A 57671-nucleotide genomic window follows, 5' to 3' on the forward strand; every position below is an offset into this window, starting at 1 on the left:
GACCACACCCCACCCCAGGCGTATAACCATCCCACTGGATGTTAATTGGATGGCCTCAAGATGCCTCCCAGAGTGCAAATGCCCAAACTCAGCCTCATCGACACCTCTCGCCCTAAAGGCGGCGAGACCGAAAAAATCACCATCAACCTGGGTCCGATCGACCTCGGCCAGATCGATCTGCTGGTCGAAGAAGGTTTTTACTCGAACCGTACCGACCTGATCCGCACGGCGATCCGCAATCAGCTCGCCGTGCACGCGCAGGTCGTCACGGAAACCGTGACGCGGCGCGCCCTGGTGCTCGGTCTGCAGCACTTCTCCCGGCAGGATCTCGAAGCGGCTCGAGCCGCGCACGAGCAACTCGACATTCATGTGCTCGGCCTCGCCAGCATCGCAGCCGACGTGCCACCCGAACTCGCGGCGGCCACGATTGCATCGGTGGTGGTGCTCGGCGCCTTTCACGCGCCGCCCGCGGTCAAGGCAGCGCTGGCGGGCCGCATCAGTTAGGCGCGGCGCCCGATTCGATCGTGGCTAAACGACATGACTCATTCAGTCGACCCGCTCCCGTACGCCCCCCCACAGGTCACGCAGGACAACGCAAACATCATGAAGATGAACGAAGATTTTCTGAAATCAATGAAAGACGCCTTCGAGCTATTACGCACGAAGGGCCCGCAGGAAGCCACCGCCGCTGTTCAGCGCGCGCTCTCGGGCGGCAACGCAAACCAGCCTCACATGGACCACGCGCGGACACCCTTCACACCGTCCAACGCCGGCGAATGGGCGCAAGCATGGACGCAGGCGCAAACGCAAGTGAGCCCCGCGCCCCACGCCCCCGCCGCGCCGACCTTCGACGCCGACACGCCGGGCACCTTCAGCACACACACGTTCGGCAACTCGGCCGGACAACGTCAGTACAAGCTCTACGTGCCTGCTGCTTACACAGGCGAACCGTTGCCGCTGATCGTAATGCTGCACGGCTGCACCCAGAACGCCGACGACTTCGCCGCCGGCACGCGCATGAACGAAATGGCTGAGCGTCACGGCTTCATCGTCGTGTATCCGAATCAGATGCAGGCGGCCAATCATTCGAAATGCTGGAACTGGTTCAAGCCTGCCGATCAGATGCGCGACCAGGGCGAGCCGTCGTTGATCGCCGGCATTACGCGGGAGGTGATGGGACGCTATCGCGTGGATCCGGCGCGCGTGTATGTGGCGGGTCTGTCGGCGGGCGGCGCGATGGCGGACATCATGCTGAAGACTTCGCCCGATCTCTACGCGGCAGCGGGCGTGCATTCAGGCCTCGCCTACGGCTGCGCGAAGGATCTGCCCTCGGCGCTCGGCGCGATGAGGGGCGGCAAGGCGCAACGTCATCGCACGCGCGCCGTGCCGCAACGTCCGCTTATCGTGTTTCATGGCGATGCGGACACGACGGTCCATCCGTCGAATGCGGCCGAGATCGTCGCGTCCTTCGACGCCGGCACGACCACAATCAGCGCGCAAGCCGGGGCTGCAAGCGGCCGGCATGCCTATACGCAGCAACGGCATGTCGCGGCGAACGGCGTGGAAGCGGAGTACTGGTCGATTCACGGCGCGGGTCATGCATGGTCGGGCGGCAGCCAGCAAGGCTCGTACACGGACCCGTCCGGCCCCGACGCGGCCGCGGAAATGGTGAGGTTCTTCCTCGCCCATCCGCGAGCGCATTGAGTCGGCCCATGCGCGACGAGCTAGGCCGCGACCGGACAACCGGCTTGTTCGAGCGCGGCCTGCGCGTGCTCGTGCAGATCGCCGCTGGCAAGCGAGGCGTCCGGCGTGCGCACCCACGCCGCGATGCGCAGCGTCGCGCCGCCATCGTCCGGATAGTCCGCCACCGTGACGACCGGCGCGAGCGTGGCTCCGCTCAGCACGCGCGGTTCGTCGGCGACGAGTTTCTTCAACTCGCCGATCGCTGCGTCGACGTCCTTGCGCTGCGCGAGGCCCACTTCGACCTCGATACGCTGCGTGCCGCCGCTGCTGTAATTGATCACCGGATTGCTCCAGATCTGGCTGTTGGGCACGAATACCGCGTTGCCGTCGCCGCGCTCGATGCGCGTGGTGAAGAGCCCCACTTCACGCACGATACCCGCGGCCGCGCCGCTGCCTTCGATCACGTCGCCGACGCGAAACGGCCGCAGCATTAGCAGCATCATGCCGGCGGCGATGTTCTGCAGCGTGCCTTGCAACGCGAGTCCAATCGCAAGACCGGCCGCACCGAGCACCGCCAGCACGCTGGCGGTCGCGATGCCGACTTCGCTTAGCGCCGCGATGAAAACCAGCACGCGCACGGCCCATGTGCTCATGCCGGCCAGCATTGGCGCGAGCGTCGGGTCCGCATGCGTGCGCGCGAGCGCTCGGGCGAACATCGTGCCGACGCGATTCGACAGCCACCAGCCGACCACGAGGATCAGCACGGCCAGCACGATATGAAGGACGTCGTGCGTCAGCGTGACGAGCAGCGACGGCTGGAAGTGAAAGAGTCGGGCGAGGAGATCGTTCATCTTGAGTCTTCGTTCCGTTACGGTTGGGTGTCCAGACGCAACGAAGCAGGATACGTTCCTGCTCTTTACGCTCACGTGGCGAGGCACAAGGCTTGCTGAAACATGCTCGGAAGAGCGGTGGCCCTGAATCGTGTACAGGAGTGAGTGCCCCATGTCCCAACTTCTGAAGCCTGGAGATCGCGTTGGCTGGAACACGCCGCAAGGCGTCACGCAGGGCAAGGTGGTGCGCGTCATCTCCGCCCATACGACCGTTGAGGGAAGAACCGTCGATGCGTCCCCATCCGATCCGCATTACGAAGTGCAAAGCGAGAAGAGCGGCAAGCATGCCGTTCATCGCGACGACGCCCTGCATCGGATCAATAATTGATATGGATGGCTAATCATCTCTGCCGGTATGGCGCCAATACTGCATGCCGGCGCGTCATCCGGCCGTCGGCAAATCCGCGCCTTAGAGTGTACCCAACGGCCTCAACAAATTCCGCAGCGCGCCAACAGTAATCGGGCGCGAAAACCAGAAGCCTTGTGCTTCATCGCAACCGAGCGCTTCCAGTTGCGCCGCCTGCTCCGCCGTTTCGACGCCTTCGGCCGTCACGCGCAATTTGAGCGCATGCGCCATCGCGATGATGGCGCCCACCAGCGCCTCACACTGCGGATCCGAGCTCATGCGCATCACAAACGAGCGGTCGATCTTCAGGCGATTCAGCGGAAAGCGCGTCAGATACGCGAGGCTCGAATAGCCGGTGCCGAAGTCGTCCACCGCGACTTCCACCCCCAGATCGCGCAGCGCAAAAAGCGTTTGCAAAGCCTGTTCGGTGTCGCCGAGCAGGACACCCTCGGTGATTTCCACTTCGAGATATGAAGGGTCGAGCGCGGCCTCGTCCAGCGCTTCGCGAATCGTCTCGAACAGGTTCTGCCGCTGGAACTGCTGCGGCGATACATTCACCGCGAAACGCGGCAACGTGCCGGTCAGCCGCAGCAATTTTCCGGCGTCGCGGCACGCGGTCCGGATCACCCACTCGCCGATCTGCTCGATCAGGCCCGCCTCCTCCGCGACCGGCACGAATTCGACGGGGCTGATCAGGCCGCGCTGCGGATGGTTCCAGCGCAGCAGCGTTTCGACTTGCGCGATACGGCCGTTGGAGAGCGTGACCTGCGGTTGATACACGAGATGCAGTTGCTGGCGCTCGATCGCTTCACGCAGCATGGTCTCCAGTTCGAAGCGGCGCGCGGCCTGACCTTCCAGCGCGGCGGAAAAGCGCCGCACCGCATTGCCGTTCACAGCCGATGCCGCCGACAACGCCACGCCCGCGCGACGCATCAGCGTAGGCGCATCGCCACCGTCGGCCGGATAAGCCACGATGCCGATGCTCGCGGTGATGTTCAACGCGGTGCCGGCGTAGTCGATCGCTTCGGCGATGCGGCCCAGCGCTTCGGCGGCGAAGGCATCGGCGGCCGCGCCGGTTTCGTTGACCAGCAGCGCGAACTGCGTCCCGCCGATCGAGGCGATGGTGCCGTCGTTTGGAAAGAGACCGCGCAAGCGTTCACCGACGATCTGCAGCACGAGCTCAGCGGCATGCAAGCCGAGCGCGTCGCGCAGTTTGCGCAAGTGATCGAGTTCGGCGATCAGCACGGTGAAACCGCTGCCATTGCGCTGACAACGCGCGATCGTCAACTCCAGCCGTTCAGTAAAAAGCGTTTGATTTGGCAGACGGGTCACGCCGTCGTGATGCGCGACGTACCAGAGACGCGCTTCCGACTGCGCGTAACGTGTCATGTCGAATGCCATGCCCACGTAACACGCCGGTCCGGCGGCAGCACCGCCGGCATACGCCGGCCCCGTGACGAGCGGCGCCAACGCCAGCACCACGCGAATCGGCGTGCCATTGCGCCTGAGGAAACTCCATTCGCCTTCATAGCGGGACGTCACCATTTCAAGCGGCGGCAGCTCGGCGCGCCGCCTCACCAATTCGGCCGGGTCGAACAAGGACTCGAAGGTGCGCCGCCCGATCAGTTCCTCTGCCGCAAATCCAGTCAGCTTTTCGAAAGCGGCGTTGATGGAATCGAACGTGCCGTCCGCGCAGCAGATAAACATGCCGCAAGGCGCCGAGGCCAGCGCGGCGTCGCACGGACGCGCTGCGGCGTAGAGGGGGTCTTGCATCGCGCCGGCCTTTTGATATTCCTGAGTAGTGGAAGAGCGATCGAACGTGTTTTTGACGCGCGCGCAAACAGTGAAGCCCCGAGTAAAGCGGCGAAACTCCGGTCCGATGTTTTGGGCAACCGTGCGTATGATAACGGCTTTCGCGCCCCCGCCGACCTCGTAGAGCCCGCGTTCTTCGCGCCAATCGTTTCCCTTGGTGTAATCCCCGACTCTTTGCGGCAAAGGTGGCGATTTCAATCGATCTGGTCCACTCGCCAGTCTAGCGGGTCGAACCGTTCGAGCGGAACACCGCAAGCGGTTCGTCGAGCCGCGTCATACTGATGGCCTTGCCGGTGACGTCGGCGGCGAACGTCTTCGGCTGCTAGTAGCGGCTGCGACTCTGCGGAAAAACACCAGATTCCGCCGCGCCGCTACTGCGCAAATCTCAGGAAGCCTACGCGGCGCGCGGCAACGCTGCCTGGATGAACACCGAGCACAGCGCTTCCATGCCCTTCGCGTCTTCTTCGTCGAAGCGTGCGACAACCGGGCTGTCGACATCCCACACGCCGATCAGCGTGCCGTCCGGCGCGACCAGCGGCACGACGATTTCCGATTGCGAGGCCGAATCGCAGGCAATATGCCCGGGAAACTCATGCACGTCGCGCACGACCTGGGTCTGACGGGTTTGCGCCGCCGTGCCGCATACGCCCTTGCCCAGCGCGATGCGTACGCACGCGGGCTTGCCCTGGAACGGTCCGACCACCAGTTCCTGACCGTCGTGGAAATAGAATCCCGCCCAGTTCAGATCACTGAGGGAGTGAAACACGAAAGCGGAAAAATTCGCGGCGTTCGCGATCCAGTCGGTTTCGCCGGCTAACAGCGAGCGCGCCTGGGCGACCAGTTCTTCGTAGTGCGCGGCTTTGGGCAGATGCGAGGCGGTGGAAACTTCGAACATGACGGCGTCCGTGATGAAAGCGGAAAAAGAAACTGTAAACCGCGCAGTTTAAAGCAAGCCGCCGTTTCCTTCACGGCGCGCAAAGCGGAGCGCCGCGCCACGCACACAGCCTCTTTCCTTGCCGTTCCATCAAGCCCCGCGGGCTGTCATTCAGCGCTGAAACCGACGGGAATGAATCAGTCGACGATCGCTCGTCACTCCACGCCGATAATCACGCTCGATGCCTTGAAAATCGCCGTCGCCGCTTTGCCGTTCGCGAGACCGAGGCGATCGACGCTTTCGTTGGTGATGATGGCCTCGATCTGCGCGCCGCCGGCGCTGATCGACACCTCCGAATTCACCGCGCCCTTCGTGACCGCCGACACCGTACCGGTGATGCAATTGCGCGCCGAGACCTGGTTCTTCGTCACATCGACCATCACGATCACCGACGACGCCTTGACCAGCGCGAACGCCTTCTTGCCCACCGCGAGGCCGAGCGAGGTCGCGCTGCCGTGCGTGATGATCGAGACGATCTCCAGACCGTTCTGCGTACGCAGCGTGACTTCGTCGTTCACCGCGCCGTGTTTGAGTTCGGTGACTTCGCCGGCGAATTGATTGCGTGCACTGGTTTGCATGTTGTTCTCCTGTTTTGCAGCCTCGCGCGAGCGTTTCGAGGCGATGCGTTCGGGTAGGCAGCGAGTGTGGTGAAACGCTCGCCGGTTACGGCAGCCTGCGTGTGAAGCAAGGTATCGCACCGCCGCTATTGACGACGCGAACCTCAATGAAACCACATAAGTGTTGCGTATGGGCGTACACAATGGGCGCACACATGAGTGCGCACAGCGGGCGTACACGACGAAGCGCCCGCAAGACATGCGGCACAATGCGCCGACACCGTATTATCGTGCTCTGGACCTTCTTCACGGAATCCCATGCCCGTTGCCGTTCTATCCTGCTTCGCCGCCGCATGGCCGAACGCTCGCCGCGCCGCCGCGCTGTGCGCCGCGCTCGTGGCGCTCACCGCCTGCAGCAATCCGTCGCCGCCGCACGACGCACACGCGCCGCTCGACACAATCACCCTGTTCCCGATCGCCGGCTACGACCAGGACGTCGATCACTGGCTCGAACCGGACAGCCCGGGCTACGACCAGCCGTTCCTGAGCGCAGCGGATCAGCAGGCGCATTTCAGAGCCCTCTACGCGCGCTACTTCGGCACCGGCACCAGCGCGCCCTCGCCGTGGAATGCCAGCTTTGTGACGATGCGCGTCTATCGTCAGCAAGGCGCGGACATTGCCGCGTTGCAACAGCGGCGTATCGACAAGTTCGACAACACCGGCAGGAGCGGCGCGGGTATCGGCTATGGCGAAAACTTCCGGCCGCACGACAAGGCGTGGATCGACGCGATCGCGCAAAACATGAACGTCGGGCAGTTCACGCAGACGCCCGTCTATCGGCCCGAGCGGCGCGCGATCGCCACCGGCAACCTGATGGTGCGCGAACTGCCGACCACCGACCCGTCGTTCTACGATCACCGTCTGGCCGGCGAAGGCTATCCGTTCGACAATCTGCAGATTTCGGCCGTGCGGCCGGGAACGCCGCTGTACGTGCTTGGAAACAGCGTCGACGGTGCATGGTTCTACGTACAAACGCCCGATGTGCAGGGCTGGGTGCGCAGCGACGGCGTCGGCACGACCGACGACCGCTTTGTCGACACATGGCGCGCCGCGGCAGGCAAATCGCTCGGTGCGGTGATCGTCGCGTCGGCGCCGGTGCGCGACAGCCGCGGCGTGTTCCGCTTCGCCGCACCGGCCGGCACGCTGCTGCCGCTCGTCCAGGCGGATGCGGCACGCCCGGCGGCGGCAAATCCCGTCGCAAGCGATCCGGGCAACGCGAGCCAGACAAGCGGGATGACTGGCACGGCCGATGCCCCCGCCGCGCGCCAGGTACTCGTCCCGGCCCGCAACGCCGACGGCGAAGCACTGATCCGCACCGCCGCGCTGAGCGGCGCGCAAATCGCGCCGACGCCGCTCACCGCCACGCCGCGCCATCTGGCCATGCTGATGAAAGCATTGATCGGGCGGCCCTACGGCTGGGGCAACAGCGGCCTGTACAACGATTGCTCGTCGGAACTGCAAAGCATCTTCGCGGCGTTCGGCGTCTGGCTGCCGCGCCATTCGTCCACGCAGATGAGCGCAGGGCGGATGATCGACCTGTCGTCGTCCACGCCCGCGCAACGGCTCGACTATCTGGCGCAGCACGGCGAGCCGCTGCGCACGCTGATCTACATCGGTGGCCATGTGATGCTGTATATCGGCAACACCACCCGCAACGGCAGCGCGGTGCCGGTCGTCTATCAGGACGTATGGGGCCTGCGGCCCGCCGACAATAGCCGGCGCGCGGTGATCGGCGGCTCGGTGATCTTGCCGCTCTTCGAACACATTCCCGAAGACGCCACGCTGCAATCGCTCGCCGCCACGCCGACGTTCCAGATCAGCATCCTCGGCGCGCCGCATGGCGGCGTCCCGGCGCCGTCCGCCGCGCCGCCGGACGAGGACAATCCCGCCGGTTAAAACCTGCGCCCGGGCGTTCGCCGCACGCCCGGCGCAAAAATATTTTTTCCGGAGTGTCGATTCAACGGTCATGTACTCGTCGTAACGTTGGAGACCTGGCTCGTACAGTCGGTCTTTCAACACGAACCTGTTACTTCAAGGAGTCGCCGTCATGTCCAGCAATGCTGTCAAACCGATCCCCGACGGGATGCACTCGCTCACGCCCTATCTGATCTGCGCCAACGCCGCGGACGCCATCGCGTTCTACGCCAGGGCCTTCAACGCCGTCGAACAGGTGCGCCTGCCCGGCCCAGGCGGCAAGATCATGCACGCCAGCCTGAAGATCGGCGATTCCATGCTGATGCTGACCGACGAATGGCCTGAGCACCAGGCGTTCGGCCCGAATTCGCTGAAAGGCACGCCGGTCACGATTCACCACTATGTGGAAGATGTCGACGCCAGCTTCAAGCAGGCGGTCGACGCCGGCGCGACCGTCGTGATGCCCGTCACCGACATGTTCTGGGGCGACCGTTACGGCCAGCTGAAAGACCCGTTCGGCCATAGCTGGTCGTTGGCCACGCACAAGCGCGACCTGAGCGCGGAAGAAATCCAGCAGGCCATGGCCGCCATGAAGTAACGCACGGTCCGTCCGGTGAGAAGGAGAAGCGTCATGCAAAAGATTGCACCTTGCCTGTGGTTCGACGGTAAGGCGGAAGAAGCGGCCCGCTTCTATACATCCGTGTTTTCCGATTCCCGCATCGCCACGACGATGCATTACACGGACGCCGGACCCGGACCGAAAGGCGACGTGCTGGCCGTCACGTTCGAGATTGAAGGCCAGGAGTTCATGGCGCTGAACGGCGGCCCGCAATTCACTTTCACGCCGGCGATTTCGCTGTTCGTGCACTGCGGCTCGCAGGAGGAGATCGACCGCTACTGGGCGAAACTCACCGATGGCGGTACACCGTGGCAATGCGGCTGGCTGCAGGACCGGTTCGGCGTCTCGTGGCAGATCGCGCCGGACGTGCTCGGCGAAATGCTGCGCGACCCGGACGCCGCCAAAGCGAGCCGTGTGATGGCGGTCATGATGAAAATGGTCAAGCTGGATATCGCGCAGCTCGAAGCGGCTTATCGCGGCTAGCAGCGTCGCGACATGCCATGCGCTCGCGTGGAGTGGCCGTGCGGCGCGAGACCGCCATCTTTGATAGGATCGGTCTCGACCTCTAAACGGCGGGACATGAACGGTGCGCGTCAACCATCAGGCTTTTTTCTGCTCGCTGTTTGTCGCGCGTCTTGCCGATCAGGTTCTGCTGTTTCTCGTGCCACTCGTCGTATTCCAGACCACGCATCAGGTTTCGTGGTCGGGGCTCGCGTTCTTTATCGAAACGCTGCCCCGCTATCTCGTGTTTCCTTTCTTCGGCGCGTTGTGCGACCGCGTCTCGCCGCTCAGATTGATGCGCGTGAGCCAGGCCGTGCGCGCGCTGGCGTGTTTCGGCGGCGTAGTCGCTTATGCGCTATTCGGCGGTATCGGCTGGCTGATCGCGCTCTCGGCCGTATGCGGCGTGTTGACGAGCCAGGGCCTCGTCGCGCGTGAAGTCATGCTGCCTCAGATCTTCAGCACGCGGCAGTTTCAGCGTGTGCTCGCCTGGTCGCAGTTGGCGGATCAACTAGGTTTCGTGCTCGGTCCGATGCTCGCCGCGCTGCTGCTCGGCCTATGGCGTTGGGAATGGGTCGTCAGTGCGACCGGTGTGCTGTTTCTGTGCGCCGATGGCGCGCTGCTGCTCTGGCAGCGCACGAGCGGTTTTCGCGCCGCCGATCCGCCGCCCGCGGCTGCCGGCCACTGGACGCTGCCCGTGCGCATCGCGCTGCGCCATGTGCTGATGTTGCCCGGCCTGAAGAAAGTCGTGCTGCTCGCCGCTGCCGAAAATCTGGTGATCGGCGTGACGCTCGCCACATCCGCTGCGATGGTGACCGGCTTTCATGCGCAGTCGAACCACTACTATGCCGCGCTGCAAACGGCCGGCGCCGTGGCCACGGTGCTGATTCTATTGACGATCGCCCGGGCCGCATGGACGGCCCGGACCCTGGGCCTCGTCGGCTTCGTTTCGATCTGCGCGGGCGGCGTGATCGCCGGCGCAAGCGCGGCGCCGTGGGGCTATGCGCTCGGCTTCCTGCTGATCGTCGGCTTCGACAAAATGTTCAACGTGTATATCCGCAGCGCGCGGCAACAGATCATTCCGCCGCAGGATTACGGCAAGACGACCGGCGTGGTGATCATGCTGAACAACCTGACGCAACCGCTCGCCGGCCTGCTGGTCAGCGTCTTCTCGACGCGCACGCAAACCGGTCCGCTCATCGTGATCCTGTCGCTGACGATGGGCGGCATCGGCGCCGTCGTCTCGATCGGCGCGGCGCTGGCGCGACGCAAGCGCGCGTTAGCGCTCTGGGAATGATGCCGCGACGGCTCATGTGCGCGCCCTCGCCACGATGCCACGTCAGGCCGCCGTGCGTATTTCAAGGCCACGCACCTACAGCGGTTCGCACACCACGTCGAACTTCAATAGTTGCGTGGGCCCAAAGGCATTGCTGATCGCCACATCAGCCGCGTCGCGCCCGCGCGCCATCAGCACGCGCCCCGTGCGCGGCGCATTGTTGCGCGGGTCGAAGATCTGCCAGCATCCGCCGATATACGCCTCGAACCATGCGGCGAAATCCATCTGCGCATAGGGCGGCGGCAAGCCGACGTCGCTGATATAGCCGGTGCAATAACGCGCCGGGATATTCATGGCCCGGCATAGCGCCACGGCCAGATGCGCGAAATCCCGGCATACGCCTTTGCGCTCCTGCCAGGCCTGCCACGCAGTCTTGGTCGGACGCGCAAAGTCGTAGCCGAACACGATATGGTTGTGCACGTAGTTGCAGATCGTATCCACGCGCACACGCCCGAGCGGCAGCGTGCCGAAGGTCTGCCATGCGAATTCGGACAGCAGATCGGTTTCGCAATAGCGGCTGCCCAGCAGAAACACCAGCGTATCGTCAGGCAGCATTTCCACCGGATGCTGTTCGGTGTACGGCGGCCGCGTTTCCGGCTCGGAGGACACCTCCAGCACCGCACTCGTCGAAAAGGAAACTTTTCCCGGCGGCGCCACGATCCGGCTGCACAGATTGCCGAACGAGTCACGATACTGACGGATCGGCACCGGCGGATCGACCACCAGCAAATCGGGATTCAGCACCTCTTTCGCATGCGAATAGTGGGTGTTCAACATCAGCAGCATCGGCGTCGGTTGCACACACTCATAGACCAGTTCATAGCCAACGCGCAATTTCATCGCAGCGCCCTTTTCCAGTTGAAACATTCAGTTGACGTGCGAACACGTTCCATTTATCCATCCGGGACGTTCGGTGCACTCTTATTCGCCCGTGCTTGTCCTCATTCGCACTCATTCACCTTCAGTCACGCTCACATCCACCTGCAAACCGCGGAACGAATGCGGCGCGCCATGCCACGTACCCCACAACGGCAGCGCCTGGTATGCGTTCCACGCCACCGCCACGCGAATCAGATGGCGGTTGCCGACGATACTGTTGGTCGGATCGAAATCGACCCAGCCGGCACCCGGCAAATAGATCTGCAACCATGCGTGCGTCGCGCCGCCGCCTTGCGCCGCGTCGTGCTCGGGCACGAACAGATAGCCGCTCACGAAGCGCGCCGCGAGACCGAGCGAGCGCACCGCGTCCATCATCAGCACGGCGAAATCGCGACAACTGCCGCTGCGGCTGCGCAAGGTGTCGCCGGGACGGTTCACGCCTTTTTCCGTGCGGCGCACATAGAAAAACGTGCTCTTGATTTCGAGCGTCATGGCGCGCAAAAGCGCCATCGTGCCGCCGCCGGCACCAGCGCCGCGCTTGCCGCTCTTTGCAGCGCCGCCGGCCGTCGGCACGAAACGGCGCGCCCACTCGTCCACGTCGCTGTCCGGATACGGACGGCTGCGCGCGTTCACGAGATCGGACGCTTCCTCGTTGGTGTACGCGAACGGCCAGTTCACCGCATACGGTTCGAGTGCATAGTCGGGCATTGGCGCTTCGAAGTGCTCGAGCGTCACTTCGCTGTCAAAGCGGAGTTCGCTCGCCTTGTCCGCGAAACTCGCGACCGCCACCGAGTTGTCGAATACATCGTGCAGCCAATGAAGCCGCGACGGTGTAGGCGTGATCACCAACTGGTTGGTAACGAGGCGCAAATCGTGGCTGGCGCGCGGGCGAAACATCATGCGATGCTCGCCGAAGCGCACGGGTTCAGAGTAACGGTAGACACTGACGTGACGCACCGTGAATCGCTGCGGCTCATTCATCTGACCGCCTGATGAATGCCGCCGGGTTCGTCCTGTCCATCGTGTTCACGCTTGTAAAAAAGCCACAGCCGCAGCAGGCGAAGAGCGCGCCGCGCGGTTTTGATCTTCAATGAGCCACGGCCGGGTTCCGGTGTGGTCGAGTGGTCTCAGACAAGTTGACCGACGGGGTCAGCATACACCCGCCATATTGGTTGAAAACACTCATTTGGGTGCTGCGTCGCGTGCGCGGAGTTATCAACAGAATCTGTGCTCAAATCTGTGCATAACTATCCGGCAAAAACTGCAAGCCATTGATGCAGATGCTATTTTTACCGCGACGTCGAAGTTGTGCAGCGCTCGCCGCGAGCGCGCCTCATTCGCGCACCGCGTCGCGCGCCGTGTCCTCGGCGACGCTCGCGTGGCGCGCCTCTTCGCGCCATTGCTGGCGCGAGCGAACCATTCTCTGCACCGCGAGGCGCGCCATCTTGACCCAGCCCGAAGGTCGCGGGTCGGCCAGCATGCTAAGGGCGCGCGCATAGTCGAGTGTGAGGCCGGGCGTCCATGCCATCGTTGCGGCTCGCTTGCGCACTTGCGCGGCGACCCACAGTTCGGGTGTGGAGATCACGCGCAGAAACGGCCGCCACCCGCCGAGGCCGCCCCACACGCGCGCCGATGCCCCTTCGATAGCCGCTTCCAGTGCGCGCGAGACACTGCTCGAACAGTTGCGGTGCGTGAGGTTATACGTCGCGTCCTGCCGATACGCGTCCCAGAAACGCCGCAACCGGACCGGATCGTAATTGCGGATCCGCACCTGCACGGTGGAAGGACACCACGCTTTCGACTCGGTCGCGTAGTCGGGCTGGAACAGGCCCGGCACGTCGTTCTCACGCGTGGCGCGTAGAAGCCGCGCGAAGTCGTCGGGCGAGCGGTCGATCTCGACGCCCGGATACAGGCTGATGTAGATGCCCTCGGGCGATTCGAGCGCGGCATGTCCAGTCGATATCACGCCGTTGCGATCCACCGCCGCGATATAACGATCGACGATCGGCTGCCGCCGCGCCTCGCTTTTCGCTGAGCCGACGGGCGTCCACACGTGTACGGTCAAGGCGGCTTCATCGGCGGCGGGGGGCCCATCCCATTCGTGGGCGATCACGCGGCTCGCGGCCAGTTCGCTCGCGGCGGCGATGCCGGCATCCGCCGCAGCGCCGTTCGCGGCGAGTCCGGGGTTCGCGGCGACCGCGGGATTCGAGTCGAGCCGCCGCACCCGCGTGCTCAGCAAGAACATGTTCCAGCCGCCGAAGATCAGGCCGAGTCCGAGACAGTACGGCACCGTGCCGACGTAGTGCGTCGGATAAGGTTGATAGAAAAAAATCGCCAGCGCGATTTCGACACCGCCGCCGATCATCGCGAGCCGCCACGTGCGATAGCGGACCACTTTGGCGGAGACGATCTGCAACAGCCCATCGGCGAGAAAGAGCGTGCCGAAGATCATCGACAGAATGAAGTTGCCGTGCTCATGGCCGACGAGAATCAGCGCCGCCGCAGTGGAGAACGCAATGCCTTTTACATAGCGCAGCGTACGTTGCCCGCCCATGCCGGTCCAGGCGACGGCCAGCGTGGCGAGGCCTTCCAGCAACAGGAACAATGCGAATGGGGTGATCGGAAAGTAGAGCGCGCTATCGAGCGCATCGATGAACACGACGACGCCGAGCAGCAAACTGATGCAGCCGACGAGCCGCAACGATCGCCAGCGCGTGCGCAGGTAATCGACTCCAAGCAGAATCATGACCAGACGAACCATCGCAAGCCCTCCGTGATTGACGCGCCCTGCCGATCGCCATCTTATACACGTTCATGGCTCGGGCGCGCAACGCTTCGGCACGACGGAGCCGTCCATGCGCATGCGGCGCGCCCCGTTCAGACGCGCCGGCCTGCCACGAATCGAAACGTCTTACGCCGCCGCGGCTTGCGGAATCGCTTCGCCCTGCTCGCCGCCCAGCGCGTCGAGCAGATCGCACAGCATGCGGTCGAGTTCGGCGGTCATCAGCGTGACGTCAGAGTCGAAACGTTCGTCGTCGTTCTGCGCGGTGGGATCGCCCGCTTCCTTCAACACGTCGAGCGGCGCGATGCGCTTGATCGTGAGCGACGGCGTCAGCACGAACGACACGCGATTGTTCCATGTCATCGCGAGCCGCATGCATTGCTTGCCGGCTTCGATATGACGGCGCATGTCTTCGGCGTCCAGTGTATGTCCCACGTAGCGCACGGTGGCGTTGCCTTCCGCGGGCGAACGCAACTCGGTGTCCTGATCCAGCGTGAAGCCCGCCGGACCCTCGCCTGCGAGCAGCCATCCGGTCATGGCCGCGACCGGCGAGTGCGTGACGCGTACCGTGCCGAGCGGCAATTGATCGATCGACTTCACCAGCAGGCCGCGCACTTCATCGGCGACCGCTTGCGAAGCCGCGTCGATCACGAGCCAGCCGTTCCTGCAGTCGATCCACACGCGCGTATCGCGGCGAATGCTGAAGGCGCGCGGCAACAGTTCGTCCGTGACCTGCTCCTTGAGTTCGCGCATCTGTTTTCGGCCGGGTTTGAAGCCTTGCTGTTCCTCGAGTTCGAACGCGCGCGCCTTGGTCACTTGCGTGACGACCGAAGCGGGCAGCAGTTTCTTTTCGGCGCGAAACACCAGCAGCATCTGGCCATTGAGCGAATACACCAGCGAGTCGCTGGAATCGTTATCACGCGGCGATGCCCAGCCGTGGCTTTGCATCTCGACGCTGTTGCCGGGCGCGAACGCATGCGGCGCGAGCCATTTCTGCATCTGTTCGGGGGTGACGGACCACGGTGCGGGAAGACGGTGAAGCTGAAGGTTTTTGAACCACATGGGCAGAGTCGTGTACGGGCAAAGCGCACCATTCTATCTGACGATCGACATCGCGCGACCGGCGGGAGACTGACTCTCTGACCTCACGCCGAACCTTCGCGCCGCGCGCATCGTTTTCAAAAATAACCCGACAATCCTTTAAGAGTTAGACCAATTATCAAACACGGCAATTAGCCAGAGAATGCGCTCCATCGACCTCAACATCTCTCTGGAACGCGCCATGTCCACCTCATCGATGTCCCGAATCGCCCGCCATATGCTGATCGCCGCGAGTTTCGCGGGCGCCGTGAGCGCCCATGCCGCGAGCGACGCCGACCTGCCCGTGCCGCACCATCTCGCCGTTGCATCGAACTCGGCGCAAAGTGCCGCGATCGTGCAAACCGCGCGCCGCTACGCAGCATTCTGGAACACCGGCGGCGAGGCCTACGCGACACGCGCGCTGTCGCCGGCTTTTGTGGACCGCACCTTGCCGGACGGGCGCCCGCAAGGTCGTGACGGTCCGCTGCAGGCGTCGAAGGGATTTCGTGCGGCGGTGCCCGACCTGCACGCCGAAATCGACGACCTCGTGGTGGCCGGCGACCGTGCCTCGGTCCATCTGCATTTCTACGGGCACTTCACAGGACAGTTCCAGAATCTCAAAGGCAACGGTCAGACGATCGACTTCCAGGCCTTCGACCTGTATCGCGTGAAGAACGGCCGCATCGTCGAAAACTGGCACCTCGAAGACAATCTGACGTTACTCAGGCAGCTCGGCGCCATCAAGCCGTAATGGTTTAGCCGTAGACGTTTTGAGCGCGCTTTACGTTGAGATCACCTAGACTTTTGACAAGCGCGTGACTGGACGGAGGCGGCCATGACCGATCACACCGCAGCCTGGCAGATGGTGGAATACGAGGGATTCGAGATTCACGTAGCGCCGTTTCTGAAGAACCCGCCGAGCGAAGGGCACACGCCGACCGCGGCGAATCAGCGCTACACGTATATCGGCTACGTTTGCCATCCAGGCGCGGACCCGGCCATTCCCGGCCATGCGGTGCCGTTTCACCCCGATGGCGAAGAGAGCTTCGCCGGCGAGGACGAAGCCGTCTATGAAGCCGTGCACATGGGCCGCAGCATCGTGGAAGGCACGCATCCAGACCTGACGGTGTTGCCGCTGGTGACTGGCGGCGTGTGAATCTCGGGCTTGCGCTTCAGCGAGGCTCCAGCACGCCCGACGGCGAGTCCTGCTTCGCCAGCAGGCGCAACGCCAGTTCCAGCATCCGCTGATTGGCGCGTGGCGGCGTGAACGTCTCGACTTTTTGCAGCGCGGCTTGCGCGACGCTGCGGCGCAGCTCGGTGTCCGTCAGCAGGCGTTCGATGCCGAACGCCATAGCGTCCACGTCGCCGACCGGCACCAGCAGGCCAGCCTTGCCACCTTCCAGCATGTCTCGCGGACCGGTCGGGCAATCCGCCGACAGCACCGGCGTGCCGAGCGCCATCGCCTCACCGAGCACCACCGCGCAACCTTCGTAGCGGCTGCTCAGGACGAGCATTTCCGCCTGCCGGATATAGGGCAGCGGATTGGCACAGAAGCCAAGAAACTGCACCGATGCACCGATCCCCAGTTGGTCGGCGAGTTGCTCGAGCTCGCCCCGGTCGCGCCCGTCGCCAATCAGGACGAGCGCCGCCTCGCAGCGGCCGCGCTCGCGCAACTGCGCGTAGGCTCGTAACAAGGTCTTGTGGTCCTTCTGACCTTCATCCAGACGCGCCACGGAAACGATGAATGACTCCGCCGGACGTTTGATCTCCGCGCGCGCCGCGGAGCGCAGCGCGTCGACGTCGATCACATTCGGCAACTCGACAATGTCCATGTCCACGCCCGTTGTCGAAAAGAGTTCCCGCGCCTCGTTCAGCATGGCGGGAATCAGCACGGTGATTGCCGAGTAACGCGCGTAATGCCGCACGCGCCGGGCGATGTAGCGCGCGCTCTTGCCGCCGAGCCGGGCCGCGAGGCTGAAATGGTTCACGCCGAACCAGGGCACGTTGCAACTGCCCGCCATATGGCGCAGCGAAAAATCGAAATCGCAGACCAGATCGTGTTGCCTGACGAGATGCCGCATACGCAGCGCCAGCAGCGGCCGGATCACGCCGTAGGTCAACAGCTTGTGCAATAACTTCTCGCCGGTGCCCAGCTTGCGCCGGCGCGCCGCCTGATGCAGCGCGTACATCCATTTCGACGAGGCGAGTACGTGGACGGGAACGTCTTCGGGAATCGACTGCGCACGCCAGAACGCCAGGTCGTCGGTCGGATACGCCACCGACAGGCTCGGCGCGAACAGGCGCCGGTCGAGCGTCTTTAGCCAGGACAGCAACGCGGTCTCAGTGCCGCCTTTACCGAAATCGTTGATATGAAACAGGATGCGCAGCGGGGTGCGGTCGGCTTCGATAGAGTGGGGGTTCACGTTCGTCATCCTGGTTATTCGCCCAACTCTGCTGTCGGCGCTTCGCGCCGCTGTTCGCTGCGCAGTACCGTGGTTCTGCTTCGCACCGTTTCCAGCGACGCCTCGCCTGCTGCACCGGCGTGCTCCGCGCAGCCCAGCAGCAGGCCCGCAAAAGCCCAGAACGCGAGCATGGTGGTTTGCCACATGAAATCGTCGGTTGTATTTTTCGCGATCATGCCGGCCACCAGTGCCACGCCCGCAGCGCACAGCCAGGGGTCGACCCGCCGCAGCCGCCAGAAGCGCCCCACGAGGCACAGCAGAAGCGCCGTCTGTAGCACGACGCCGATGAATCCCGTCTGCAGCCACGTATTGATGAACAGGTTGTGCGCGTGCGTCAGCGCTTGCGGCTCGACCGCCAGCAAACTGGCCGGCATTTCGCTGCGATAGACGATACCCGGCAACGGCTTGCCGAAGCCCACCCCAACCCACGCGTGGCGCTCGGCCTCGCCGACATAAAACGCCCACAGCTTCGGACGCGTGTCGGCCGATACCGTGTCGCCGATTGCGGACAGCGAGCCTGGCACGTAGACCTGATGACCGTCGATCGCGACGTCGCGCGGCTGCGTAGCAGCGGGCACGGTGCCGGCCGTGCGCAAGCGGGAACTGAACTCGAGTGTGCCGACGCCGGCCGCGCCGACCACGGCAACGACCAGCACCGCCAGCAGCAGGCGCCGCCGGTAGAGCGGAAACAGTGCGATCAGAAGCGTGACGGCGGCCGCCGGCCAGAAGAACCGGTTGAGCGTGGCCAGTCCGATGAACAGGCACAGCGCGATGCCGCTTGCGCCGATCATGCGCCACCGCGGCCGCAGCATGAAGCCGGCGAAGAGCGGCATGGCGAACACGGCAAGCGTGCTGGTGTGACCGACGCGGTTATAGAAATGCAACGGAAAGGTATTGGCGGTGGGCGGCTGCAGATGCCCCCAGTAGAGCGCGCTGATCGCGGCGAGCGCGAGGCAGGCGAACCAGTTGATGAGCACGACGGGCGCCGGCCGCCGCAGTTGCGTACCGAACAGCCAGAAGCCCCAGAACGCCACCAGCGGATAGAGCACCTCGTCGCACCACGCGTGCAGACTGACCATCGGATACATGGACCACGCGACCGAGGCGAGGCTCCAGCCGGCCCAGCCCGCGATGGGCAGCATTAGCGGCCAGTGCCATAGCGATGGCCGGCTGGCCGAGCAGGCGGCGGCCGCCACGCCGAGCGCCATCAGGGCAAGCGCATTGAAGACGAGCGCCGTCATGTGGCCGAACATCACCACGAACAGAATGACGGGACACGCAACCCATAACACGCGCTCCACTCGCGCAGCCGTGTGAGTCATTACACCTTCACCAGAACATTTTGCAATGCGTTGTACACCGACTCCACCGACAGCCGGCCCATGCAGTCGGCATGGTCGCCGCGCCATGCGACGCAGGTCGTCTCGTTGCGATCGCAGCGCCGCACCCATGCTACCTTGCGGCGGAAAATAAAAGGCTGATCGCGGCATGGCATCTCCGCGACGGTAATGGGCACGAACGGCACCTCGCGCCAGTAGCGCCCCGCGCCGTGGATCAAGGCATTGCCGGGGCCGAACAGCGCGAGGGTGGGCACCCCGATCAGACGCCCCAGATGCGCGACGCCGGTATCGGGACAAACCACGGCTTGCGCGCCGGCAAACAGATGCCACAACTCGCCGAGGCCGAGCCGCGCCGCCAGGTTCGGATGACGAGGGTCGGGGTCGATCTCGCGAATCAGCTCTGCTTCGCCCGGACCGCCGGTCCATACCGGCAGATAGCCGAGCGCTTCCACGCGTTGCGCAAGCTCGCGCCAGCGCGCGTTGGGCCAGCGTTTGACACGGGTGCTCGCGCCCGGATGAAGCACGACGTAAGGTTTCGCGAACTGCGACGGCTCGGGTAGCGCCGCATGCGGCGGCGCGGGCCAATCGGCGGGCCGGTAAGCGCGCGGCGGCGGTCCGTCGATCAGTTCCGCGGCGAGGTCGGCCCAGGCCGCCGGCGCAGCGGGATACGGCACGCTCCGGTTGAGCGGCCAGTTCTTCCAGGCCGGCTTGTCGCCCGCGTGTCCGACGATCCAGCGGCAGCCCGCACCCAACGCGAGCCAGCTATGACGATTGTCGCCGAGCACCATGCCGAGGTCGTAAGGTCCGGAAAGCAGAACGTCGCGCACCGACCGCGGATCACGCGGATCGAACGGCAACACCGCGACACCGAAAGGCCGGCCGGCATACAGCGGCACGATCGCCTTCGGACAGGCGAGAACGATCTGCGCCTGCGGATATTGCACGCGCAGCTTGGCGAGCAGCGGTGTGAGCAGCAGCGTGTCGCCAAGCAACAGGTGGTGCGCAATCAGGATCCGGCGCGGGTGCCGTGGCTCGCGGCGCAATGGCTTGATCAGCAGTCGCGGGATGGCCCGCGCAAAAATACGAAGACGCCCGGCAAGCCGACTCATGGGCTCATCGGCGCGTTTGTCCCCGCCGCGATCTTGCTGTACGCCGTTACCCGGCGCGAGGTCGCGTTCGCCATGCACAATCTCCAGCGGTATTCTTCCCGAAGGCCTCCAGTGCAGCGGCTACAGCCCCGTCACGACGGACTGGCGCGGTTCGGGATGCGGCGCCTCTGGCCCGCCGCCTGTCCAGGCCGGCATGGAAAGTTCGATGAAGTAAGTGGGTGTTCGGCTCGAATTGAGTTCGAGCGTTGATAGTTGAAAATTATAGCATGTGACCCTGCTACGGAACGACGCGAAACCACGCCAGGAAACCCGCTTGCCCCTTCTGCGACAAGGGTGCGGCGGATCCCTAACGCGCGCTGTCGATGCCCTCGGCCAGCGTCAGCAGCGCGTCCACGTGAGCAGCCACGCCGGGGTCGTAAAGCACCGCGTCGCGAGCCAGTTCGAGTGGCGTGCGACGCGTACCGGCGCCGTGTTCCCGCACCGCCCTCTCGACTGTCGCACGCAGATCGGCCACCTCGCCCGGCGCGAAAACGAATTTCGCATGCGGGGCGATCGCATCGCAGCAGCCAATGGTCGACGGGAAAATGACCGGCGTGCCGCACATCACCGATTCGATGCCGACCAGCCCGAACGGCTCATACGTCGACGCGAGGATCGTGAAGTCCGCGGCCCGGTAGCACTCCGCGAGCTCTTTCACATAGCCGATATAGCGCAGCCGCGCGGACGGGCGCGCGGGCGGGCGGCCGGCTACGGCCACGACCACCGGCAGCGCGGTGTCGCGCAGCGCGGCTTCGATGAGCGGCAAACCCTTGCGCTCATGGCTGCTCGACGGAAACAGGAGGACGATCTCGTCGTCGGCGAAACCGTATTTGTGGCGCAAGGCGGCGCGCGTCGCGGCATCCGTGGGCGCGAAACGCGTGCCGTCCACGGGGGGATACAACACGCGGATCTTCGCTTCGTCCACGCCGTACAGTTCGCGCAATTCGTCATGCATCAGTTGCGAGTGCGCGACCACGATTTTCGAGCGCTCGTACTGGCGGCGCTCGAGCGCAATCTGCCAGCGGTCCGAACGCTTCTGCGCGCGCCCCGTCGCCCGCAAAAAGCCGAGATGCGTGCCGCCGCAGATCGCCATGTCGGACGAGTCGACGCGGTTGCAGCCGATCAGCACATCGACGTGCGCCGCGCGCCGTGCCGCGCGCAGCCGCCATGAAAACCAGCGGTCGCGCAGCTTGCCCGGCAGAAACGCGACGTTTATACGGTGCGGCTCGACCATCCCGTATTCGGGCAGCGACGCATCGAAACGACGCGCAAAGAAAGCCGGCTCGACGCCGCGCGCGGCGAGGCCGCGCACCAGATCCATTGCGTAGCGCTCGAGGCCGCCGCTGTGTTGCAGAGCGTTGCTGGAGAGTCCAAGTTTCTTCATTCAGACAGCGCGCGCCAGCGCCTCGTCAAATGTTAAGGGATGAGTCATGCGCGGTCCGGTTTGGCGGACCGCGTGCAGGGAGCCCCGAATGAATGGCCCGATTGACGTGTCGTGCGCTTTACGCCGCGCTCTGCTGGAACTGGATACGGTGCAGATGCGCGTACAGCCCGTCTTGCGCCAGCAGTTCGCGATGACTGCCGCTCTCGACGATCTGCCCCGCTTCCATCACCAGGATCCGGTTGGCGCGCTCGATGGTCGACAGGCGGTGCGCGATGACCAGCGTCGTGCGGCCCTTCATCAAGGTTTCCAGCGCGGCCTGCACATGGCGTTCCGATTCCGAGTCCAGCGCCGACGTCGCTTCGTCGAGGATCAGGATCGGCGCGTCCTTGTAGATCGCGCGCGCGATCGCGAGACGCTGCCGCTGGCCGCCCGAGAGCATCATGCCGTTGTCGCCGACCAGCGTCTCGATGCCCTTCGGCATGGCCTCGACGGTGTCCCACAAATTGGCCGCGCGTAGCGCCGCCTTGACCCTGTCGGAGTCGGCGACCTGCCCGTACGCGACGTTATTGGCGACCGTGTCGTTGAACAGCACCACGTCCTGGCTCACCATCGCGATCTGGCTGCGCAGCGCATGCAAATCGTATTCGGGGATCGCCACGCCATCGACCAGAATCTGACCGCCGGTCGGATCGAAAAAGCGCGGCAGCAGATTCACCAGCGTGGTCTTGCCGCTGCCCGACGGGCCCGCGAGCGCGACCATTTCGCCCGGCGCCACCCGGAACGACACCTTGTCGAGCGTGTGGCGGTTGTGCGTGGCGTTGCCGCTGTACACGAACGAGACGTCGCGGAATTCCACCTCGCCGTGCGCGCGTTCGAGCGGCTTGCCGCCGCCTTCCGGCTCGGACGGCTCGTCGATCAGGCCGAAGATCATTTCGCACGCCGTCATGCCGCGCTGCAGCGGCTGGTTCACGTCCATCAGGTGCTTGAGCGGCGAAATGATGAGCAGCATCGATGTGACGAAAGCGACGAACCCGCCCACCGTGGTCTGATCCGACGACGACTGCACCACCGCGATCGTGATCACGACAGCGAGCGCAATCGACGCGAGGAACTGCGTCAACGGCTGCGCGAGGCCACCGGACACCGTCATGCGCATGGCGTAGCCGCGCAGACGCTTGCTCATCGACTCGAAGCGTTCCATCTCGTACTGCTCGCCGTTGTGCACCTTGACGACCTTGTAGCCGCCCACCGACTCTTCGACGATGTACGACAGCTCATTGGTCAGCAGTTGATGCTCGCGGTTCAGGCGGCGCAGCCGGCGGTTGATCTTGCCGACCAGCCAGCCGATCGCCGGCAGCAGCACCGCGACGATCAGCGTCAAACGCCAGTTCAGATAGAACAGATAGCCGAGCAGGAAGACCACAGTGAGCGAATCGCGCACCAGCGTGACCAGCACGCTCAGCAGCACGTTGAGAATCTGGTTCACCTCGAACACGATCGCGTTGATCACGGTACTCGCGGTTTCGCGCTGGAAGAACGCGACGCTCGTGTGAATCATGCGGTCGAACATCTTCAGGCGCAGGTCGAGCAGGATCTTGTTCGTCACGTAAGCGAGCAGATACCCGGACGCGTATTGCGACAGGCTGCGAATCAGTGCGAGGCCGATCACCGCGGCCGGCACGAACCACTTGGCCCTGTCGTTGGCATGCGCGCCGAAACCCTTGTCCAGCAAAGGCTTGAGCAAGGCGGGGATCGCGGCGTCGGTCGCGGCGCTGACGGCCATCGCGACGATCGCACCAATGAGAACCCAGATCAGCGGCTTGATATACGGCCACAAACGTCGAAAGACGACGGCGGGCGACGACGCCTCACCTGAACCGATGGGTTTGCTTAACGTTGGCTTCGCGCTCAAGGAATCCTCTGAGAATGCGGGACGGCAATCGCGCGGCTGACGGAATGCTTGCCGTGCGGAATATCAAAAAAGAGCCATTGTAAACGGTTGGGGATGGGCGTCGGCGGTTGGGGATCGGCTGTGTATACTCGCTCCTGCAAACTCGCCCATGCAGCCCGCTTCGCGCAATGCGCCCGGCGCCGGCCGCTTGCGCGAAGCGTTCCGTCATTTTGCCCTCCACGCTACTCAGGTATGCAAGAAACCACCCTCGGCGTCGCCATCATCACTAAAAACGCGGCGGCGCGGCTGGCTGAATGCCTGCAAGCCGTGGCCTTCGCCGATCAGATCGTCGTGATCGACGGCGGCAGCACCGACGGCACCACGGACATTGCCCGCTCGCACGGCGCTCGCGTGATCGAACAGACCGACTGGCCGGGCTTCGGCCCGCAAAAGAATCGCGCGGTGGACGCGCTCGGCACCAGTTGGATTCTTTCGCTCGACGCCGACGAGATCGTCTCGCCGGAACTCGCGTCAGCGATCCGCGCGGCGCTGGCCGCCCCCACCGCCGACGTTTATGCGGTGGATCGGCTGTCGAGTTTTTGCGGGCACTGGATTCATCACAGCGGCTGGTATCCGGACTGGATTCCGCGCCTCTTCAAACGCGGCGCCGCGCGTTTCTCCGACGACCTGGTTCATGAGCGACTGGTGTTCGACACGCCGGCGCAACGCCTCGCCGGCAAGCTGATGCATTACTCGTACGAGGACTTCGAAGGCGTGTTGCGCAAACTCGACGCCTATTCGACAGCGGGCGCCCAGCAACGTCACGCGGCGGGTCAGCGAGGCAGCTTCGGCAAGGCGCTCGGACGCGGTGCGTGGGCGTTCGTGCGGACCTATGTGCTGCGTCGTGGTTTTCTGGACGGCCGCGCCGGTTTCATGATCGCGGTGTTCAATGCGGAGACGGTGTATTACCGGTTTTTGAAGCTGGCGCGGCTGGGGGAGAAGGCGCGGCGCTGAATGCCTGGATGACAGGCAGGCGGGCGCTCGGTTGTCCGCGCCAACGGCGCGGACAACCCGCAACGTCAATAAACGATCTCGATCGAGCTTCCGGCAAACTCGCCGCGCAACGCCGCGAGTAGTTCGTCGGTCGGCTTCACGCGCCACGCGTCGCCCAGACGCATTTCACCTTCGGCATTCTGGCTGCGATAAACCACCTGCACGGCCAGCCCGTTCGGGATCTGCACCGCCTGACGCTGCCCACCGCCGCCATAGCCGCCACCATTACGGCCACCACCGTTGCCACCGCCGTTCCCGCCACGCGATGAGGCCGCCGGCGCCGCTGCCGCTTGCGGTTCGTCCTTGCCCGCGCTATGCGCTTCGAGCACACGACGCAAGGCCAGCGCGTCCGCATTGCCGTTCATCTGCACCTTCACGGCCTCCGCATAACGGCAGCGCGCGCGGCCGAGATCCATGACCGTGTCGACAGTAAAGCGGATGCCGCCCGTGAACGCGTCGTTACGCGCCTGGCCCTGCACGACCAGCAGTTCGTCTTCCTTGAACAGTTGCTTGTGCGCTTCGAACGTCTCGTTGAAAACCGTGACTTCGCACTGGCCGGTGCCGTCGTCGAGCAGCGCGATCAGCATCTTGCCGCGCTGGGTCATCTGCGTGCGCAGCGAGGCGATCACGCCCGCCACCAGCTTGTCGCGCCCTTCCTTCAACTCGCCGATCTTCTGGCGCACGAAGCGGCGCACTTCGTCCTTATAGGCGTCGAACAGATGGCCCGACAGGTAAAAGCCGAGTGCGGCCTTCTCTTCCTGCAGCTTTTTCTTTTCCGGCCATTCCGGCTCGTCGACCAGTTCGTGACCTTGCGAGGGTGAGTCGCCCATGTCGAACAGGCCCGCTTGCAGCGCGTTGGCGCTCGCCTGTTCGGCGGCTTCCATCGCAAGTGAGACCGAAGCGATCAGTTGCGCGCGATTCGCATGCAACGTGTCGAAAGCGCCGGCGCGGATCAAGGCTTCGACCGTACGGCGATTGACGATACGGCGATCGACCCGGTTACAGAAATCGAAGATGTCGATAAACGGGCCTTCCTCACGCGCGCGCAGGATTTCTTCGATCGCGTTCTGGCCGCTGCCCTTGATTGCACCGAGGCCATAGCGGATCGTTCGCGAACGCTTGCCGTCGGCTTCCGCAACCGGCTCGAAGCGGTACGCGGACAGATTGACGTCCGGCGGCAGCACCGCCATCTTGTTCACGAGGCAGTCTTCGAACAGGATCTTGACCTTGTCCGTGTCGTCCATGGCGAGCGACATATTCGCCGCCATGAATTCCGCCGGATGGTGCGCCTTCAGCCATGCCGTGTAGTACGCGAGTAGCGCATACGCGGCCGCGTGCGACTTGTTGAAGCCGTAGCCCGCGAACTTCTCCATCAAGTCGAAGATTTCGTCGGCCTTTTCGCCAGCCAGCCCGTTCTTCGCGGCGCCCTGACGGAACAGCTCGCGATGCTCGGCCATTTCCTCGGCCTTCTTCTTACCCATCGCGCGACGCAGCAAGTCGGCGCCGCCCAGCGAATAGCCGCCGATGATCTGCGCCATCTGCATGACCTGCTCCTGGTAGACCATGATGCCGTAGGTCTCTTTCAGAACAGATTCGACACGCGGATCCGGATACTCGACCACTTCGCGGCCGTGCTTACGCGCGCAGAAGCTCGGAATCAGGTCCATTGGGCCCGGACGGTACAACGCGACCAGCGCGATGATGTCCTCGAAGCGGTCAGGCTGCGCGTCTTTCAGCATGCCTTGCATGCCGCGGCTTTCCAGCTGGAACACGGCGACCGTATTCGCTTTCTTCAGGATCGAGAACGACGCCGGGTCGTCGAGCGGCACCTGCGCGAGCGACCAGTCCTGCTTCGACGGATCCAGGCGCCGGATATAGCGCTCGGCCCAGTCGAGAATCGTGAGCGTGGTCAGACCCAAAAAGTCGAACTTCACGAGGCCGACGGCTTCGACGTCGTCCTTGTCGTACTGACTCACGACGCCGCTTTCGTCGCCCTGCGTGTACAGCGGGCAGAAATCGGTCAGCTTGCCCGGCGCGATCAGCACACCGCCCGCGTGCATGCCGACGTTCCGCGTCAGCCCTTCCACGCGCTGCGCGAGTTCGAGCAACTGATGCACTTCGTCTTCGTTGTCGAAGCGCTCCTGCAGCAGCGGCTCTTCCTTCATCGCGTCCGCAATGGTGACGTGCTTGCCCGGCTTGAACGGAATCAGCTTGGCGATGCCGTCCGTGAACATGTAGCCGAGATCGAGCACCCGGCCGATGTCGCGCACCGCCGCCTTCGCCGCCATCGTGCCGAACGTGGCGATCTGCGACACCGCGTCCGCGCCGTACTTTTCCTTCACGTACTGGATCACGCGATCACGGCCGTGCTGGCAGAAGTCGATGTCGAAGTCGGGCATGGACACCCGCTCCGGATTCAGGAAACGTTCGAACAGCAGGTTGTAGCGCAGCGGATCGAGGTCGGTCACGCCGAGCGCGTACGCGACCAGCGAACCCGCGCCCGAGCCGCGGCCCGGACCGACCGGCACGCCGTTGTTCTTCGCCCAGTTGATGAAGTCCGCCACGATCAGGAAGTAGCCGGGAAAGCCCATCTTGATGATCGTGCCGCACTCGAATTCGAGGCGCTGGTAATACGTTTCGCGCTGCGCTTCGCGCTCGGCCGCGTCCGGATACAACTGTTCGAGACGCTTTTCGAGGCCTTCTTTCGACAGATGGACAAGGTAGTCGTCGAGCGACATGCCGTCGGGTGTCGGGAACAGCGGCAGCTTGGGCTTGCCGAGTTCCAACGTGAGGTTGCAGCGCTTGGCGATTTCGACCGAGTTGGCGAGCGCCGACGGAATGTCCGCGAACAGCGCGGCCATTTCTTCCTGCGTGCGGAAGTACTGCTCGGGCGTAAAGCGCTTCGAGCGGCGCGGATTGGCCAGAATGTCGCCTTCGGAAATACACACGCGCGCTTCGTGCGCGGTGAAGTCGTCCGGCGTCATGAACTGCATGGGATGCGTGGCGACCACCGGTAATTTCAGCGACGCCGCAAGCGCGACCGCCTGCTGCACGTAGTGCTCGCCGCCCGGCTGCCCGCAGCGCTGCACCTCGATATAAAAGCCGCCCGGGAACACCTTCGCCCAGTGCAACGCATTGCGTTTTGCCGCTTCTTCGTTACCCGCCGCGAGCGCGAGACCCACGTCGCCCTGCTGCGCGCCGGACAATGCGAGCAGCCCTTCGCCCAGACCGGATTCGAGCCAGCCGGCCTCGATTTCCGCGCGACCGCGATACTGATTCGTGAGCGACGCCTTGCTGAGCAGTTCGCACAGATTCAGGTAGCCGCGCCGGTCTTTGACGAGCAGCAGCAAACGGGAAGGCTTTTCGCGGTCGTCCGGATTGGTGATCCAGACGTCGCAGCCGGCAATGGGCTTGACCCCTTTGCCGCGGGCTTCCTTGTAGAAACGGACTAGGCCGAATGCGTTGCCGAGATCGGTGAGGGCGAGCGCGCCCTGGCCGTCTTTGGCAGCGGCCTTGACGACGTCGTCAAGGCGCACGATGCCATCGGCAATCGAGAATTCGGAGTGAACGCGGAGATGAACGAAGCGAGGATCTGACATGGGCGACATTGTAACTCCACCCTTCCGGAGTTTTCAGGCCAAAACCGCGCGTTAGCCGATCGGCTCAGGACAGCAACGCGCGAGCCGCGCGCACCGGCGCTTCCCGAGCGGCGGACCATGGGACGGCCGTTCGGACGGCACGGATAAGCGGCAAGTTCGCCGACGATTTGCGCTACCGCAACCCGCTGGCCATTCGGCCGAGTCGGGGAAAGCGCCAGGTTGAGGGATAATACGGGTTTCGCCCTATTCGACGTGGCCGTGCCGCATGGCGGCTGAAGGCGGGAGCCCAATGCGCCCCGTTTTCCGCAACGCCGGTCACCTCTTACCGCTGGACATCTATGAGCATCGTCAACCTCTCTTCGTATCAATTCGCGACTATCGAAGACACGGCCGCATGGCGCCCGTTCGTCACGGAACGCTGCAATGCGCTGGGCCTGAAGGGCACCATTCTGCTCGCGCCGGAAGGCATCAACCTGTTCGTCGCCGGCACGCGCGAGAACACCAGCGCGTTCATCGACTACATCCGTCACGACGCGCTGTTCGAGGGTAAGTTCGCCGATCTGCAGTTCAAGGAAAGCCTGTCGGACAAGCAGCCGTTCACCCGCATGCTGGTCAAGCTCAAGCGCGAAATCATCACGATGAAAAAGCCGGCCATCCGGCCGGAACTCGGCCGCGCGCCGTTCGTCGACGCGCCCACGCTGAAAAACTGGCTGGACCGCGGTCACGACGACGAGGGCCGGCCCGTGGTGATGCTCGACACGCGCAACGCGTTCGAAGTCGACGTCGGCACGTTCGACAACGCGCTCGACTACCGCATTACCAAATTCAGCGAATTTCCCGAAGTGATCGAGCAGAATCGCACCGATCTGGAAGGCAAGACGATCGTGTCGTTCTGCACGGGCGGCATTCGCTGCGAGAAGGCCGCGATCCACATGAAGGACGTCGGCATTGAAAACGTGTACCAGCTCGAGGGCGGCATTCTGAAGTATTTCGAGGAAGTGGGCGGCGCGCACTATCACGGCGACTGCTTCGTGTTCGACTACCGCACCGCGCTCAATCCGCAACTGGAGCCTAGCAAGACCACGCAATGCTTCGGCTGCCGGGCCGTGGTCACGCCGGAAGCGCAACAATCGCCGCTGTACGTGGCGGGCAAGACGTGTCCAGAGTGTCATCCGGACAGCAAGGCGGCGCGCGCCGCGTGATGGCGGCGCAGCGGGCGCAATCAGAGCGTGGCTTGCCGGTAGAGGCCGCCATGACCTACCGCGGACGCTTCGCTCCATCGCCCACCGGCCCGCTGCATTTCGGCTCGCTGGTCAGCGCGCTCGCAAGCTGGCTGGACGCGCGTGCGCATCGGGGAGCATGGCTCGTTCGCATCGAAGACATCGACCGCCCACGCACCGTGCCGGGCGCCGCCGGAGACATTCTCGCCACCCTCGAACGCTTCGGCATGCATGCGGATGAACCGCCTGTCTGGCAAAGCACGCGCCTCGCGCGTTACGAGCAGGCGCTGGAGCAATTGAAGGCCGCCGGCATGATCTATCCGTGCGGCTGCACACGCAAGGAGATTGCCGACTCGCTGCTGCACGCGCATGCGCGCAACACCACCCTCGCCTATCCCGGCACCTGCCGCGACGGCCTGCACGGCAAACCGGCGCGCGCATGGCGCTTGCGCGTGCCCGACGGCGACGCCGCGGTCATCACGTTCGAGGACCGCTGGCAAGGCAGGCAGACGCAAAACCTGGCCACGGAAGTCGGCGATTTCGTGCTGAAGCGCGCGGACGACCAATGGGCGTATCAACTGGCGGTGGTCGTCGACGACGCGGACGCGGGTATCACGCACATCGTGCGCGGCGCGGATCTGATGGATTCAACGGCACGGCAGATCTATCTGCAGCGCTGCCTGGGCGTGCCGACGCCCGAGTATCTGCATGTGCCCGTGGTCATGAACGAACACGGAGAAAAACTCAGCAAGCAGAACGGCGCCACGGCGCTGGATAAGGATAAGCCGCTAGAGGCGCTGAGCGCGGCGGCACGGCATCTTGGGCTCGACTTGCAGAGCGCCGCGGCCCATACGACGCTGGACAGCTTTTATGCTGCCGCCACGGTGGCATGGGCAAACCGAATGGGATTACCAGCGGAATAAACGCGATTCGCGTCTGAAAGCGATCTCGCCGTGCGCGGCGTGCGTCGCGCAGACTGGCTGCGCCGACACACCACCCATCAGGAAGACGAAGGCGACTTTCTCGGCATGCCGAAGCCGCCCAACAGCGCTGCCAACGGCTGCTTGGAAGCCGGCTTCTGCGGCGCGGCCGAAGCAGCGTCGGCCTCCTCGACCTTGCGAACCGAGGCAGGCGACGGCTCATAAGGCTTCAGGAAGAAATCATCCACAGGCTGCGCGCGATGATGATGCGGCCGGTCGAACGAACCCGACGACGACGCGCCCGTGCGACGGCGGCCGCCCCGATCTTCGCGCCCCTCGCTGCTACGCTCGCGCCGCGGCGCGCGCTCTTCATGGTGATGCCGCACCGGCGCTTCCACCGTCAGGCGCTGCACCTCCAGCGGGCGCTTGATCAGCTTTTCGATATCGGCAAGCTGCTTGCGCTCGTTCGGGCTGCATAGCGACAACGCATCGCCCGAGGCGCCCGCGCGGCCGGTACGGCCGATCCGGTGCACGTAGTCTTCCGCGTTGAACGGCAGATCGAAGTTGATCACCGCCGGCAGTTCGGCGATATCCAGGCCGCGCGCGGCGACGTCCGTCGCCACCAGCGCTTCGATCTCGCCGCGCTTGAACGCGTCGAGCGCCTGCATCCGTTCATTCTGCGAGCGGTCGCCGTGAATCGCGGTCGCGATCACGCCGTCGCGCTCCAGGCTGCGCGCAAGACGGCTCGCGCCGATCTTGCTGTTGCAGAACACGATCACCTGCTTGAGACCGCGTTCGCGAATCAGTTGCACGACCGCGCCGGTCTTGTCGCCCTCGGCGACTTCGTAGACGATCTGCCTTACGTTGGTCGCGGTCGAGTTGCTGCGCGCGACTTCGATAGTCTGCGGGTCGCGCAGATAGGTGGCGGCGAGCTTCTTGATTTCGCCCGAGAAGGTGGCCGAAAACAGCAGCGTCTGACGTTCTTTCGGCAGCAGGTTCAGAATGCGCTGCAGATCCGGCAGGAAGCCCATGTCGAGCATGCGGTCGGCTTCGTCGAGCACGAGAATCTGCACCTGGCCCAGGTTGGCGGTTTTCTGCTGCACATGATCGAGCAGGCGGCCCGGCGTGGCGATCAGAATCTCGACGCCGCGGCGCAGTTGCTCGGATTGCGGATTCATATCCACCCCGCCGAACACCACGGCGCTGCGCAGCGCCGTGTGCTTCGCATACGCCTGCACGTTCGCGGCGACCTGGTCGGCCAGTTCGCGGGTCGGCGTGAGGATCAGCGCGCGCACCGGATGGCGGGCGGGCGAAGCGCTCGTGCTCGCCTGCGGCAGCAGGCGCTGGATGATCGGCAGCGAGAAGCTCGCGGTCTTGCCGGTGCCGGTTTGCGCGGCGCCCATCATGTCACGGCCGGCCAGCACGACGGGAATTGCCTGCTCCTGGATCGGCGTAGGGATGGTATAGCCCGACTCTTTCACGGCTTTCAGGATGTCGGGCGCGAGGCCGAATTGATCAAAAGTCGAAGTGCTGGGCGTGACGGGTGTGTCGGACATGGTGGCTTTCGCTAAAAATGCGCTTGGCGCGTGCGCGCGGCAGCGGTCGAAACCGCAGAGGGCATTGTGATGAAGGCGGAGCCACGGCGTTCCGCACGGACCCGATAGTATTGCGGGGAAAAAATGCGGCCGGCTCCGGCCGGCGGAAACACCCGCCGGAAAGGCCGGTATTGTAGCACTTCAGCAAAAACACTCATGGCGCTTGTGCCGGCTTTCTGCTTACGCCGACGAAAGCCCGGCGCCGACCCTCGCCGCACCCGCCGCACACCGCCGGCAGGCACTGGCGCGCTTCGCTCGCAGCGTAGTTCGCGGACACGACAGTGGCGTGACAACACGGTGCCTGCCCGCGGCTTTCACCACGTCTCGCGCATCACCATCAGGCGCATCTCGGTCATGTCTTCGATCGCGTAGCGCACGCCTTCACGCCCCAGCCCGGAATCCTTCACGCCGCCATACGGCATGTTGTCGACCCGGAACGACGGCACGTCGTTGATCACCACGCCGCCCACTTCGAGCTCGTCCCACGCGCGGTGCGCATGCGCGAGCGAATCCGTGAACACGCCCGCTTGCAGGCCGAAGTCGCTGTCGTTGACGGTCGCGAGCGCGGCGCCGAAATCGTCGAAACGCTCCAGAATCGCTACCGGCCCGAAGGCTTCCTTGCGGTACAGATCCGTGTCGCGCTTCACGCCTTCGAGCAGCGTGGCCTCGAACATCGCGCCCTCCACCTTGCCGCCCGCGACGATTTTCGCGCCCGCCTGCACCGCGCTTTCCATCCAGCCGGCGAGGCGTTTGGACTCCGATTCCGAGATCATCGGCCCGACAAAGGTCTTTTCGTCTTTAGGATCGCCCATCACCAGCGACTTCGTTCTGGCGATCAGCTTCTCGCGCAACGCATCATAGACCTTCGCGTGGACCAGGATCCGCTGCACGCCGATGCAGCTCTGTCCCGACTGGTAGAACGCGCCGAACGCGAGCCGGTCGACCACATAGTCGAGCTTCTCGCCCTGATCGCCGTCGACGATCGCAGCCGCGTTGCCGCCCAACTCCAGAATCACCTTTTTCTTGCCCGCCTTCTTCTTCAATTCCCAGCCCACCGCGGGCGAGCCGGTGAAGGACAGCAATTTGAAGCGCTCGTCGGTGGTAAACAGATCGGCGCCGTCGCGATGCGCGGGCAGAATCGAGAATGCGCCCTTCGGAAGGTCGGTTTCCGCAAGAATCTCGCCCATGATGAGCGCGCCGACCGGCGTGCGGCTCGCCGGCTTCAACACGAACGGCACGCCTGCCGCAATGGCCGGCGCCACCTTGTGCGCAGTCAGGTTCAGCGGAAAATTGAACGGTGAAATAAACGAACACGGGCCGATCGGCACCCGCTTCACGTAGCCGTGATAACCCTTGGCGCGCGGCGAAATCTCCAGGTTGACGATCTCCCCGTCGATACGCACCGCTTCCTCCGCAGCCACCTTGAACGTATCGATCAGGCGCGTGACCTCGCCTTTCGAGTCGTTGATCGGCTTGCCGGCTTCAATGCACAGCGCGAGCGCCAGCTCGTCGTAGCGTTCGCGAAAGCGCTTCACGCAATGTTCGAGCACCGCCTGGCGCTTGAACGGCGGGAAAGCGCGCAAGGCCGGCATGGCGTCGACGGCATGGCCGATCGCCTGATCGATCGCGGCGGCGTCGGCCATCGCGACGCGCGTGGCGACTTCGCCGCTGAATTTATCGGTGACTTCGAGATCGGTGTTGGCGGCCACCGCAACGTTAGCGAGGTAGTACGGGTAAGTCTTTTGCAACATGACACGTCTCCTTGATCCGATGCCTGCAGAAGCAGGACTGCCAGCAAGGGCCATGCCCCGCGGCCGTTCATTTGCCACTCATCTGCCGTTCATCTGCCGTTCACAATTGCGCCGAAAGCCGCTTGATCTCGCGATTCAGCACGCGCTCGTTGTCCGAATAGTCGATTGGCAGGTCGATCACATGCACGCCGGGTGTCGCGAAACATTCGCGCAGCAACGGCGCGAACTCCGCCGCCGTTTCGATACGGTGACCTTTCGCCCCGTAACTCTGCGCATACGCGACGAAATCCGGATTGCTCAGCGTCATGCCGTAGTCGGGGAAATTCATGTTTTCCTGCTTCCAGCGGATCATGCCGAATGCGTCGTCGCGCAAGATCAGGATCACCAGATCCAGCCTCAGCCGCACCGCCGTTTCGAGTTCCTGCGAATTCATCATGAAACCGCCGTCGCCGCATACGGCCATGACCTTGCGGTCCGGGTGCACGATCTTGGTCGCGATCGCGGACGGCAGACCCGCGCCCATCGACGCCAGCGCGTTGTCGAGCAGCAGCGAATTCGGCTCATGCGCGCGGTAGTAGCGGGCGAACCAGATCTTGTACATGCCGTTGTCCAGACACACGATGCCGTCCACCGGCGTGGTCTCGTACACGTCGTTGACGATCCGCACCGGGTACATGGGAAAGCGGTCGTCGTGCTGGCCTTTGACCAGATGCGCCTCGAAGTGCTCCTTGATTTCCTTGAAGCGCGTGAAGTCCCAATGCTCCTGCCGCTGCTTGAGACTTTCCTTGAGCTGCCACACTGCGTTGGCGATATCGCCCACCACTTCGATCTGCGGGAAGTAGACCGTATCGACTTCCGCACCGAGGAAGTTGACGTGAATCACCGTTTTCTCGCCCGCGTCGCCGCTGCGCATGAAAAACGGCGGCTTCTCGATCACGTCGTGACCGACGTTGATGATGCAGTCCGCGTGGTCGATCGCGCGGTGCACGAAGTCGCCGTCGGACAGCGTCGCATTGCCCAGCCACATGGGATGCGATTCGTCGATCACGCCTTTGCCCATCTGCGTGGTGAAAAACGGAATGCCGATCTGGTCGACGAACTCGCGCAGCATCTTCGTGGTGGTCTTGCGATTGCCGCCCGCGCCGATCATCAGTAACGGATGCTTCGCGCTGGTGATCGCCTCGACCGCGCGCGCCACGGCTTTTTCCTCGGCCACGGGACGGCGGCTGTAGCTCTTCGGAATCGGCTTGCCATCGCCCTCTTCGTGCGCGACGTCTTCAGGCAATTCGAGGTGCGTGGCGCCGGGCCGTTCTTCTTCCGCCTGACGGGCCGCCTCGCGTACCGCCGCCGGAATATTGCTGACCGACACGATCTGCCGCGTGTATTTGGTGAGCGGCTCCATCATGCGCACCACGTCGACGATCTGGAAATGCCCTTGCTTGCTCGACTTGATCGGCTTTTGCCCGGTGACCATCAGCATCGGCATGCCGCCCAGTTGCGCGTACGCCGCGGCGGTCACGAGGTTGGTCGCGCCCGGGCCGAGGGTGGCCAGACATACGCCGATGCGGCCGGTGAGACGCCCGTACGTGGCGGCCATGAAACCGGCCGCCTGTTCGTGGCGCGTGAGGATCAGACGGATTTTCGAGCGGCGCAGCGATTCGAGCAGATCGAGGTTTTCTTCACCGGGAATGCCGAACACATACTCGACACCTTCGGCTTCCAGCGATTTGACGAACAGGTCCGATGCTTTCATTGAGGGTCTCGCTTGATGATACGGACGCGGGCCGCAACCCCGGCGCCGGGGTCCGGAAACGGACGATCGAAGACGACGACAGCCACGCGGACGCCGCCCGGCATGGCTGCATGGCATCACGCGAGCGCGCGGCGAATGCCATGCGCGACAGCTTACTACTCGAACGGAAATGATGTGCGCGGGCGACCGATGCCGCGCGGCAGAAGCGTGACGAGACAGGCGGCGGCACAGGTGGAAAGAGCCGCCGCATCGCGCTCAGCGATTGATGGTCACGCAGTCCGACAGCATGGGCGGTGCGTTTTCGCCGTCCATTGCGTCATACAGGTCGGCGCGCGGCCCCTTGGTCCACCATGTGTAGCTGCCGGCCTGATATTTCGCGCCGGAGGCCGACAGGGTGTTGACGAACAGCATCTGCTTGCCCTTCACCGGCACGAGCGCGAAGCTCTGGCCGTTCGCCGTGTTCCAGTAAGTGACCTGCAGGATCTTGCCGGTCGCACAGGTGTATTTGTGCGTCTGCCGGTTTTTGGCCTGAATCTCCGAGAACTGCAACGGCGCGGCCCACGCACTGCCGTATAGCGCCGCAAAACCCGCCGCCGTGATTACCGCAACCAGCCATTTCTTCATGAGATGCCTCGATCGTTGCTGCCGGTCAAACACGGACGGCGCGCGGCATGTCGCGCCTCGGGCCGCAGCCCAGGACGGACGACGGATCGATCATGGATCGATCACGTCGGCGCAGGCATCGGTCGGCGCGGCGGCCACGTGCCCGACCAGCGGCACGATTTTCAGGCCGGCCGAAGCGACCCGACACGGCGCGGCTGCGAGGCCGCATCCCGTCAACCCGGCACACAGCGCGAACAGCACGCCGAGTGCGCCGAGACGGCCGCCCAAACCGCGCCGCGTGTTGTTGCGGATTTCCAGCGCCATACGCACCTCTACTTCAATGAGCTTCGATGAGCCCGACGAGTCCAATCAGCCGGATTGCGCGCGGCGATTATGCCGGGCGCGCGGGACGGGCAACGCGTGGCCGTTCGTCACTGCGCTTCCCGGTGCGTCTCGCCGGCCTATTTCGCCGGCCTATTTCGCCGGCTTATTTCGCCGACACCGGCCGCACCGCCGCCGCGGCCTGCTTCGCGCGCGAGCGGGCTTCGTCGGTGGTCTCGCCGGTGGCGAGCGCCACGCCCATGCGGCGCTTGACGAAGCTCTCCGGCTTGCCGAACAGGCGCAGGTCCGCGTTCGGCACTGCCAACGCCGCAGCGACGCCTTCGAACGCAATGCCGGCCTCGTCGAGCCCGCCGTAAATCACCGCTGACGCACCCGGCGCCCGCAGCGACGTATCCACCGGCAAACCGAGGATCGCGCGCGCATGCAGTTCGAATTCCGAAAAGCGCTGCGAGCACAGCGTGACGAGACCCGTGTCGTGCGGGCGCGGACTCACTTCCGAAAACCATACGTCATCGCCGCGCACGAAAAGTTCCACGCCGAACAGGCCGCGCCCGCCGAGCGCGGCCGTCACCTTGTGCGCCACTTCACGCGAACGTTCCAGCGCGAGCGGGCTCATGGGCTGCGGCTGCCACGATTCGACATAGTCGCCCGCTACCTGCACGTGGCCGATCGGGTCGCAGAAATACGTGCTGACTTCGCCGCTCGCCGGGTTGATGGCGCGCACGGTCAACTGGGTGATTTCGTATTCGAAGTCGATAAAGCCTTCGACGATCACACGGCCGTGATTCACGCGGCCTCCGGCCATCGCGTATTGCCATGCGGGTTCGACGTCGGCGTCGCTGCGCGGCACCGACTGGCCCTTGCCCGATGACGACATGACCGGCTTCACCACGCACGGATAGCCGACTTTGGCGATGCCCGCGCGCAGTTCGTCGAGCGAATCGGCGAACGCGTACGGCGAGGTCGGCAGGCCGAGTTCCTCAGCGGCGAGACGGCGGATGCCTTCGCGGTTCATGGTGAGCTGCGTGGCGCGCGCGGTCGGGATCACTTCGGCGAGACCGGCGCTTTCTATGGCGGCGAGTTCGTCCGTCGCGATCGCCTCGATCTCGGGGACGATCAGATGCGGGCGCTCCTGTTCGACCAGCGCGCGCAACGCGGCGCGATTGGTCATGTCGATCACATGCGCGCGGTGCGCCACCTGGTGGCCCGGCGCATTCGGGTAACGGTCGACGGCGATCACTTCGACGCCCAGCCGCTGCAGCGCGATGATCACCTCCTTGCCGAGCTCGCCGGCGCCGAGCAGCATGACACGCGTGGCGGATTCAGAAAGGGGCGTGCCGATCCGTTGGCCGATCTGCATGGGGTCTCCAGATAAAAGTCGGATGAGGGTGGGATTGGGTAGAACACGATGTTAACATGCGGACCCCTCGCCGCACCTTGCGCGAGGACGCGTCCCGATCCGCGCGTGCAGGGCGACGGCGGCGCACGATTGCACACAACTGCGACGCACAACGCGCCGCGGCCTGAATAAGCGCGTGGCACGCCAATGCTCTCGCGTGCGGCGAGCTTAGTGCGTTACCCTTACGCCTTCGCCAGTTTGAAGAGGAACGACGCCATGCTCCAAAGCTCCTCCGCGCGACGTGTTGCGCGCTTCACCCCGTATCTGCGCACTGCCCTCGCCGCGTTGAGCGTCGCCGCGCTGTTGAGCGCCTGCGCGATCCCGAAACACCCCGACTCGGAAGCCGTCGCGCCCGATCCATTCAATCCCGCCGCCACCCAACTGCTCGACGACACCAGCTGGGTGCTGAGCGCGTGGAAACAGGCGGACGGCACGGCGCGCGCGATCCCGTCCGCCGACCAGGGCGCGCCGATCACGCTCACGCTTTCCACCTCGACCGGTCAACGGCACGCCAGCGGCTTTTCCGGCTGCAACCGCTACATGGGCTCGTATGCGCTAAAAGACGGCCAGCTGAGCTTCGGCACGCTGGGCGGCACGCGCATGGCGTGCATGACGCCGGGCGGGCAGATCGAAGGCGCGTATCTGAACGCGCTCACGCACATCGATCGCACCGGCGTGCAGATGCGCGCGCCGCAGCAGATGCAACTGGTGCTCGACAACGGCGACACGCTGACCTTCGACCGCAGCACCCAATGAGGACGAAATGAGCAGCACGCGGATCGCCCGCCCGGTGGCAAAGCGCGCTGATGGGCGAACCTGCCTGCGGCGCGCGCCGCGCTCGGGACGGTCCGCATGACAGGTGAAGGCGGTCCCGACAGCCGTTGTATTTCACCGACGGCGGACCGCACGCCGGTCTGCTTTCCAGCTGGACGCAAGCATACTTGCGTCTGCCTTCGAAGCATCGGGCTTCGCCGGTTTAAACCCGACAGACCGCGTTTGCGCGCGTCCGTCATTCGTTGATGTCTAGTATGCACACGGTAGTTTTCGGCTGGTTCGGCGGGTCGGCCGTCTGGTTCATTCCTCTTTTGTGGCGTCTCGTGAAGTCGGCGCTGCCGGGCGGCGCGGGTCTGCGCGGGCCCGGCACGATCCGGCTCTGGCTCGGCTTCGTCTGCGTGCTGGTGGCGAGCTGCACGCTCGAGGCGTCGCTGATCGATGTGGCCGGCGTGAATGGCTTCGGCCATGCGCTGGCCGCGGGTTTCGGCCGTCTGCTCGGGCATATCGGCACGCCGCTGGCGGCGCTCGCGCTGCTGCTCGTCAGCCTGCCCTGGCTGCTCGATTTCCGCTGGCGCGATTTTGCTGCATGGGCCGACGGCGCGTTCGGCCTCGGCCTATCGCGCAGCCTCGCCAAACGCGACGAGGAAGCGCGCCGTCATCGCAGCGCCGACGACGGTTTGCCGTCGCACGTTTCACCGTCCACCAATACGATGGCACCCAAAACCAACGGACGTTATGCGCGGCCCACGGTCTGGCGGCCGCCGGCACGCGGACGCGACGCGGCGTCGGGCGCTGCGGCGGCAGCCGCGGGCAAGGACGCGGCGGCGCGTGGTGCAGGCGCGAGCTGGCGCACTGGGGCGGCAACGCCGCGCAGCCAGGCGACGCAGGCCGAGCCGGTGCTGCGCACTGGCGCCGCGACGACACCGCCGCGGCATGTACCGATGCAAACGCAACCACTTAACGCGGACAAAGCTGCGTGGATGCCGGCCGAGCCGGTCGCGCCGGCTGGCTGGCTGCGCGACGCCGGGCCGCGCGCGGCTGCGCCGGCAGCGGGTTCGATGGCGGGATCGGGTGTATCCGGCGCCGCGGCTCGCGACAGCGCATTGCAGGTTGGACGTCGTTCGGCAGGCGAGCAGCGGCCGGTGGGATCGTCGGGGGGCGCTGCGGGACTGGCTTCAGGCGCGGGCTTCGCTGTTGCGGGTGTTGCGCGTGCTGCGGGCGCGGCGAGTACTGCGAGCGCCGCGGGTGCTGCGGGAGCAGCTACGGCGGTTAAGACAGCGCAAGTAGCTCGTGCAGCACCAGCTAATCACACCACGGCAACGGCGCGTGCCGTGCCGGGCGCGGCCTCGCACACGGCTACGGGTGCTACGGGGAACACGACCGGCGCGGGCCGTCCGTCGACGACCGCCAAAGGCACGACCGCCCCGGTGTCTTCCGTCAATCGCACGGCGGCGCCTCTGCAAGCTTTCTCGCCCGCCTCGCATTCGAGCGACGTCACGCCGACGCAGGCAACACGTCAGCCGCCCAGTTACACGCGGCCGATGCCCACGACACAGAAAGAAGCGCCACCCGCCAGTGTGCAGGAGACGCTGCGCAGCATCGCGGAAAACGCCGCCCGCTGGACCGACCTTGCCGGGGTCAGTCTCGCGCGCAGCAGCGGCGCGGAGACCGCGAAGGTCGCGAGCGCACCCGACGACGTGCCATCTTTCGAGGGACTGCAATCGAGGGTGGATGTGCCGCGAACGGACGCGGTTGAAACGCCTTTGACGCTGGATGCGCCGGTGTCTTCGGGGAAAGTTGTCGAAAGTGGGTGGGCCGGAAGCCCGGTAAAGACGCCGGTCGATTCGCCGCGGATGGAAGCCTCGTTGGATGCACCGCTGGAGGCTGGCCACGAGCCCGCCGTGCAATGGCCGATCGAGCCGCCGATCATTCGGCCGCCGTTGACGGCGGCACCGGTAGTGGAGCCTGCACCTGCATCGCAGTATGTGCCACCGGTCGCGACGCCTACGCCGTTCCAGATCTTCGCGGCGCAGTTGCACGCAAGCGAAGCAGACCCGGATGCATCGCCGTTCGAAGACGATTCCGTGCAGTCGACACCTCTCGCCGACAGCCACGCAAGCCTGGGCGCCGAAGTCGCGCCGACGCTCAGCCAGCCGGCGGATCAATTGGAAGTCATCGCGCCGAAGACTACCGAGGCGCCGACTGCTTCTGCGATCGCCGAACAGGTGAAAGAAACCGCATCGGTTATCGAGCCGCAAGCCGCTGCGCCTGCGCCGGTCGCGGAAGTCGTGATCGATAAAACACTTGTGCCTTGGGAAGCCGAGCTTGATGCCGTCTTGCCGCAACATGCGCCTTCGTCGTTGAGCGGGCCGGCTGTCGGCAGCGTCGCTGCGTCGAGTGCAGTTGTCCACACGCACGACGTCACGCCGTCGCCGGGCGTCGCGCAACCGGACGAATCCGCAGTACAGGTCGAAACGGAAACGGTGGACTCCCCTGCCCTGCCGGACGCATCCGAAGCATCGGGCTTGCTAACCGGTGCGCAAGCTGCAAACACAGCGACCGCGGCGACCGCAGTGCCGCCGCGAGACATCGTGCCGCACGCGTCGGACTCGTCCACCACTCCGCCCGCGGCAAACACAACCACCGCTGCACCGCCCGACATCGCGCAGCACGCATCGAACGTGGTTCGCTTTCCGGGCTTTGCGTTTCACGCCGCGCCCCTCGCGTCCGATGTCGTCGCCGACGAACCGGTCGCCGTAGAAGACCTTCCCAACGAAACCGCGATCTCACCGGCAGCATCGGCACCGCTCACCGCAGTCCCGCTCGCCGCAACACCCCCCGGCCGCACCGAACGGTCCCGCAACCGCATCCACGGAACCCGTCGAACCCGCCGTCCAACGTCCGCCGCTGCGCGGCCACAGCCCCGCCAACGGCTTCGAATTCCGCGCGCCCGCGGCGTCGATGGTCGAACTGCCCACGCTCGATCTGCTCGCGCCCGCGGACATCGACGTCCAACCGGTCTCCGAAGAAAAGCTGATCGAAACCGGCCTGCTGATCGAACAACGTCTGCAGGAATTCAAGGTGCCGGTCACGGTCGTCGGCGCGTCGGCCGGCCCGGTCATCACGCGCTTCGAAGTCGAGCCGGCGCTCGGCGTGCGCGGCAGCCAGATCGTCGGTCTGATGAAGGATCTGTCGCGCGGCCTCGGCCTGACATCCATCCGCGTGGTCGAGACGATTCCCGGCAAGACCTGCATGGGCCTCGAGTTGCCGAACGCCAAGCGTCAGACGATCCGCCTATCCGAAATTCTCGAAGCGAGCGTCTATCAGAATTCGCATTCGCAACTGACGCTCGCCATGGGCAAGGACATTACCGGCCATCCGGTGGTCGCCGATCTGGCCAAGGCGCCGCACATGCTGGTCGCCGGCACGACCGGTTCGGGCAAGTCGGTGGCGATCAACGCGATGATCTGCTCGCTGCTCTACAAGGCGACGCCCGAAGAAGTGCGCCTCATCATGATCGATCCGAAGATGCTGGAGCTCTCGGTCTACGAGGGCATTCCGCATCTGCTCGCGCCGGTCGTCACCGACATGAAGCTGGCCGCCAACGCGCTGAACTGGTGTGTCGGCGAAATGGAAAAACGCTACCGCCTGATGTCGGCGGTCGGCGTGCGCAATCTGGCCGGCTTCAACCAGAAAATCCGCGACACCGAAGCCAAGGGCAAGAAGCTCGGCAATCCGTTCTCGCTGACGCCTGAAGCGCCCGAGCCGCTCGCGCCGCTGCCGCTGATCGTGGTCGTGATCGACGAACTGGCCGACCTGATGATGGTGGCCGGCAAGAAGATCGAAGAGCTGATCGCACGGCTTGCGCAGAAGGCGCGCGCTGCCGGCATCCACCTGATTCTGGCGACGCAGCGTCCTTCGGTGGACGTGATCACCGGCCTCATCAAGGCGAACATTCCGACGCGCGTGGCGTTCCAGGTGTCGTCGAAGATCGACTCGCGCACGATTCTCGATCAGATGGGCGCCGAGTCGCTGCTCGGCCAGGGCGACATGCTGTTCCTGCCGCCCGGCACGGGCTATCCGCAACGGGTGCACGGCGCGTTCGTCGCCGACGAGGAAGTGCATCGGATCGTCGAGTATCTGAAGCAGTTCGGCGAGCCGCAGTACGAGGAAGGCATTCTGGACGGCCCGGCCACCGAAGGCGGCGCGGCGCAGGATCTGTTCGGCGAAGCGCCGGACGCGGAAGCCGATCCGCTCTACGACGAAGCCGTCGCCTTCGTGGTGCGCACGCGGCGCGCGTCGATCTCGTCGGTGCAGCGGCAGTTGCGCATCGGTTACAACCGCGCGGCGCGTCTCGTCGAGCAGATGGAAACCGCGGGTCTCGTATCCGCGATGGGCATCAACGGCAGCCGCGAAGTGCTGGCGCCCGGGCCGGCGGAATAAGCGGCTATCGAGAGCCATCGCCCGCGTAAAACCCGCCGCAGAAAAATGGGCCGCCTGTTGTTCAAGCGACCCGTTTTTTCATCCCGCGCGCGCGGTCACATCGCACGTTTCGTCGTCGCTTACGACGGCGAGACCAGCTTGAAATCCACCGGCGAGCCGATCTCGATCCGCTTCGGATTCGCTTCGAGCAGACCGCTCTGCTGGTCGCGCCTGAACACATACACGGTGTCGCTGTTCTGGTTGCCGACGATCAGCCAGTTGCCGGTCGGGTCGATCGCGAATTCGCGCGGCGATTTGCCGAGGCTCGATTGATGCCCGATCTTCTTGAGATGTCCGTTGGCAGGGTCGACCGAAAAGATCACGATGTCGTTCGCGTCGCCGCGATTGGAGGCGTACAGAAAGCGCCCATCCGGCGACAGGTGGATCGCCGAGCCGCCCACCGCGCCCTTGAAACCGGGTTCGGTCAGCGAAAGCGTCTGCACCTGCGTGAGCTTGCCGTCGTTGTAATTGAACGTGCTGACGGTGCCGGCCAGTTCGCTCGTCAGATAGGCGTGCTTGCCGTCCGCGCCGAACACCAGGTGGCGCGGACCCGTGCCGGCTTTCTCCTGGGTGTAGCGCCAGTCGGTCGGGCCGAACAGGCCGCTGCTGCCATCGGGCGTGTAGCGGTACGAGTACAGTTTGTCCGCGCCGAGATCCTGCGCGAACAGGTAGCGGCCGTCCGGCGAGAACACCGTGGAGTGAACATGCGAATTGTCCTGGCGGCCCTTCACCGGACCACCGCCCTCGTGATGCACCGTGAGTACCGACGCGCCGACCTGGCCGTCGGCCTGCAACGGGAACACCGCAAAGCTGCCGCCCGGGTCGGCCGCCACCGAGTAGTTTGCGCTCAGCAGATATTTGCCGTCCGGCGACAGGCTCAGATAGCAAGGATCATTGCCATCCGCCGACACCTTGTTGAGGAAGCTCAACTGGCCGCTCGCGGCGTCGAAACGAAACGCGCTGATGCCGCCGCGCTGCGAGGCCGGCCCGTTGTCGCCGGGCAATTCGTTGACGGCATAGACGAAGCGCCGGTCGCGGCTCACCACGAGATACGACGGGTTGACCGTCTGCGCGACCGATACCCGCGTCGCTTCGCCGGTCTTCGTGTCGAAGCGATAGACGTACAAGCCTTCGCTCTTGCCTCCGGTATAAGTGCCGACCAGCATGTCATAGACGCCGTCGGCGGGGACCGGGCCGGAATCTTGCGCAAACGCATGCGAAGCAACAATCGAGACCATGAGCACGAAACCTTTTATTATCGAGCGGGCGGAGCGTATTGGAGCAGCCTGCCCCGCGCGCATTGAAGTGCAATCAGCAGAAAGCAGTTGAGAACTCGCAACGGCACGCATCGCGGCCCGGTGACGACGAAGCATATGACCTCCTCCTCATTCGTTATCTGGTTGAACCGGTTATAAGGGTGTCGCTGGTCTGCCGCGCAATCGGTCGAGCGTTGTTGTTATCGAAAGAAGTATAAAAGCGTTGTGTCGGATCATGCCGCGAATCCCGTCTGCAGGTATCCGGCGAGCAGGCACTGCGCAGCATGCGGTAGCAATCGTCCCGCCTGACAGGGCATTTTTTCAATCGCGTCTCACTCACGGAGTCTTCATGAACGTCACACTCAGTCTGGGCCCGCTGGTTTCGTTGATCGCCGGTATTCTGATTCTCGTCATGCCGCGCCTGTTGAACTACATCGTCGCGCTCTATCTGATCATCATCGGCATCATCGGGATCTTCGGCGTGGGGTCGTCGCACTTCTGAGGGCCGGCGGCGCTTGGTTCAGGCAGCATGGGACACACGGCCGGGCGCGGTAGCGGCCCGGCGCCATCCTGAACCGCGGCCGGACACGAGGCGTGACGAAGCGTCACGCACGCCGTTGGCCGTGAAGTCGAAGCAGGCGATAAAACGTGGTGGCGCGGCGAAGCGGTGCACCCTCGCCGCAGGCAAGAAGTCGGTTGGCGGTCGGTGCGCTGCGGCAATCGTCCGGCAACCATTGGACAACCACGCTGCGAGCGCGAAGCGCCGCTGGTCAGCCGTTCGAAAGCTGGTCGAGCCGCAGCCGCCCCTGCAACGACAGTGCGCCCACGGCATAATTGCCCTCGCCTTCCTGATAACGCCGGAAGCAAGCCCGTTCGACCAGAAAGGCGGCGGCGGCCAGCATGCCGTTGCGGCTCAGGCCCAGACGGCCGTGATCGAGCGGCAACATCGAATCGTCGGCAAGTTCGCTGGCGGCCGAGAGAATCGTGATGCAATCGGATTTCGACGGGTTCAGCATAGCTTTGGTCCTCGGAAACGGCGTGGGTACACGCCATGGGCGGGGCCGGTCCATCATCCGGAAAGCTCCGGGCGTCGGCTTGAAATCTGATTGTAGGCATTGGTTTGACAGATTACCAACTCGCGTTTCGCGGCATTGCGTGGTGAACCAAAGCGCATTGCGCGAGTCCGGTAGAAACAACGAAACCACGCGCGGCGCACCTCGCCGCGCGCCACTCTGACTCGCTCCCCATGCCCGCACACATCGAAGACTATGCGCTCGTCGGCGACGGCCACACGGCCGCGCTCATCTCCCGCGAGGGCTCCATCGACTGGCTCTGCTGGCCGCGCTTCGACTCCGGCGCCTGCTTCGCCGCCCTGCTCGGCACGCCCGACAACGGCCGCTGGCTGATCTCGCCCGTCTCGGACACGCCGCCGACCGTCACCCGCAATTACCGGGGCGAAACGCTGATCCTCGAAACCCATTTCGAAACGCCCGAGGGCGCCGTCACGCTGATCGACTTCATGCCGCCGGGCAACGGCTGGTCGGAACTGGTGCGGGTTGTGGTCGGCAAACGCGGCACGGTGCGCATGAAGATGGAACTGGTGCTGCGCTTCGATTATGGCTTCTCGATTCCCTGGGTTGACCGCCTCACGCACGACAGCGGCATCAAGGCGATCGTCGGACCGGACACTGCCGTATTGCGCACACCGGTCCAGTTGCGTGGCGAGGACATGAAGACGATCGCGGAGTTCACCGTCAGCGAGGGCGAGCGGGTGCCGTTTTCGCTGGCCTATTCGCCCTCGCATCTGCGCATTCCGCCGGCGCGCGACCCGCACACGTCGCTGGCGCGCACCGAGAATTACTGGCTCGAATGGTCGGCGCGCGGCACGGTGGAAGGACGCTGGGCGGAGCCGATCCGCCGTTCGCTGATCACGCTCAAGGCACTTGCCTACGAGCCGACCGGCGGCATCGTCGCCGCGCCCACGACCTCGCTGCCGGAACAGCTCGGCGGCACCCGCAACTGGGATTACCGCTACTGCTGGCTGCGCGACGCCACGATCACCCTGCTCGCGATGATGCGCGGCGGCTACTACGACGAAGCGCGCGCGTGGCGCTCCTGGCTCGGCCGCGTGATGGCCGGCGCGCCCGATCAGTTGCAGATCATGTACGGCATCGCGGGCGAGCGGCGCTTGCCCGAATTCGAACTCGACTGGCTGCCGGGGTATCAGGACGCGAAACCGGTGCGCGTCGGCAATAACGCGGTCGGCCAACGCCAGCTCGACGTCTACGGCGAAGTGATGAATGCGCTGCATCTCGCGCGGGTAGGCGGCCTGCAGGCGGACGACACCGCGTGGAACGTCCAGCGCGCGCTCCTCTCCCATCTCGACACGATCTGGCGGGAACCCGACGAAGGCATCTGGGAAACGCGCGGCGGCCGTCAGCACTTCACCTTCTCGAAGGTAATGGCGTGGGTCGCCTACGACCGCGCGATCAGGTCGGCGGAAATGTTCAAGCTCGACGGCCCGCTCGACGAATGGCGCGCCACCCGCGCGCAAATCCACGCGGAAGTCTGCGAAAAAGCGTGGAATCCCGAGCTCAACGCGTTCTCGCAGTGCTACGGCACCGACCAGCTCGACGCGAGCGTGCTGTTGATGCCGCTGGTGGGATTCCTGCCGCCGCGCGATCCGCGCGTGAAAGGCACGGTGGCGGCAATCGAGAGGGATCTGATGCGCGACGGGTTCGTGATGCGCTACCGCACCACCGAATACGACGACGGCCTGCCGCCGGGGGAAGGCACGTTTCTCGCGTGTTCGTTCTGGATGGTGGACAACCTGGCGCTGCAAGGCCGCCTCGACGAAGCAATCGCGATGTACGAACGGCTGCTCGCGCTATGCAACGACGTCGGTTTGCTCGCGGAAGAATACGATCCGGGTGCGAAGCGCCTGGTCGGCAATTTTCCGCAGGCGTTTTCGCACGTGGCCCTCGTGCACACCGGCCTGAACCTGATGAAACACGAACAGGCGATGGCGCAGGTGGCCGGGCAACCGCCCCATAACGGCACCGGATCCACCAAACTTGATGCTGCGGCAACCCCGGATAGCGGCGCGGCAACATCGCCAGTAGCATGATTTAATGACAGTTTGCGTGCGAGCCGCGCGCAAATTGCTGCATTGCACAAGTACGCTTAGTTCGATATGATCGATCAGACTGTCGGCCGAAAAACAATGTGCCCACAACCAATTTGGCCTGCCGCAACGCCATGCGCGTGTTTGCGAAGCCCCATGCGAACCGCTTAAACGGAGCACCTATGCTCTACCAACTGCACGAATTCCAGCGGGCTATGTTGAGCCCCCTCACCGCCTGGGCCCAGGCCGCCTCCAAATCTTTCGCGAATCCCGCTAGCCCCCTGGCCTATGTGCCGGGCGCCACGCGCCTTTCAGCCGGTTACGAACTGCTCTACCGGCTGGGTAAAGATTACGAAAAGCCTGAGTTCAATCTTCATCAGATTGTCAAAGACGGTCACAACATCCCGATCATCGAACAGACGATCATCGAGAAGCCGTTTTGCCGCCTGATGCGCTTCAAGCGTTTCGCAGACGACAGCGACGCTGTTACCCAATTGAAAGATGAGCCGATCGTGCTGGTGTGCGCACCGTTGTCGGGACACCACGCCACGCTGCTGCGCGACACAGTGCGCACGTTGCTGCAAGACCACAAGGTCTACCTGACCGACTGGATCGACGCACGCATGGTGCCGCTCGAAGCCGGCGAGTTTCATCTGGACGATTACGTCGCCTACATTCAGGAATTCATCCGCCACATCGGCGCGAAGAATCTGCACGTGATCTCGGTGTGCCAGCCCACCGTGCCCGTGCTCGCCGCCATTTCGCTGCTGGCGAGCCGCGGCGAAGACACGCCGCGCACCATGACGATGATGGGCGGCCCGATCGACGCGCGCAAGAGCCCGACTTCGGTCAACTCGCTCGCCACGCAGCATTCGTACGAGTGGTTCGAGAACAACGTGATCTTCACGGTGCCGCCGAACTATCCGGGTGTAGGCCGCAAGGTTTACCCGGGCTTTCTGCAACACACCGGTTTTGTGGCAATGAATCCGGAACGTCACGCGGCGTCGCACTGGGATTTCTACCAGAGCCTGCTGCGCGGCGACGAAGACGACGCGGAAGCGCACCGCCGCTTCTACGACGAATACAACGCGGTGCTCGACATGGACGCGGACTACTATCTCGACACGATCCGCGTCGTGTTCCAGGAATTCCGCCTGGCCGACGGCACGTGGGACGTCGCCGGCGAACGGGTGAAGCCGCAGGACATCTCGAAGACCGCGCTCTTCACGATCGAAGGCGAGCTGGACGACATCTCCGGCGACGGCCAGACCTATGCCGCGCACGAACTGTGCACAGGCATTCCGGAGAAAGACAAGCGTCACTTCACGGCGGAAAAGTGCGGGCACTACGGCATTTTCTCGGGACGCCGCTGGCGCACCATCATCTATCCGCAGTTGCGCGACTTCATCCTCGAGCACAACAAGGCGCCGAAGGTTGTGAAGGAAAAAGTCGAAGCCTGAGCGCCGCGCACAGCCAGTCGACAACAACGGCCTCTTCGGAGGCCGTTGTCGTTTATGAGGATCCCGAAGCCTCGACGTGCAACGGGCGATGCGACCTATTTCCGCAGCAGGTACGCGAGCAGCAACTCCGTGTTCATCTGAACCACTTCGCTGCGCTCGCTCGCGCTGCTGAAATCGCGACCGAGTGTGGCTTCGAGCGTGAAGCGGTTCGACACGATGTAGTAGCCCATGCCGGACAGCGTGACATAGAAACGCAGCGGATCGACGTTGGTACGAAACAGCCCCGCGCGTTGACCTCGCTCAAGAATACCGCCGAGCGTGGCGACGATCGGCGAGATCATTTCGCGAATGCGCGTGGATTTCTGCATGTAGCGTGCTTCATGCAGATTCTCATTGTTGATGAGACGCAGTAACTCTGGATGATCGCGGTAGTAATCCCAAACAAAATGCGCGAGACGCGTAATCGCCTCGACCGGGGCAATGCCATTGAGTTCGAGCGTGCGCTCCGCTTCATTGAGCGCGCTGAACGCGTGCTCGAGTACGGCGGTAAAAAGCTGCTCCTTGCTACCGAAGTAGTAATAGAGCATGCGCTCATTCGTTTCCGCGCGGCGGGCGATCTGATCGACGCGCGCGCCGAATAGCCCACCATTTGCAAACTCTTCGGCCGCCGCAAGCAGAATGCGGCGCCGGGTGCCTTCAGGATCTCTTTTGATTTTCGGCTGATTCATGGTGGCATCGTCTTCGTGAGCCGCGTTATCCGGATCGTGCCGCCGGCCTCTCCTCGGGCCTTGCACCGACAGCACTGAACGGGCTGGTTGGGGGAATACCCTTCTGCGGTCTTTCGAAAAAGCGCTTCGATTATGGCACATGGATTGCGGATGGCAATTGGGGAAATCGGCGATAATGTGCTATTTAGTTCAAGCTGTGCGGCCGCAAGCCAAAGCCCCACGTCGTGACCGTGACAGATACCAAAACACTCGCAGACCGCGTCGAAGATCTGCTCCCCCAGACGCAATGCACCAAGTGCGGCTACCCCGCATGCCGCCCCTATGCCGAAGCCGTTGCAAGCGGCGCGGCCAACTACAATCAATGCCCGCCGGGCGGCGCCGAAGGCATCGCCCGGCTCGCCGCCCTGCTCGGCAAGCCGGTGATTCCGCTCAATTCCGCCAACGGCGTCGAACGGCCGCGTCCGTTGGCGGTTATCGACGAACAGGTTTGCATCGGCTGCACGTTGTGCATGCAGGCCTGTCCCGTCGATGCAATCGTTGGCGCACCGAAACAGATGCATACGGTCATCGCCGAACTCTGCACCGGCTGCGACCTGTGCGTGCCGCCCTGCCCGGTCGACTGTATTGCGTTGCCGCCCGTCACCGGCCAGGCGACCGGCTGGGACGCGTGGAGCCAGCCCCAGGCCGACGCCGCGCGCGAACGCCATGACCGGCGCGAAGCGCGTCTCGCACGCGAACGCGAGGCCGCCGAGGCACGTGTTGCGGCGCGGCGGGCAGGCAGCAGTCCTGCTGCTCAGGTTACCGAAACAACGCAAGCCGGCGCCGCGGCGCCATCGGCCGCGCCCGCCGTGGAGGACGCCGAAGCAAAGAAACGCGCGATCATCCAGGCCGCGCTCGAACGCGCCCGCAAGAAGAAGGAAGAACTGGCCGCCAAAGGCCAGGCCCCGCTGAACACCGAGCATGTGAGCGCCGACGTGCAAGCCCAGATCGACGCCGCCGAAGCACGCCGCCGCCGTCTCGGACTTGCCGCGGACGACACGGGCACGCCGTCCGACAAGCGCTAACCCCACCTTCACGCCGAGCATGAACGCGAACAAACGCCGCGCCATCTACGAGACGCTCAAGAGTCTCAATCCGCATCCAACCACCGAGCTCGAGTACACCACTCCGTTCGAACTGCTGATCGCCGTGCTGCTCTCCGCGCAGGCCACCGACGTGTCGGTCAACAAAGCCATGCGCAAGATGTTCCCGGTTGCGAACACGCCGCAGAAGGTTTTCGATCTCGGCGACGAAGGCGTGGCCGGCTACATCAAGACGATCGGCCTTTATCGCACCAAGGCGAAGAACGTCATTGCGACCTGCCGCATTCTGCTCGACCAGTACGGCGGCGAAGTGCCCGAGGATCGCGAAGCGCTCGAAAGTCTGCCCGGCGTCGGCCGCAAAACGGCCAATGTGATTTTGAATACGGCGTTCGGTCATCCGACTATCGCGGTCGACACGCACATCTTTCGGGTTGCGAATCGAACCGGTCTCGCGCCCGGTAAAGACGTTCGCGCGGTCGAAGCGGCACTGGAGAAATTCACCCCCGCCGAGTTCAAGCAGGATGCGCACCACTGGCTGATCCTGCACGGCCGTTATGTGTGCAAGGCGCGCCGGCCCGAATGCTGGCATTGCGTGATCGAGCCGCTGTGCGAGTTCCGGCCGAAAACGCCAGCGCCGGATCTGTAAGCGAGACCGGTGCGTCAATCAATGCCGCCACGCCGCCAGCAGCCCGCGCCACCCCGGCGTAAAATGGCGGCCTGCCTCGCCCACTTCACGGGCTGACGCTTTACAGGCTTACGCCGCACGCCCCCACTCAACGCACCGGTCCCACGATGTTCAATCCCAGCCGCGACGAAGTCCGTCTCTTCTTCATCGACACCTGGCGCAAGCAGCGTCAAGGCGAAATTCTCACGCCGCTGGAGGCAATCGCCGCCGACTGGATCGTCGAGCATCCCGAATACCACGCCGACCTGACCGATGGCGAAGCAGCGCAGGCGCAGGACTACTCGCCCGAACGCGGCCAGACCAACCCGTTCCTGCATCTGTCCATGCATCTGGCCATTACCGAACAGTTGTCGATCGACCAGCCGCCCGGCATTCGCGCGGCACATGAACGGCTCGCCGCACGCCTCGGCTCGACCCACGAGGCGCAGCACGCCATCATGGATTGCCTGGGCGAAACCATCTGGGAAGCGCAGCGCACCGGCACGCCGCCGGACACGGACGCGTATCTGCAGCGCATCGAACGGCGCGCCACACGTGACTGAAACCGGCACCGAACCGGCGAATCACATCGCAAAAGCACCACCCCAAAAGCACAACCCCAAAAGCACAACACCCCGCCGAAGCGGGGTGTTGTTCAATCCGAAAGCAGCACGAGAACCGAGCGACTCGCTTACTTCTTCTGCACCAGATCGCCGTTCAGCGATTCGACATAAGCGGCGATGTCTTTCATGTCGCTTTGCGACAGGCTTTGCACCTGCGCCTGCATGATCGCGTTGTTGCGACCGAAGTGCGGGTTGCCGTTGCCCATCTGGTATTGACGCAACGACCAGTAGACGTAATCGGAATGCTGACCGGCAAGCTTCGGATACTCCGGGCTCACCGGCTTGTTCAGGTTCACGCCGTGGCAAGCCGCGCAGTTGTGGCTGTCCGCCAGCACCTTGCCGTTGCCGGCGTCTGCGGCGTGCGCGAGGTTCGCTGCAATCAGACCGATCATTGCCGCCGACGCGCATGCAGCCTTGAACACCGTGTGGAGTGCCTGTTGGGGCTTATTCATGAATTCTCCTATCCCGCGAATTTAATAGCCGAGTGACTGGATGGATGACCGCAGCCGATCACTTGTCGGGATTGCTTTTCGAAGAGGAATTTTGTGCGGCGTAGTAGGCGGCGATGTCGGCGATATCCTGATCCGACAGCGACGCGGTGATGGCGCGCATTGTTTCGAAATGACGGTCGCCCTTCTTGTAGCCGTGCAGGGCGTTTTCGAGGTACGCCTGGTTCTGGCCGCCGAGCATCGGCACGCGGTAGACCTCAGGGTAAGCCGTGCGGTATTCAGGAATGCCGTGGCAGCCGATACACATCGCGACCTTGCCCTGGCCCGCCTTAGCGTTGCCGACGACATCCGCTGCCTGCGCACTGGCCGCATAGCCCGCGAGCACCGACAGCGCTGCGATCACGACGTGTTTGCCAACGAATTTATTCATAGCATGTAACCTGGCTTGAGGGGAAACGGGCGACCAAAAAGGCAACGGCCCGCGCCGTTATTCTTATAGGGTAGCCACGCAGGCCAAAAAAATCGGGCTAATTGTACCGCGACGCCGCGCCAAACGTCCACCGCGCGGGGCCGGCGGCCCATCCGCCCGTCGCAAAACCACGCCTAGCGCCGTTTTGCTCCGCCGCGCCTGCTCCGCAAGGCGGGGCGGCTGCCGTCGCGTGCCGGTCCGGCGCGGCGGTTCAACACCGCATTCAACGCTGCGACAGCCTGATCACCCGGCGTGACCGCCCGCCGGGTCTGCCGGCCGAGCATCCGGGCCGCCCGCCAGCGCCGTGTACGCGCCTGCCGCGCCCTGCAACGGCGCGGGTGACACCTTACGCGAGCCGGTTTCAGGCCAACAGGTCTTCTGACTTATACTGGGTTTTTTCCCCGAAAAAGAGCATCTCGCCATGCGTTTCGAAGGCTCATCGCAGTACGTCGCCACCGACGACCTCAAGCTCGCGGTCAACGCCGCGATGACGCTCAAGCGCCCGTTGCTGATCAAGGGCGAACCCGGCACGGGCAAAACCATGCTCGCCGAAGAGGTCGCCGCCGCGCTCGGCATGCCGCTCCTGCAGTGGCACATCAAGTCCACCACCAAGGCGCAGCAGGGTCTTTACGAGTACGACGCGGTGTCGCGCCTGCGCGATTCGCAACTCGGCGACGAGCGCGTCAAGGACATCCGCAACTACATCGTCAAGGGTGTGCTGTGGCAGTCGTTCGAGTCGGAGGAGCAAACCGTGCTGCTGATCGACGAGATCGACAAGGCCGATATCGAATTCCCGAACGACCTGCTGCGCGAACTCGACCGCATGGAGTTCTACGTGTACGAGACGCACGAGCTGATCCGCGCGAAACAGCGCCCGCTCGTGATCATCACGTCGAACAACGAGAAGGAACTGCCCGACGCGTTTTTGCGCCGCTGCTTCTTTCACTACATCAAGTTCCCCGATCCGGTCACTATGCAGCAGATCGTCGAGGTGCATTATCCCGGCATCAAGAAGGAACTGCTCGCGGCCGCCATGCAGAGCTTTTTCGAACTGCGCAACGTCGCCGGATTGAAGAAGAAGCCGTCCACCTCGGAACTGCTCGACTGGCTCAAGCTGCTGCTTGCCGAAGACATTCCGCCCGAAGCGCTGCGCTCGTCCGACCAGAAGCAGATCATTCCGCCGCTGCACGGCGCGCTGCTGAAGAACGAGCAGGACGTGAGCCTGTTCGAGCGGCTGATCTTCATGAACCGCAATAACCGTTGATTGATGGTTGATCGGTTGACCGGGCGTCGACCGATCATTGACTGAGCGCCGGGTCGCCGCCGCGAGGCCGCCATCGAACAGCGCGCCACACCGACCACCCGCCGCCGCACAGGACCCAGCATGCTGATCGACTTCTTCTACTCGCTGCGCGCCGCCAAGCTGCCGGTGTCGGTGAAGGAATACCTGACGCTGCTCGATGCGCTCAAAGCCAACGTGATCGCGCCGTCGCTCGACGAGTTTTACTATCTCGCGCGCATGACGCTGGTCAAGGATGAGCAATATTTCGACAAGTTCGACCAGGCGTTCGGCGCGTATTTCAACGGCGTCGCGCAAGCCTCGGAGCTCGCTTTCGACGTCCCGCTCGACTGGCTGAAGAAGAAGCTGCAACGCGATCTCTCGCCGGAAGAAAAAGCGCAGATCGAAGCAATGGGCGGCCTCGACAAGCTCATGGAGCGCCTGAAGGAACTGTTCGACGAACAGAAAGAGCGCCACGAAGGCGGCAACAAATGGATCGGCACGGGCGGCACGTCGCCGTTCGGCAATGGCGGCTATAACCCCGAAGGCGTGCGCATCGGCGGCGACGCGGCGGGCAACCGCACGGCGGTGAAGGTCTGGGACGCCCGCGCCTATCGCGATTACGACGACCAGGTGGAAATCGGCACGCGCAACATCAAGGTCGCGCTGCGCCGCTTGCGCCGTTTCGCCCGCGAAGGCGCCGCCGAAGAGCTCGACCTGCCCGACACGATCCGCAGCACCGCCGCGAATGCCGGCTGGCTCGACCTGAAGATGGTGCCCGAGCGGCACAACAAGGTGAAAGTGCTGATGCTGCTCGACGTGGGCGGCTCGATGGACGACCACATCAAGCGCACCGAAGAGCTGTTCTCCGCCGCGAAAGCCGAGTTCAAGCATCTCGAGTTCTACTACTTCCACAACTGCGTGTACGACTTCCTGTGGAAGAACAATCGCCGCCGTCACGCCGAGCGCATGCCGACGTGGGACGTGCTGCACAAATTCACGCCCGACTACAAGCTGATCTTCGTCGGCGACGCGACCATGAGCCCGTATGAAGTGCTGCAGCCGGGCGGCTCGGTGGAGTACAACAACGCCGAAGCCGGCGCGGTATGGCTGCGCCGCCTCGCCGATCATTTCCCGCATCACGCGTGGCTCAATCCCGAGCCGGAAGGCTTGTGGGCGTACCGGCAGTCGGTCAGCGCGATCCGCGAAGTGCTCGGTCACCGCATGTATCCGCTCACGCTCGCCGGCCTCGAAACCGCCATGCGCATGCTGAGCAAATAGTCCGATCACGTTCACGCTTTACCTTCAACCATAAGAAAGCTTCTGCATGAGTCCGTCGTCATCGCCCGAATTGTCCCCTGCCGCAACGCCGCCCGGACGCCTGAATCCCTTCGCCGACACTTCGCTGTCCGCCATCGTCGCCGGTTTCGTCGCGATGATGACCGGCTACACCAGCTCGCTCGTGCTGATGTTCCAGGCGGGTCAGGCCGCGCATCTGACCGATGCGCAGATTTCGTCGTGGATCTGGGCGCTCTCGATCGGCATGGCCGTGTGCACGATCGGCCTCTCGCTGCGATTCCGCGCGCCGATCGTGATCGCATGGTCTACGCCCGGCGCGGCGCTGCTGGTGGCCTCGCTGCCGCAGGTGCCGTATGCGGTGGCGATCGGCGCGTTTATCGTCTGCGCGCTGCTGCTCACCGTGGTCGGCCTGACCGGCTGGTTCGATGCGCTGATGAAGAGGATTCCGGCCGGCATCGCCTCGGCCTTGCTGGCGGGCATCCTGTTCGAGATCGGCATCGAGATTTTCCGCGCCGCGCAGTTCCAGACCGCGCTCGTGCTGACCATGTTCTTCACCTATCTGATCGTCAAACGGCTCGCGCCGCGCTATGCGATCGTGACGACGCTGATCGTCGGCACGGCCGCCGCCGGCGCGCTCGGGCTGCTCGACTTCAGCCACTTTCACGTCGCGCTAGCGCATCCGGTATTCACGATGCCGGCGTTTTCGGTGGCGGCCAGCGTCAGCATCGGGATTCCGCTCTTTGTCGTCGCGATGGCCTCGCAGAACGTGCCGGGTATGGCCGTGCTGCGCGCGGACGGCTACACCACGCCCTCCGCGCCGCTGATTTCGACCACCGGCATCGCTTCGCTGCTGCTCGCGCCGTTCGGCTCGCACGGCATCAATCTTGCGGCGATCACCGCGGCGATCTGCACCGGTCCCGAAGCGCACGAAAACCGCGACAAGCGTTATACCGCCGCAGTCTGGTGCGGCATCTTCTATCTGATCGCCGGCATTTTCGGCGCGACCATCGCCGCGCTGTTCGCGGCCTTGCCCCAGGCGCTGGTGGTTTCCGTCGCGGCGCTGGCGCTGTTCGGCTCGATCATGGGCGGCCTCACCAACGCCATGCAGGACGTGAAGCAGCGCGAGGCGGCGCTGGTCACGTTCATGGTGACCGCTTCAGGGCTGACGCTGCTCTCCATCGGCTCGGCATTCTGGGGGCTGGTGGCGGGCGTGCTGACGCAAGTGGTCTTGACCGCGCGGCGCGCCTGAAGGACCGCGGCGCTGCGGCTGTAAGTTCCGGCAATGTCTGCCGATGCCCGGATATCGTCGGCGGAAAAATTGCCGCTCGAAATCCGTGTGAACGGATCGCCACGGGCAAGTGTCAACACTGCATCAGGCGATCGCCATAGAATAGAAGCATTCGGCAGCGTTTCCCGGCAACATGGCGGGCAGTGCTGCAGCGTGACCCGCGGCCGCCGGGCCTGGTTTGCCTTGCAGGCCGGCGGCAATCTCATTTCTCCTGAACCACGGCGCACGCGCGCCCTGAAGGCCCGAACATGACAACCGCACTCGACCAACTCAAGCAATACACCACTGTCGTGGCCGATACCGGCGACTTCCAGCAGCTGGCCCAGTACAAGCCGCAAGACGCCACCACCAATCCGTCGCTGATCCTTAAAGCGGTGCAGAAAGACGACTACAAGCCGTTGCTGGAAAAGACCGTCAAGGCGCACGCGTCGAAGCCGGTCGGCGCAATCATCGACCAGTTGCTGATCGCATTCGGCACCGAAATTCTCAAGATCATTCCAGGCCGTGTCTCGACCGAAGTCGATGCGCGCCTGTCGTTCGACACAGAAGGCTCGATCGCCAAGGGCCGCGAACTGATCGCGCTGTACAAAGAACACGGCATCGGCCGGGAGCGCGTGCTGATCAAGCTCGCCTCCACGTGGGAAGGCATTCGCGCGGCGGAAGTGCTGCAGAAGGAAGGCATTCACTGCAACATGACGCTGCTGTTCTCGCTCGCCCAGGCCGCCGCCTGCGCCGAAGCGGGTGCGCAGTTGATCTCGCCGTTCGTCGGCCGGATTTACGACTGGTACAAGAAAAACGCCGGCAGCGCGTGGGACGAAGCGAAAGACGGCGGCGCCAACGATCC

Annotated in this window: 48 protein-coding genes and 1 pseudogene (1 of these 49 running past the window's edge); 24 read left to right on the forward strand and 25 right to left on the reverse strand. The window is 64.2% G+C overall.

Going from position 1 to position 57671, the window contains the following annotated elements; all coding sequences use genetic code 11:
- Nucleotides 1-78 precede the first annotated feature (78 nt).
- Nucleotides 79-504, forward strand: coding sequence for a CopG family transcriptional regulator (locus NE850_RS11185; protein ID WP_035516334.1), 426 nt, complete (start codon nucleotides 79-81; stop codon nucleotides 502-504).
- 99 nt (nucleotides 505-603) lie between these two features.
- Nucleotides 604-1704 (forward strand): PHB depolymerase family esterase, encoded by a 1101-nt coding sequence (locus NE850_RS11190; RefSeq protein WP_035516337.1) that lies wholly within the window; start codon nucleotides 604-606, stop codon nucleotides 1702-1704.
- A gap of 20 nt (nucleotides 1705-1724) precedes the next feature.
- Here NE850_RS11190 and NE850_RS11195 read toward each other — a convergent pair whose 3' ends face one another.
- A complete protein-coding gene (locus NE850_RS11195) occupies nucleotides 1725-2534 on the reverse strand; it encodes a mechanosensitive ion channel family protein (RefSeq protein ID WP_007175668.1) in 810 nt (269 codons plus the stop codon).
- A 151-nt stretch (nucleotides 2535-2685) separates the two neighbouring features.
- Here NE850_RS11195 and NE850_RS11200 point away from each other — a divergent pair, with 151 nt between their 5' ends.
- Entirely contained in the window at nucleotides 2686-2901 is a 216-nt protein-coding gene (locus NE850_RS11200) for a DUF2945 domain-containing protein (protein ID WP_165185369.1), read from the forward strand.
- A gap of 81 nt (nucleotides 2902-2982) precedes the next feature.
- Here NE850_RS11200 and NE850_RS11205 read toward each other — a convergent pair whose 3' ends face one another.
- The 3 genes from NE850_RS11205 to NE850_RS11215 form a co-directional block, all read right to left on the reverse strand.
- Nucleotides 2983-4692, reverse strand: coding sequence for a bifunctional diguanylate cyclase/phosphodiesterase (locus NE850_RS11205; protein WP_007175670.1), 1710 nt, complete (start codon nucleotides 4690-4692; stop codon nucleotides 2983-2985).
- A gap of 433 nt (nucleotides 4693-5125) precedes the next feature.
- Nucleotides 5126-5626 (reverse strand): GAF domain-containing protein, encoded by a 501-nt coding sequence (locus NE850_RS11210; protein ID WP_007175671.1) that lies wholly within the window; start codon nucleotides 5624-5626, stop codon nucleotides 5126-5128.
- A gap of 194 nt (nucleotides 5627-5820) precedes the next feature.
- The gene (locus NE850_RS11215) at nucleotides 5821-6243 is read right to left on the reverse strand and encodes a molybdopterin-binding protein (RefSeq protein ID WP_007175672.1); all 423 of its coding nucleotides are present in this window, start codon (nucleotides 6241-6243) and stop codon (nucleotides 5821-5823) included.
- Nucleotides 6244-6540: 297 nt separating this feature from the next.
- On the opposite strand from NE850_RS11215, the gene NE850_RS11220 reads away from it, so the two are divergent.
- The 4 genes from NE850_RS11220 to NE850_RS11235 all read left to right on the forward strand — a co-directional run bounded on the left by NE850_RS11220 (nucleotide 6541) and on the right by NE850_RS11235 (nucleotide 10610).
- Entirely contained in the window at nucleotides 6541-8178 is a 1638-nt protein-coding gene (locus NE850_RS11220) for an SH3 domain-containing C40 family peptidase (RefSeq protein ID WP_007175673.1), read from the forward strand.
- A 151-nt stretch (nucleotides 8179-8329) separates the two neighbouring features.
- Entirely contained in the window at nucleotides 8330-8794 is a 465-nt protein-coding gene (locus NE850_RS11225) for a VOC family protein (protein WP_007175674.1), read from the forward strand.
- A 33-nt stretch (nucleotides 8795-8827) separates the two neighbouring features.
- Complete coding sequence (locus NE850_RS11230) at nucleotides 8828-9298, forward strand: VOC family protein (RefSeq protein WP_007175675.1); 471 nt, start codon at nucleotides 8828-8830, stop codon at nucleotides 9296-9298.
- Between the two features lie 103 nt (nucleotides 9299-9401).
- Nucleotides 9402-10610, forward strand: a complete 1209-nt coding sequence (locus NE850_RS11235) for an MFS transporter (protein WP_310698743.1) — start codon at nucleotides 9402-9404, stop codon at nucleotides 10608-10610.
- 75 nt (nucleotides 10611-10685) lie between these two features.
- Here NE850_RS11235 and NE850_RS11240 read toward each other — a convergent pair whose 3' ends face one another.
- The 4 genes from NE850_RS11240 to NE850_RS11255 all read right to left on the reverse strand — a co-directional run bounded on the left by NE850_RS11240 (nucleotide 10686) and on the right by NE850_RS11255 (nucleotide 15372).
- Nucleotides 10686-11489, reverse strand: a complete 804-nt coding sequence (locus NE850_RS11240) for a transglutaminase family protein (RefSeq protein WP_310698744.1) — start codon at nucleotides 11487-11489, stop codon at nucleotides 10686-10688.
- Between the two features lie 111 nt (nucleotides 11490-11600).
- Nucleotides 11601-12509: a transglutaminase family protein gene (locus tag NE850_RS11245; protein ID WP_007175678.1), complete on the reverse strand. Its 909-nt coding sequence runs from the start codon at nucleotides 12507-12509 to the stop codon at nucleotides 11601-11603.
- A 352-nt stretch (nucleotides 12510-12861) separates the two neighbouring features.
- Entirely contained in the window at nucleotides 12862-14289 is a 1428-nt protein-coding gene (locus NE850_RS11250; protein WP_007175679.1) for an HdeD family acid-resistance protein, read from the reverse strand.
- A 150-nt stretch (nucleotides 14290-14439) separates the two neighbouring features.
- Complete coding sequence (locus NE850_RS11255) at nucleotides 14440-15372, reverse strand: recombination-associated protein RdgC (RefSeq protein ID WP_007175680.1); 933 nt, start codon at nucleotides 15370-15372, stop codon at nucleotides 14440-14442.
- 220 nt (nucleotides 15373-15592) lie between these two features.
- Between NE850_RS11255 and NE850_RS11260 the strand changes: the two genes are divergently transcribed.
- Both NE850_RS11260 and NE850_RS11265 read left to right on the forward strand, forming a co-directional pair.
- Nucleotides 15593-16141: an ester cyclase gene (locus NE850_RS11260; RefSeq protein ID WP_051058939.1), complete on the forward strand. Its 549-nt coding sequence runs from the start codon at nucleotides 15593-15595 to the stop codon at nucleotides 16139-16141.
- 84 nt (nucleotides 16142-16225) lie between these two features.
- Nucleotides 16226-16546 (forward strand): hypothetical protein, encoded by a 321-nt coding sequence (locus NE850_RS11265; RefSeq protein WP_007175682.1) that lies wholly within the window; start codon nucleotides 16226-16228, stop codon nucleotides 16544-16546.
- 16 nt (nucleotides 16547-16562) lie between these two features.
- On the opposite strand, the gene NE850_RS11270 is transcribed toward NE850_RS11265, so the two are convergent.
- The 5 genes from NE850_RS11270 to msbA form a co-directional block, all read right to left on the reverse strand.
- Nucleotides 16563-17822, reverse strand: coding sequence for a glycosyltransferase (locus NE850_RS11270; protein ID WP_035516340.1), 1260 nt, complete (start codon nucleotides 17820-17822; stop codon nucleotides 16563-16565).
- Between the two features lie 5 nt (nucleotides 17823-17827).
- A complete protein-coding gene (locus NE850_RS11275) occupies nucleotides 17828-19174 on the reverse strand; it encodes an O-antigen ligase (RefSeq protein ID WP_007175684.1) in 1347 nt (448 codons plus the stop codon).
- Nucleotides 19174-20301, reverse strand: a complete 1128-nt coding sequence (locus NE850_RS11280; RefSeq protein WP_165185364.1) for a glycosyltransferase family 9 protein — start codon at nucleotides 20299-20301, stop codon at nucleotides 19174-19176. The genes NE850_RS11275 and NE850_RS11280 overlap by 1 nt, the downstream gene beginning before the upstream one ends.
- 346 nt (nucleotides 20302-20647) lie before the next feature.
- On the reverse strand, nucleotides 20648-21724 hold the full coding sequence (locus NE850_RS11285) for a glycosyltransferase family 4 protein (RefSeq protein ID WP_007175686.1): 1077 nt from the start codon (nucleotides 21722-21724) through the stop codon (nucleotides 20648-20650).
- Between the two features lie 118 nt (nucleotides 21725-21842).
- Entirely contained in the window at nucleotides 21843-23636 is a 1794-nt protein-coding gene (gene msbA, locus NE850_RS11290) for a lipid A export permease/ATP-binding protein MsbA (RefSeq protein ID WP_165185362.1), read from the reverse strand.
- A 231-nt stretch (nucleotides 23637-23867) separates the two neighbouring features.
- On the opposite strand from msbA, the gene NE850_RS11295 reads away from it, so the two are divergent.
- Nucleotides 23868-24629 carry a glycosyltransferase family 2 protein gene (locus NE850_RS11295; protein WP_007175688.1) on the forward strand — a complete coding sequence of 254 codons (762 nt, stop codon included), beginning with the start codon at nucleotides 23868-23870 and terminating at the stop codon, nucleotides 24627-24629.
- 65 nt (nucleotides 24630-24694) lie between these two features.
- On the opposite strand, the gene dnaE is transcribed toward NE850_RS11295, so the two are convergent.
- Nucleotides 24695-28276 (reverse strand): DNA polymerase III subunit alpha, encoded by a 3582-nt coding sequence (gene dnaE / locus NE850_RS11300; protein WP_007175689.1) that lies wholly within the window; start codon nucleotides 28274-28276, stop codon nucleotides 24695-24697.
- A gap of 329 nt (nucleotides 28277-28605) precedes the next feature.
- Here dnaE and NE850_RS11305 point away from each other — a divergent pair, with 329 nt between their 5' ends.
- The gene (locus tag NE850_RS11305; RefSeq protein ID WP_007175690.1) at nucleotides 28606-29469 is read left to right on the forward strand and encodes a sulfurtransferase; all 864 of its coding nucleotides are present in this window, start codon (nucleotides 28606-28608) and stop codon (nucleotides 29467-29469) included.
- 50 nt (nucleotides 29470-29519) lie between these two features.
- Nucleotides 29520-30410 carry a tRNA glutamyl-Q(34) synthetase GluQRS gene (gluQRS, locus tag NE850_RS11310; RefSeq protein ID WP_007175691.1) on the forward strand — a complete coding sequence of 297 codons (891 nt, stop codon included), beginning with the start codon at nucleotides 29520-29522 and terminating at the stop codon, nucleotides 30408-30410.
- A gap of 77 nt (nucleotides 30411-30487) precedes the next feature.
- On the opposite strand, the gene NE850_RS11315 is transcribed toward gluQRS, so the two are convergent.
- The 6 genes from NE850_RS11315 to purT form a co-directional block, all read right to left on the reverse strand.
- A complete protein-coding gene (locus NE850_RS11315; protein ID WP_007175692.1) occupies nucleotides 30488-31963 on the reverse strand; it encodes a DEAD/DEAH box helicase in 1476 nt (491 codons plus the stop codon).
- A 353-nt stretch (nucleotides 31964-32316) separates the two neighbouring features.
- Nucleotides 32317-33753, reverse strand: a complete 1437-nt coding sequence (locus tag NE850_RS11320; protein ID WP_007175693.1) for an aldehyde dehydrogenase family protein — start codon at nucleotides 33751-33753, stop codon at nucleotides 32317-32319.
- Between the two features lie 100 nt (nucleotides 33754-33853).
- On the reverse strand, nucleotides 33854-35506 hold the full coding sequence (locus NE850_RS11325) for an acetolactate synthase large subunit (RefSeq protein ID WP_007175694.1): 1653 nt from the start codon (nucleotides 35504-35506) through the stop codon (nucleotides 33854-33856).
- Nucleotides 35507-35761: 255 nt separating this feature from the next.
- The gene (locus NE850_RS11330; protein WP_007175695.1) at nucleotides 35762-36130 is read right to left on the reverse strand and encodes an MliC family protein; all 369 of its coding nucleotides are present in this window, start codon (nucleotides 36128-36130) and stop codon (nucleotides 35762-35764) included.
- Nucleotides 36131-36220: 90 nt separating this feature from the next.
- On the reverse strand, nucleotides 36221-36433 hold the full coding sequence (locus NE850_RS11335; protein WP_007175696.1) for a DUF6726 family protein: 213 nt from the start codon (nucleotides 36431-36433) through the stop codon (nucleotides 36221-36223).
- A 163-nt stretch (nucleotides 36434-36596) separates the two neighbouring features.
- A complete protein-coding gene (gene purT, locus NE850_RS11340; protein ID WP_310698745.1) occupies nucleotides 36597-37811 on the reverse strand; it encodes a formate-dependent phosphoribosylglycinamide formyltransferase in 1215 nt (404 codons plus the stop codon).
- 255 nt (nucleotides 37812-38066) lie between these two features.
- Between purT and NE850_RS11345 the strand changes: the two genes are divergently transcribed.
- Both NE850_RS11345 and NE850_RS11350 read left to right on the forward strand, forming a co-directional pair.
- A complete protein-coding gene (locus tag NE850_RS11345) occupies nucleotides 38067-38606 on the forward strand; it encodes an META domain-containing protein (RefSeq protein ID WP_007175698.1) in 540 nt (179 codons plus the stop codon).
- Between the two features lie 272 nt (nucleotides 38607-38878).
- Nucleotides 38879-43067: pseudogene (locus NE850_RS11350) on the forward strand (DNA translocase FtsK).
- Between the two features lie 119 nt (nucleotides 43068-43186).
- On the opposite strand, the gene NE850_RS11355 reads toward NE850_RS11350, so the two are convergent.
- Complete coding sequence (locus NE850_RS11355) at nucleotides 43187-44479, reverse strand: lactonase family protein (RefSeq protein ID WP_310698746.1); 1293 nt, start codon at nucleotides 44477-44479, stop codon at nucleotides 43187-43189.
- 232 nt (nucleotides 44480-44711) lie between these two features.
- Between NE850_RS11355 and NE850_RS11360 the strand changes: the two genes are divergently transcribed.
- Nucleotides 44712-44864 (forward strand): DUF3096 domain-containing protein, encoded by a 153-nt coding sequence (locus NE850_RS11360; protein ID WP_007175701.1) that lies wholly within the window; start codon nucleotides 44712-44714, stop codon nucleotides 44862-44864.
- 268 nt (nucleotides 44865-45132) lie between these two features.
- Here the strand turns inward: NE850_RS11360 and NE850_RS11365 are convergent, their stop codons facing one another.
- Nucleotides 45133-45378 (reverse strand): hypothetical protein, encoded by a 246-nt coding sequence (locus tag NE850_RS11365; protein ID WP_007175702.1) that lies wholly within the window; start codon nucleotides 45376-45378, stop codon nucleotides 45133-45135.
- 230 nt (nucleotides 45379-45608) lie between these two features.
- On the opposite strand from NE850_RS11365, the gene NE850_RS11370 reads away from it, so the two are divergent.
- Entirely contained in the window at nucleotides 45609-47489 is a 1881-nt protein-coding gene (locus NE850_RS11370) for a glycoside hydrolase family 15 protein (RefSeq protein WP_310698749.1), read from the forward strand.
- 179 nt (nucleotides 47490-47668) lie between these two features.
- Complete coding sequence (locus tag NE850_RS11375; protein ID WP_007175704.1) at nucleotides 47669-48946, forward strand: polyhydroxyalkanoate depolymerase; 1278 nt, start codon at nucleotides 47669-47671, stop codon at nucleotides 48944-48946.
- A gap of 95 nt (nucleotides 48947-49041) precedes the next feature.
- Here NE850_RS11375 and NE850_RS11380 read toward each other — a convergent pair whose 3' ends face one another.
- Nucleotides 49042-49674: a TetR/AcrR family transcriptional regulator gene (locus tag NE850_RS11380; protein ID WP_035516348.1), complete on the reverse strand. Its 633-nt coding sequence runs from the start codon at nucleotides 49672-49674 to the stop codon at nucleotides 49042-49044.
- Between the two features lie 224 nt (nucleotides 49675-49898).
- Here NE850_RS11380 and rsxB point away from each other — a divergent pair, with 224 nt between their 5' ends.
- From rsxB to NE850_RS11395, 3 genes are all read left to right on the forward strand, one after another.
- Entirely contained in the window at nucleotides 49899-50738 is an 840-nt protein-coding gene (gene rsxB / locus NE850_RS11385) for an electron transport complex subunit RsxB (protein WP_007175706.1), read from the forward strand.
- A gap of 19 nt (nucleotides 50739-50757) precedes the next feature.
- Nucleotides 50758-51402: an endonuclease III gene (nth, locus tag NE850_RS11390; RefSeq protein ID WP_310698750.1), complete on the forward strand. Its 645-nt coding sequence runs from the start codon at nucleotides 50758-50760 to the stop codon at nucleotides 51400-51402.
- A gap of 146 nt (nucleotides 51403-51548) precedes the next feature.
- Complete coding sequence (locus tag NE850_RS11395) at nucleotides 51549-51983, forward strand: DUF1841 family protein (RefSeq protein WP_007175708.1); 435 nt, start codon at nucleotides 51549-51551, stop codon at nucleotides 51981-51983.
- A gap of 128 nt (nucleotides 51984-52111) precedes the next feature.
- Here NE850_RS11395 and NE850_RS11400 read toward each other — a convergent pair whose 3' ends face one another.
- Together NE850_RS11400 and NE850_RS11405 are read right to left on the reverse strand one after the other, a co-directional pair.
- Nucleotides 52112-52495, reverse strand: a complete 384-nt coding sequence (locus NE850_RS11400) for a c-type cytochrome (RefSeq protein ID WP_007175709.1) — start codon at nucleotides 52493-52495, stop codon at nucleotides 52112-52114.
- Between the two features lie 58 nt (nucleotides 52496-52553).
- Nucleotides 52554-52922, reverse strand: coding sequence for a c-type cytochrome (locus NE850_RS11405; RefSeq protein WP_007175710.1), 369 nt, complete (start codon nucleotides 52920-52922; stop codon nucleotides 52554-52556).
- A 460-nt stretch (nucleotides 52923-53382) separates the two neighbouring features.
- Here NE850_RS11405 and NE850_RS11410 point away from each other — a divergent pair, with 460 nt between their 5' ends.
- The 4 genes from NE850_RS11410 to tal all read left to right on the forward strand — a co-directional run.
- Nucleotides 53383-54225 (forward strand): MoxR family ATPase, encoded by an 843-nt coding sequence (locus tag NE850_RS11410; protein ID WP_007175711.1) that lies wholly within the window; start codon nucleotides 53383-53385, stop codon nucleotides 54223-54225.
- A 120-nt stretch (nucleotides 54226-54345) separates the two neighbouring features.
- Nucleotides 54346-55521 carry a VWA domain-containing protein gene (locus NE850_RS11415; protein ID WP_007175712.1) on the forward strand — a complete coding sequence of 392 codons (1176 nt, stop codon included), beginning with the start codon at nucleotides 54346-54348 and terminating at the stop codon, nucleotides 55519-55521.
- Between the two features lie 46 nt (nucleotides 55522-55567).
- Nucleotides 55568-56788, forward strand: a complete 1221-nt coding sequence (locus tag NE850_RS11420) for a benzoate/H(+) symporter BenE family transporter (RefSeq protein ID WP_007175713.1) — start codon at nucleotides 55568-55570, stop codon at nucleotides 56786-56788.
- 287 nt (nucleotides 56789-57075) lie between these two features.
- A protein-coding gene (gene tal, locus NE850_RS11425; protein WP_007175714.1) for a transaldolase crosses the window boundary here: on the forward strand, nucleotides 57076-57671 show its 5' portion. It continues 358 nt past the right edge of the window; 596 of the gene's 954 nt are visible here — the first part of the coding sequence; the start codon lies at nucleotides 57076-57078; its stop codon lies beyond the right edge, outside the window.

Source organism: Paraburkholderia sp. USG1 (genome assembly GCF_031570135.1).
In the GTDB taxonomy this organism is placed as follows: Bacteria; Pseudomonadota; Gammaproteobacteria; order Burkholderiales; family Burkholderiaceae; genus Paraburkholderia; species Paraburkholderia dioscoreae.

Excerpts from the sequence above, each read along its gene's own strand:
- NE850_RS11185 (WP_035516334.1), top strand. The coding sequence starts at position 79 with ATGCCCAAACTCAGCCTCATCGACACCTCTCGCCCTAAAGGCGGCGAG.
- NE850_RS11190 (WP_035516337.1), top strand. The coding sequence starts at position 604 with ATGAAGATGAACGAAGATTTTCTGAAATCAATGAAAGACGCCTTCGAG.
- NE850_RS11195 (WP_007175668.1), bottom strand. The coding sequence starts at position 2,534 with ATGAACGATCTCCTCGCCCGACTCTTTCACTTCCAGCCGTCGCTGCTC.
- NE850_RS11200 (WP_165185369.1), top strand. The coding sequence starts at position 2,686 with ATGTCCCAACTTCTGAAGCCTGGAGATCGCGTTGGCTGGAACACGCCG.
- NE850_RS11205 (WP_007175670.1), bottom strand. The coding sequence starts at position 4,692 with ATGCAAGACCCCCTCTACGCCGCAGCGCGTCCGTGCGACGCCGCGCTG.
- NE850_RS11210 (WP_007175671.1), bottom strand. The coding sequence starts at position 5,626 with ATGTTCGAAGTTTCCACCGCCTCGCATCTGCCCAAAGCCGCGCACTAC.
- NE850_RS11215 (WP_007175672.1), bottom strand. The coding sequence starts at position 6,243 with ATGCAAACCAGTGCACGCAATCAATTCGCCGGCGAAGTCACCGAACTC.
- NE850_RS11220 (WP_007175673.1), top strand. The coding sequence starts at position 6,541 with ATGCCCGTTGCCGTTCTATCCTGCTTCGCCGCCGCATGGCCGAACGCT.
- NE850_RS11225 (WP_007175674.1), top strand. The coding sequence starts at position 8,330 with ATGTCCAGCAATGCTGTCAAACCGATCCCCGACGGGATGCACTCGCTC.
- NE850_RS11230 (WP_007175675.1), top strand. The coding sequence starts at position 8,828 with ATGCAAAAGATTGCACCTTGCCTGTGGTTCGACGGTAAGGCGGAAGAA.
- NE850_RS11240 (WP_310698744.1), bottom strand. The coding sequence starts at position 11,489 with ATGAAATTGCGCGTTGGCTATGAACTGGTCTATGAGTGTGTGCAACCG.
- NE850_RS11245 (WP_007175678.1), bottom strand. The coding sequence starts at position 12,509 with ATGAATGAGCCGCAGCGATTCACGGTGCGTCACGTCAGTGTCTACCGT.
- NE850_RS11250 (WP_007175679.1), bottom strand. The coding sequence starts at position 14,289 with ATGGTTCGTCTGGTCATGATTCTGCTTGGAGTCGATTACCTGCGCACG.
- NE850_RS11255 (WP_007175680.1), bottom strand. The coding sequence starts at position 15,372 with ATGTGGTTCAAAAACCTTCAGCTTCACCGTCTTCCCGCACCGTGGTCC.
- NE850_RS11260 (WP_051058939.1), top strand. The coding sequence starts at position 15,593 with ATGTCCACCTCATCGATGTCCCGAATCGCCCGCCATATGCTGATCGCC.
- NE850_RS11265 (WP_007175682.1), top strand. The coding sequence starts at position 16,226 with ATGACCGATCACACCGCAGCCTGGCAGATGGTGGAATACGAGGGATTC.
- NE850_RS11270 (WP_035516340.1), bottom strand. The coding sequence starts at position 17,822 with ATGACGAACGTGAACCCCCACTCTATCGAAGCCGACCGCACCCCGCTG.
- NE850_RS11275 (WP_007175684.1), bottom strand. The coding sequence starts at position 19,174 with ATGACTCACACGGCTGCGCGAGTGGAGCGCGTGTTATGGGTTGCGTGT.
- NE850_RS11280 (WP_165185364.1), bottom strand. The coding sequence starts at position 20,301 with ATGAGTCGGCTTGCCGGGCGTCTTCGTATTTTTGCGCGGGCCATCCCG.
- NE850_RS11285 (WP_007175686.1), bottom strand. The coding sequence starts at position 21,724 with ATGAAGAAACTTGGACTCTCCAGCAACGCTCTGCAACACAGCGGCGGC.
- NE850_RS11295 (WP_007175688.1), top strand. The coding sequence starts at position 23,868 with ATGCAAGAAACCACCCTCGGCGTCGCCATCATCACTAAAAACGCGGCG.
- dnaE (WP_007175689.1), bottom strand. The coding sequence starts at position 28,276 with ATGTCGCCCATGTCAGATCCTCGCTTCGTTCATCTCCGCGTTCACTCC.
- NE850_RS11305 (WP_007175690.1), top strand. The coding sequence starts at position 28,606 with ATGAGCATCGTCAACCTCTCTTCGTATCAATTCGCGACTATCGAAGAC.
- gluQRS (WP_007175691.1), top strand. The coding sequence starts at position 29,520 with ATGACCTACCGCGGACGCTTCGCTCCATCGCCCACCGGCCCGCTGCAT.
- NE850_RS11315 (WP_007175692.1), bottom strand. The coding sequence starts at position 31,963 with ATGTCCGACACACCCGTCACGCCCAGCACTTCGACTTTTGATCAATTC.
- NE850_RS11320 (WP_007175693.1), bottom strand. The coding sequence starts at position 33,753 with ATGTTGCAAAAGACTTACCCGTACTACCTCGCTAACGTTGCGGTGGCC.
- NE850_RS11325 (WP_007175694.1), bottom strand. The coding sequence starts at position 35,506 with ATGAAAGCATCGGACCTGTTCGTCAAATCGCTGGAAGCCGAAGGTGTC.
- NE850_RS11330 (WP_007175695.1), bottom strand. The coding sequence starts at position 36,130 with ATGAAGAAATGGCTGGTTGCGGTAATCACGGCGGCGGGTTTTGCGGCG.
- NE850_RS11335 (WP_007175696.1), bottom strand. The coding sequence starts at position 36,433 with ATGGCGCTGGAAATCCGCAACAACACGCGGCGCGGTTTGGGCGGCCGT.
- purT (WP_310698745.1), bottom strand. The coding sequence starts at position 37,811 with ATGCAGATCGGCCAACGGATCGGCACGCCCCTTTCTGAATCCGCCACG.
- NE850_RS11345 (WP_007175698.1), top strand. The coding sequence starts at position 38,067 with ATGCTCCAAAGCTCCTCCGCGCGACGTGTTGCGCGCTTCACCCCGTAT.
- NE850_RS11355 (WP_310698746.1), bottom strand. The coding sequence starts at position 44,479 with ATGCTTCGTCGTCACCGGGCCGCGATGCGTGCCGTTGCGAGTTCTCAA.
- NE850_RS11360 (WP_007175701.1), top strand. The coding sequence starts at position 44,712 with ATGAACGTCACACTCAGTCTGGGCCCGCTGGTTTCGTTGATCGCCGGT.
- NE850_RS11365 (WP_007175702.1), bottom strand. The coding sequence starts at position 45,378 with ATGCTGAACCCGTCGAAATCCGATTGCATCACGATTCTCTCGGCCGCC.
- NE850_RS11370 (WP_310698749.1), top strand. The coding sequence starts at position 45,609 with ATGCCCGCACACATCGAAGACTATGCGCTCGTCGGCGACGGCCACACG.
- NE850_RS11375 (WP_007175704.1), top strand. The coding sequence starts at position 47,669 with ATGCTCTACCAACTGCACGAATTCCAGCGGGCTATGTTGAGCCCCCTC.
- NE850_RS11380 (WP_035516348.1), bottom strand. The coding sequence starts at position 49,674 with ATGAATCAGCCGAAAATCAAAAGAGATCCTGAAGGCACCCGGCGCCGC.
- nth (WP_310698750.1), top strand. The coding sequence starts at position 50,758 with ATGAACGCGAACAAACGCCGCGCCATCTACGAGACGCTCAAGAGTCTC.
- NE850_RS11395 (WP_007175708.1), top strand. The coding sequence starts at position 51,549 with ATGTTCAATCCCAGCCGCGACGAAGTCCGTCTCTTCTTCATCGACACC.
- NE850_RS11400 (WP_007175709.1), bottom strand. The coding sequence starts at position 52,495 with ATGAATAAGCCCCAACAGGCACTCCACACGGTGTTCAAGGCTGCATGC.
- NE850_RS11405 (WP_007175710.1), bottom strand. The coding sequence starts at position 52,922 with ATGAATAAATTCGTTGGCAAACACGTCGTGATCGCAGCGCTGTCGGTG.
- NE850_RS11410 (WP_007175711.1), top strand. The coding sequence starts at position 53,383 with ATGCGTTTCGAAGGCTCATCGCAGTACGTCGCCACCGACGACCTCAAG.
- NE850_RS11415 (WP_007175712.1), top strand. The coding sequence starts at position 54,346 with ATGCTGATCGACTTCTTCTACTCGCTGCGCGCCGCCAAGCTGCCGGTG.
- NE850_RS11420 (WP_007175713.1), top strand. The coding sequence starts at position 55,568 with ATGAGTCCGTCGTCATCGCCCGAATTGTCCCCTGCCGCAACGCCGCCC.